Origin of the sequence: Kitasatospora sp. NPDC001527, from assembly GCF_040298605.1 — a bacterium.
Classification (GTDB): domain Bacteria; phylum Actinomycetota; class Actinomycetes; order Streptomycetales; family Streptomycetaceae; genus Kitasatospora.
Window position 1 is genome coordinate 1 of sequence record NZ_JBEPAM010000061.1, and the last position, 41792, is coordinate 41792.

Here is a 41792-nt window from a genome sequence, read left to right on the forward strand (position 1 = left end):
GCCGGTCCGGACAGCGCGATCTACGTGATCTACACCTCGGGTTCGACGGGCCGGCCCAAGGGCGTCGTCCTCACCCACGGCAACGTCACCCGCCTCGTGGAGAGCGGCCGCGCCGGCTACGACCTCACCGAGGACGACGTCTGGACCCTGTTCCACTCCTACGCCTTCGACTTCTCGGTCTGGGAGATGTGGGGCGCGCTGCTGTACGGCGGCCGGCTGGTGGTCGTGCCGCAGGACGTCGCGCGCTCCCCGGAGGACTTCCTGGACCTGCTGGTCGAGCAGCGGGTGACGGTGCTGAGCCAGACGCCCACCGCCTTCCGCTCCCTGGTCGCGGCCGCCGGCGAGGGCGACCCGCGCGTGGACCGGCTCGCCCTGCGGCACGTCGTCTTCGGCGGCGAGGCCCTGGAGGTGTCCGAACTGCGGCCGTGGACCGACCGGCTGGGCCTCGAACGGCCCGCCCTGGTCAACATGTACGGCATCACCGAGACCACCGTGCACGTGACGCACCGCCGCATCACCGAGGACGACCTCGCGGCGCGCGGCGCGAGCCCCGTGGGCGAGCCCATCGCCGGATGGCAGGTCCACCTCCTCGACGCGCGCGGCCACCTGGTGCCCGTCGGCGTGCCGGGGGAGATCCACGTGGGCGGTCCCGGCGTGGCCCGCGGTTACCTGGAGCGGCCCGCGCTGACCGCCGAGCGCTTCGTGCCGGACCCGTTCGGTCCGGCCGGCTCCCGCCTCTACCGCAGCGGCGACCTCGCCCGGCGCCGCCCCGACGGCACCCTGGAGCACCTGGGACGCATCGACGACCAGGTGAAGATCCGCGGCTACCGCATCGAACTCGGCGAGATCGAAGCGGTCCTGGCCGCCCACCCGGGCGTGCGCGGCGCGGTGGTCGTCGCCCGGGACGACACCCCCGGCGGCGGCCGGCTGGTGGCGTACTGCATTCCCGCCGACCCGGCCGCCGCACCCACCGGGGCCGAGCTGGCCGCGCACTGCGCCGCCGAACTGCCCGACTACATGGTGCCGTCGGCGTTCGTCGAGATCGGGGCGGTGCCGCTGACGGCGAACGGCAAGCTGGACCGTGACGCGCTGCCCGAGCCGGGCGAGGACTCCTACGCCCGCGCCGAGTTCGTGGCGCCGCGCACCCCGGTCGAGGAGCGGGTGGCGGTGGTGTGGGGCCGCGTGCTGGGGGTCGAGCGGGTCGGTGTGCTGGACGGGTTCTTCGACCTGGGCGGCGACTCGATCCGGGCGGTGGCGCTGATCGGCGCGCTGCGGGCCGAGGGCCTGGACGTGTCGGTGCGCGACGTGTTCGAGCGGCGGACGGTCGCGGGTCTCGCGGAGTCGCTGACCGGCCGGTCGGCGCTGGCGGCGGGCGGCGAGGAGTTCGTCGAGCCGTTCGCGCTGGTGTCCGCGGAGGACCGGGAGCGGCTGCCGGAGGGGCTGGACGACGCCTATCCGCTGTCGCGGATCCAGACCGGCATGCTCGTCGAGACCCTCGCCGACACCGACCGCAACCGCTACCACGCCGTCACCTCGTACTACGTCCAGGACGACGTGCCGTTCTCGGAGCCCGCGCTGCGCCGCGCCGCCGACGCGGTCGTCGCCCGCCAGGACGTCCTGCGCACCTCCGTGGACCTCGCCTCCTACTCCGTGCCGATGCAGCTGGTGCACACCCGGGTCGCGATCCCGCTGTCGGTGCACGACCTGCGCGGCATCGACCAGGGGAGCCGGCGCGAGGCGCTGACGGCGTACGTCGCCGCCGAGCGGGCCCGCTCCTTCGACCTGGCGGCGGCGCCGCTGGTGCGCATCTCGGTCCACACCGAGGAGGAGGGCTGGCGGCTCTCCTTCACCTCCTCGCACGCCGTGATCGAGGGGTGGAGCCTGCACTCCTTCATGACCGAGATCCTGGCCGGCTACCGGCGGATCCGGGACGGCCTGGAGCCCGAGCCGTACGACGTTCCCCCGGTGCGCTTCGCCGACTCCATCGCCGCCGAACTCAAGGCCCTCGACTCCGCGGAGGACCGCACCTTCTGGCGCTCCGTGGTCGAGGACCACGCCCCGCTGGCCGTGCCGTCCGCCTGGGCGGTGCCGGACGCGGCCGGGGAGGACTTCACCGTCCCGGTGCCGGTGCGGGACCTGGAGCCGCGCCTGCGCGCGCTGGCCGCGCGCTCGCACGCCTCGCCGAAGAGCGTGCTGCTCGCCGCGTACGTGAAGGTGATGAGCCAGCTCACCCACGAACCGGCCTTCCACACCGGCCTGGTGTGCCACGTGCGCCCCGAGGTGCTCGGCGCCGACCGGGTCTTCGGGACGTACGTCAACACCCTGCCCTTCCCGGTCGACCGCGGCGCCCGCACCTGGCGCGAGCTGGTGCGGCAGGTCTTCGAGCAGGAGGCCGGGATCTGGCCGCACCGGCACTTCCCGATGCCGGAGATCCAGCGCACCGCCGGCACCACCGGACGGCTGATCGACACCCTGTTCAGCTACCTGGACTTCCCCGAGATCGAGGACCGGGCCGTCGACGCGCGCACCGGCCTCGGCGAGGGGGCGACCGAGTTCGCCCTCGCGGTCACCGCGACCATCGGCATGGGGCTCAACCTCAAGACCAGCACGCGCACCATGGGCCGTGCCGACGCCGAGCGGATCGCCGGGATGTTCCGTGCGGTGCTGGAGGCGATGGCGGCCGACCCGGACGGTGACGCCCGGGAGGTGTACCTGCCCGCCGGCGAACGGGAGTTGTTGCTGGCGGCGAGTGGCGCGGGGTCCGTCGAGACGGATCCGCGGGCCGTGCACGAGGTGTTCGAGGCGCGGGTCGCGGCGGCTCCGGAGGCGGTGGCGGTGGTCGCCGGCGGCCAGGAGCTGACGTATGCGGAGGTGAACCGGCGGGCCAACCGGCTGGCGCACCACCTGCGGGCGCTCGGCGTGGGCCGGGAGTCGCTGGTCGGCGTCTGCCTGGAGCGCGGCGTCGACCTGGTGCCCACGCTGCTCGGCATCGTCAAGTCCGGCGCGGGGTACGTGCCGCTGGACCCGGCCAACCCCGCCGCCCGGCTGCGCCAGGTGGCCGAGGACGCCCGGGTCGCCACCGTCGTCACCGACGGCGCCCTGGCCTCCCTCGTCGAGGACGCCGTCCCGGGCGGGCTGGTGCTGCTCGACCGTGACCGGGAGGCCCTGGCCGCGCGGCCCGACACCGACCCGGGCCACCCCGTGAGCCCGGACCAGGCGCTGTACGTCATCTTCACCTCCGGCACCACCGGGCGGCCCAAGGGCGTCACGGTCACCCACGCCAACACGCTCCGGCTCTTCCCGGCGATGCGGCGGCGCTTCCCCTTCGGCGCGGACGACGTGTGGGCGCTCTTCCACTCGTACGCCTTCGACGTCTCCGTCTTCGAGCTCTGGGGCGCGCTGCTGCACGGCGGCCGGCTGGTGGTCGTGCCGCAGGACGTCGCGCGCTCCCCGGAGGACTTCCTCGACCTGCTCGTCGAGCACGGGGTGACGATGCTCGCCGAGACCCCGTCCGCCTTCCGCCCGCTGGTGGACCTCGCGGCGCAGGGCGACCCCCGGATCGACCGGCTGGCGCTGCGCATGGTGATGAACGGCGGCGAGCCGCTGGAACTGGCCGACCTGCGGCCCTGGACCGACCGGCTCGGCCTGGAACGGCCGGTGCTCGTCAACGCCCACGGCATCACCGAGACCACGGTCGTCGACACCTTCCACACCCTCGCGCCCGGCGACGGCGAGGCGGGCGCCCTGATCCCGATCGGCACCCCGCTGGACGACGTCCGCGTCCACCTGCTCGACCGCGACGGCCGGCTCGTGCCGGCCGGGGTGGCCGGCGAGATGCACATCGGCGGTCCCGCCGTGGCCCGCGGCTACCTGAACCGGCCCGCGCTGACCGCCGAGCGCTTCGTGCCCGACCCCTACGGCTCGCCCGGCTCCCGCCTGTACCGCACCGGCGACCTCGCCCGGCGCCGGCCCGACGGCCGGCTGGAGTTCCTCGGCCGCGCCGACGACCAGGTCAAGCTGCGCGGCTACCGGATCGAGCTCGGCGAGATCGAGGCCGTGCTGTCCGGCCACCCCGGGATCCGGGACGCCGTCGTCCTGGTCCGCGAGGACCGCCCCGGCGAGAAGCTGCTCGTGGCGTACGGCGTCCCCGCCGATCCGGCCGCCGGCCTGCCCGCGAGCGCCGACCTGGCCGCGCACTGCGGCACCGGCCTGCCGGAGTACATGGTGCCCTCCGCCTTCGTGGCGCTGGACGCCCTGCCGCTGACCGTCAACGGAAAGCTGGACCGGCGCGCCCTGCCCGCGCCCACCGAGGAGTCCGTGGCCCGCGGCGACTACGCCGCACCCCGGACCCCGACCGAGGAGCGGGTGGCCGCCGTCTGGGCCGAGGTGCTCGGCATCCGGCAGGTCGGCATCCACGACGGCTTCTTCGCCGTCGGCGGCGACTCCATCCGCGGCGTCGCCCTGGTCGGCGCGCTGCGCGCCGCGGGCTTCGACGTGTCGGTGCGCGACCTCTTCCAGCACCGCACCGTGGCGGGCCTGAGCGAGGCACTCGCCGCGGCCGGGCAGGTTCAGGACGAGGCGGCCGGCGGCGAGCCGGCGGCCGGGACCGGTGCCGGACAGCCGGAGTCCGTCCGGCCGTTCGCCCTGATCGGCGAGGAGGACCGGCGCGCCCTGCCCGCCGGACTCGACGACGCCTACCCCCTGCTGCGCAACCAGACCGGCATGCTCGTGGAGATGCTGGCCGGCGGCGGCGAGAACCGGTACCACAACGTCGCGGCCGTCCTGGTCCCCGACGACCGGCCCCTCGCGCCGGAGGCGCTGCGCGAGGCGGTCCGCACCGTGGCTGCGCGGCACGACGTGCTGCGCACCACGGTCGACCTCACCGGCTACTCGGTGCCGATGCAGCTGGTGCGCACCGCGGCGGAGATCCCGTTCGACTGGCGGGACATCAGCGGCCTGGACGAGGAGGGGCAGCGGCGCGAGGTGACCGCCCACGTCGCCGCGCAGCAGGCCGAGACCTTCGACCTCGCCTCCGGCGAGCCGCTGATCCGCGCCTTCGCGCACGCCGCCGGCGACGGCGCCTGGTTCCTCACCCTCACCCAGAGCCACGCGATCCTGGAGGGCTGGAGCCACCAGCTGCTCGTCAAGGAGCTGCTGGCCTGCTACCGGCGGATCCGGGACGGCCTGGAGCCCGAGCCGTACGAGGCCCCCGGCGTGCGCTTCGCCGACACCGTCGCCGCCGAACTCGCCGCCCTCGGCTCCCCGGAGGCCCGTGCCTACTGGAAGGGCGTCGTCGAGGGGCACGCCAAGCTGACGCTGCCCGCCGGCTGGGCGGACACCGCGGCGGCCCCCGAGGCCTACGGCGTCAAGGTGCCGCTGGACGCGCACCGGGAGGCGCTGCGCGCGCTCGCCGCGGCGGAGGGCGTCTCGGTCAAGAGCGTGCTGCTGGCCGCCCACCTGAAGGTGATGGGCCAGCTCACCGACGAACCCGCCTACCACACCGGCCTGGTGAGCCACGTCCGTCCGGAGGAGCAGGGCGCCGACCGGGTCTACGGCCTGTACGTGAACACCCTGCCCTTCCCCGCCGACCGCGGCGCCCGCACCTGGCGCGAGCTGGTGCGGCAGGTGTCCGACCGGGAGATCGAGGCCTGGGAGCACCGGCACTTCCCGATGCCGGAGATCCAGCGCGAGGCGGGCACCGGCGGACGCCTGATCGACGTGATGTTCAACTACGTCGACTTCGGGCAGGGCCGCGCGCCGGAGGCGGGCGGCCGGGAGAGCGCGCCGGCGACCGTCGTCAGCAGCGCGGTCACCGAGTTCGGCCTGTCGGTCAACGCCCACGGCGACGACCACGTCAACCTGCGCACCAGCACCGCGGTGATGGGCCGCGCCGACGCCGAGCGGGTCGCCGCGATGTTCCGCGAGGTCCTGGAGGCCATGGCGACGGACCCCGACGGCGACGCGCGGGCCGTGTACCTGCCGCGCGGCGAGCGGGAGCGGCTGCTCGGCGCGGGCCCGGCGGACTCCTTCGAGGCCGTGTCGCGCTGCCTGCACGAGGTGTTCGAGGAGCAGGCGGCCGCCGATCCCGAGGCCGTCGCCGTCGTCGCCGGCGGCGAGGAGCTGACCTACGCGGAGGTGAACCGGCGGGCCAACCGGCTGGCGCACCACCTGCGCGCGCTGGGCGCGGGCCCGGAGTCGCTGGTCGGCGTCTGCCTGGAGCGCGGCATCGACCTGGTGCCGACGCTGCTCGGCGTCCTCAAGTCGGGCGCGGGCTACCTGCCGCTCGACCTGGCCAACCCCGCCGACCGGCTCGGGTTCATGCTCTCCGACTCCGGGGCGCGCCTCGTCGTCACGACCGGGGCGCACGCGGAACCGCTCTCCGCGGTCCACCGGGGCGAGCTGGTGGTCCTCGACCGCGACCGCGAGCTGCTCGCGGCCCGCCCGGACACCGACCCGCGGCCCGCCGCCGTCCCGGACAACCTCGTCTACACGATGTACACCTCCGGCTCCACGGGCCTGCCCAAGGGCGTGTGCCTGACGCACGCCAACGTGATGCGGCTGATGGACACCACGGGGGAGCACTTCGCCCTCGACGGGTCCGACACCCTGGCGCTCTTCCACTCGTACGCCTTCGACGTCTCCGTCTTCGAGCTGTGGGGCGCGCTGCTGCACGGCGGCCGGCTGGTGGTCGTGCCGCAGGACGTCGCGCGCTCCCCGGAGGACTTCCTCGACCTGCTCGTCGAGCACGAGGTCACGGTGCTCTGCCAGACGTCCACCGCCTTCCGGCCGCTGGCCGCGGCGGCCGCGGCGGACGACGACCGGCTGCGGCGGCTCTCGCTGCGCGCGGTGCTGTTCGCCGGCGAGACGCTCGACATCGCCGCCCTGGAGCCGTGGGCCGCCCGCCTCGGCGTCGGCCGCACCGCCCTGGCCAACCTGTACGGCCCCACCGAGACGACCGTGTACGCGACCTACCACCGCGTGGCCAGGCGGGACTTCAGGCCCGGCGCGCCGTACTCGATCGGCCGCCCGCTCAGCGACACCCGGATCCACCTGGTGGACGGCCTCGGCAACCTGGTGCCCGCCGGCGTGCCGGGCGAGATGCAGATCGCCGGGCCCGCCCTGGCCCGCGGCTACCTGAACCGCCCCGCGCTGACGGCGGAGCGCTTCGTGCCCAACCCCTACGGCCCGCCCGGCTCCCGCCTGTACCGCTCCGGGGACACGGCGCGGCGCCTGGGCGACGGCAGCCTGGAGTACCTCGGCCGCATCGACGACCAGGTCAAGCTGCACGGCTTCCGCATCGAGCTCGGCGAGGTCCGGGCCCGGCTGGCCGAGCACCCGGCGGTCGGCGACGCGGTGGTCCTCCTGCGCGAGGACGCCCCGGGCGCGGCGCAGCTCGTCGGCTACGTCGTGCCGGCGGGCGGGGCGGCGCCCGACCCCGCCGACCTGCGCGGGTTCCTGGCCCTGGCGCTGCCCGAGTACATGGTGCCCTCGGCGTTCGTCCCGCTGGACGCCCTGCCGATGACGGTCAACGGCAAGCTGGACCGCAGGGCGCTTCCCGCGCCCGACCAGGACTCGCTGGCCCGCGCCGCCTACGCGGAGCCCCGCACCGGCATGGAGCGGCGGGTCGCCGAGGTCTGGGCCGAGGTCCTCGACGTGGAGCGGGTCGGTGCCCACGACAGCTTCTTCGGACTGGGCGGGGACTCGATCCGGGCCGTCGCGCTGATCGGCGCGCTGCGCGCCGCCGGCCTCGACGCCACCATGCCCGACGTGTTCGAGCACCGGACGCTCGCCGAGCTGAGCTCCCGGCTCCAGGACCGGGACGGCCTCACCGCCCGGGACGCGGCGGTGGCCCCGTTCGCGCTGCTCTCCGAGCAGGACCGGGAACTGCTGCCCGAGGGCCTCGCCGACGCCTACCCGCTGACCCAGAACCAGACCGGCATGCTCGTGGAGATGCTCTCCGCGGACGGGCCGCGCAAGTACCACCTCGTCAACTCGGTCCGGTTCCGCGACGGCCACGCCTTCGACGCGGACGCGCTCCAGCGCGCGGTGGACCTGCTGGTCGAGCGGCACGAGGTGCTGCGGACCTCCGTCGACACGGAGACGTACTCCGTGCCCCTGCAGCTCGTCCACGCCGCGGCGGGCCTGCCGGTCCGGGTGGTCGACCTCCGGGACCAGGACCCGGCGGCGCAGGACCGCGCCGTCCGGGACTACGTGGCGGCCGAGAGCGAGTCGCCGCTGGAGCACGACCGGGCCCCGCTGATGCGGATCCTCGTCCACCTGTGCGCGGACGACAGCTGGCAGTTCACCATCACCGAGTCCCACGTGATCCTGGACGGCTGGAGCCTGGACCTGCTGCTCGGCCAGCTGCTCGACGCCTACCGCGGTTTCCGGGACGGCACGCCGCCCGCGCCGTACGAGCGCCCCGGGGTCCGGTTCGCCGACGTCGTCGCCGCGGAGCTCCGCGCGCTGGAGTCGCCGCAGACCAGGGACTTCTGGCGCGGCGTCGTCGGGAGGCACGAGAAGTTCGTGCTCCCCGCCGGCTGGGGCGACGGCCCGGACGCGCCCGCGGAGTCGTACACGCTGCGGGTGCCCTTCGACGACCTGCGCGAGGGCCTGCAGGGCCTCGCCTCCGAGGCGCGGGCCTCGGTCAAGAGCGTGCTGCTCGCCGCCTTCCTGAAGGTCATGGGCGGCCTGACCGAGGAGCGGGCCTTCTTCACCGGCCTCACCTCCCACGTCCGGCCCGAGGCGCGCGGCGCCGACGAGGTGTGCGGCATGCACCTCAACACGCTGCCGTTCCCCGCCGACGACACCGCCCGGACCTGGCGCGAACTGGTCCGGCAGGTCTTCGAGCGGGAGGCCCTGACCTGGGCGAACCGGCACTTCCCGATGCCGGAGATCCAGCGCGAGCGGGGCGGGGCCGGCCGGCTCATCGACGTCTACTTCAGCCACCAGGACTTCGGCGGGGCGGACGACGGCGTGGCCGACACCGCCGCCGGGACCGGCTTCTCCACCAACGAGTTCCCGTTCTCGGTGGCCTCCGGCACCGGGTGGCTCACCCTGCGCACCCGCACCCGGGCGGTGAGCCGCGCGAACGCCGCACGGCTGGCCGCGATGTTCCGGGCCGTCCTGGAGGCGATGGCCGCCGACCCGGACGGCGACGCCCGGACCGCTCTGCTCCCCGGCGGCGAGCGGGAGCTGCTGCTCGGCGCGTGGGCCCGCCACCCCGACGAGCCGGTGCGGCGCAGCGCGCTCGAGGAGTTCGAGGAGCGGGCGGCGCTGCGGCCCGACGCGCTCGCCGTCGAGGACGGCGACGTCCGGCTCAGCTACGCCGAACTCGACGCCAGGGCCAACCGCTTCGCCCGGTACCTGCGGGCCGCGGGCGTGGGCGCGGAGTCGGTCGTCGGCGTGCTGCTGGAACCCGGTGCCGATCTGATCGTGGCGTTCCTCGGCGTGTGGAAGGCGGGCGGCGCCTACCTGCCGCTCGACCCGGCCCACCCGGTGGACCGGCTCGGCCGGCTCCTGGAGGACGCGGGCGCCGCGGTCGTGGTCACGCTCGCGGAGCACCGGGACCGCTGCACGGACGCCTTCACCGGCCGGATCGTCCTGGTGGACCGCGAGGCCAGGCGGATCGCCGCGCGGTCCGCGCGGCCGCTGGGCGTCACCGCCGACCTGGACGGGCTCGCCTACATGATCTTCACCTCGGGGTCGACCGGGCGTCCCAAGGGCGTCCTGGTCCCGCACCGCGGGCTGGCGAACCACCTGCGCTGGGCGGTACGGGACCTCGCGTCCCGCGGCACGGGCGGCGCGCCGGTGTTCTCCTCGCTCGCCTTCGACCTGGCGGTGCCGAACCTGTGGGCGCCGCTGCTCTCCGGACAGACCGTGCGGGTGCTGCCCAGGGACCTGGACCGGCTGGGCGAGCGGCTCGCCGCGTCCGCGCCGTACAGCTTCGTCAAGCTCACCCCGGCCCACCTGGAGGTGCTCACCCACCAGCTGACCGCCGAGCAGGCGCGGGCGCTGGCCCCGCTGCTGGTGGTGGCCGGCGAGGCGTTCAACCGGCGCACCCTGGACGCCTGGCGCGCGCTCGCCCCGGAGACCCTGATCGTCAACGAGTACGGGCCCACCGAGGCATCCGTGGGCACCTGCGTCTTCCCCGTCACGCGGCTGCCGGTCACGGACGTGCTGCCGATCGGGCGGCCGCTGCCGAACATGGCGATGTACGTCCTCGACGCCCGTCTGGAGCCGGTGCCGGTCGGGGCGCCCGGCGAACTGTACGTCGGCGGCGCCGGCGTGGCCCGCGGTTACGCGGGCCGGCCCGACCTCACCGCCGACCGGTTCGTGCCGGACCCCCACGGCGAGCCGGGTGCCCGCCTGTACCGCACGGGCGACCTGGCCCGGGTCCTGCCGGACGGCGACGTCGCCTTCCTCGGGCGCGTCGACCGGCAGGTCAAGGTGCGCGGCCACCGCATCGAGCCCGGCGAGATCGAGGCGGCCCTGACCGCCCTCGGGACGGTCGCCGAGGCGCGGGTCACCGCCCGGGAGGACACCCCCGGCGACGTCCGCCTCGTCGCGTACCTGGTGCCGGCCCCCGGGGCCGAAGGGCCCCTGGACGCGGGTGCGCTGCGCACGGAGCTCGGCCGGACCCTGCCCGAGCACCTGGTGCCGTCGGCGTACGTGACCGTGGAGCGGCTGCCGCTCAACGCCAACGGCAAGGTGGACGAACGGGCGCTGCCCGCGCCCGGGGCGGCGCTCGCCGCGGCCGCGCACACGCCGCCGGCCACCGCGACGGAACGGGCGCTCGCCGGGATCTGGTCCGCCCTGCTCGGTGTCGAGCGGATCGGCACCGAGGACGGCTTCTTCGACCTCGGAGGCCACTCGATCCTGGTGATCCGGCAGGTCGCCGAGGCCCGCAAGGCCGGGCTCCCGCTCACGCTGTTCATGGTCTACCAGCACCTCACCCTGGGCAGGCTGGCCGCCGCGGTCGACGAGGAGCTCCGCGGGCAGGCGCCCGCGCAGGGCCCGGAGCGCGGCCCGCGGACGGCCGCCCCGGTCCCGGCGCTGCCCTCCCCGGCGCGCGCCATGGAGCGGACCGGTGTCCCGGGAGCGAGCGTGGCCCGGCTGGAGGGCGGTGAACTCGTCGCCGTCGAGGGCTTCGGGACGCTCACCCGCGGCGGCGCCGCGGTGACCCCGGACACGCTGTTCCAGGTGGGGTCGATGAGCAAGCACCTCACGGCCATCGGCGTGCTGGCCCTCGTCGACCAGGGGGTCCTCGACCTGGACGAGGACGTCGACCGCTACCTCAGGGGATGGCGGGTGCCTGCCTCCGCCGACGGCGCGCGCACGACTCTGCGCCACCTGCTCGCCATGCGCTCCGGCCTGGCCCCCGCGCCCGGCAAGGGCTACCCGGCCGGGTCGGTGCCCACCCTGGCGGACCTCCTGCACGGCCGCCCGCCGGCCGTCAACGCGCCGGTGGCGCGGCAGGCCGTGCCCGGCGCGGGCTTCGCCAAGGCGAACGTGCACTACTGGGTCGTCCAGCAGGCGGTCGCCGACGCCACCGGGGAGGCGTTCCCGGAGGTGATGCGCGAGGTGCTGTTCAAGCCGCTCGGCATGGACGGCAGCAGCTTCGACCAGTCCTTCCCGCTGGAGTCCGGCCGCCCCGTGGCGCTCGGCCACGACGGCGCGGGGAACCCGGTCGACGGCGGCTGGCTGGTCCGGCCCGACGCGGCGGCCGCCGGCCTGTGGAGCACCGCCTCCGACCTCGCCAAGGCGGTGCTGGAGGTACGGCGCTCCGCGCTCGGCCGGCCCCTCGCCCTGCTCTCGCGGGAGCGGGCCGAGGAGCTGCTGACCCCGTACCCCGACAGCTTCTACGGCCTGGGCGCCGTCTGCGACACCACCGGCCCGGATCCGCAGTTCGGCCACGGCGGCGAGCCCGTCGGCTACCACGCGCTGGCCACCTGCACGCTGCGCTCGGGCACCGGCTGGGTCGTGCTGACCAACGGTTCGGCGGGGGAGCGGGTCGTCCGGACCTTCGTCTCCGCCACCACGCCGGGCGAGGAGCCCGGTTCCGCGGCCCAGTGAGCGCCCACCGAGAGCACGAACCCGCGACGACCGAATCGAGGACACCCGCCTTGGAATCCCGCCATCCCCATCGAAGCCTGCTGTCGACCGACGACCTGACGGACCGCGAACTGCGCGCCGTCGTGGACCGCGGAGCGGCGTTCGCCGCCGGCTGCGCCGGTGAGCCCAGACCCCTCGCCGGGGACGTCGTCGGCGTCTACTTCCGCATGACGTCGACCCGCACCCGCACCGCGTTCTCCTCCGCCGCGCTGCGCCTGGGCGCGCAGATCATCGCCTACGGCCCCGACGACCTGCAGACCAACACCGGTGAGTCGCTCGACGACACCGGGAAGGTCCTCGGCCGGATGCTGGACGTGGTCGTCGCGCGGACCGGAAGCCCGCAGCGGGAGCTGGCCGCCTGGGCCGACCCCCGCCGGCTCTCCGTGGTGAACGCCATGACCGAGGAGGAGCACCCCACCCAGGCGCTCACCGACCTCACCACGCTCAAGGGCCGCTTCGGCGAGATCGACGGCCTGCGCGTGGTCTACGTCGGCGAGGGCAACAACACGGCGGCGGCGCTCGCCCTGGCGCTGCCGCGCTTCCCCGGCACCCTGCTCGAACTGCGCACCCCGCCCGGCTACGGACTCACCGAGGAGGTCAGGGCGCGCGCCGAGGAGCACGCCCGCCGCAGCGGCGCGTCGTTCGTCGAGCGGCACGACATGGACGCCCTGCCCGCCGACGCCGACGCCGTGTACACCACGCGCTGGCAGACCACCGGCACCAACAAGCCCGACCCCGAGTGGCGGGAGGTCTTCGCCCCGTTCCAGGTGACCCGGGACCTCTGGGAGGACAGCCCGAAGGCGGTGTTCATGCACGACCTGCCCGCCCACCGGGGCGAGGAGGTCACCGCCGAGGTCCTCGACGGGCCGACCAGCATCGCCTTCGCCCAGGCGGAGAACAAGATGCACAGTGCCATGGCGGTGCTCGAGTGGTGCCGCGGTGGTGGGGCCGCCGCATGAGCGCGGCCCAGGAGGCCCCGACCCTGGCCGAGACGCCGCCCGGTCCGCCGCTGCGCAGGAACCGCGACTTCCTCAAGCTGTGGACCGGGGCCGGCATCTCCATCCTCGGCACCCGGGTGGGTACCGTCGCGTACCCGCTGCTGATGGTCTGGCAGAACGGATCGACGGTCGACGCCGGCCTGGTGGGCTTCGCGGCGCTGCTGCCGCTGCTGCTCGTGCAGCTGCCCGCCGGTGTCGTGGTCGACCGCTGGGACCGGCGCCGCACCATGATCGCCTGTGACGTGGCGGGACTGCTGGCCATGGGCAGCGTCGGCCTGGTCCTGCTGTCCGGCCGCGTCCTGCTGCCCCACCTCATGGCGGCCGCGTTCGTCGAGGCCGCCGCGGGGATCTTCTACCGGCTCGCCGAGCGGGCCGCCGTCCGCAACGTCGTCGAGCCCCGGCACCTGTCCGCGGCGCTCTCCCAGAACGAGGCCAGAGGCCGGGCCGCCGGCCTCCTCGGCCAGCCCCTGGGCAGCTCGCTGTTCACCGTGTCCCGGGGTCTGCCCTTCGTGTTCACGGCGGCGGGACACCTCTTCGCGCTGCTGACGCTGCTGGCGATCAGGAAGGACCTGCAGAGCGAGCGCACCGCGGTCCGCAAGGACCTGCGCGCCGAACTCGCCGAGGGCTTCGCCTGGTTGTGGCGGCAGCGCTTCCTGCGGACCGCGGTGAGCCTGGTCGCGGGGACCAACATCCTCTTCCAGGTCCTCTCGCTCACCCTGGTCGTCATCGTCAAGGAGTCCGGGAGCTCGCCCGCCGTCATCGGCGTCATCGGCACGGTGTCCGGCGTGGGCGGGGTGTGCGGGGCGCTGGCCGGCTCGTGGTTCGGCAGGCGCTTCTCCGTCTCCGCGATCCTGCGGGGGGTCTTCGCCGCCTGGACCGTCCTGATGCCGATGGTCGCCCTGAGCGACAACCCCTTAGCCCTGGGCGGGGTGTTCGCCGGACTGACCTTCGCCGGCGCGCTGATGAACGTGGCGGCGGGCGTCTACCAGGTCCAGGTCACCCCCGACCGGCTGCAGGGGCGGGTCAGCAGCGTCGCGATGCTCCTGACGTCCGGCACGAACTCCCTCGGGCCGCTGATCGCCGGCTTCCTGCTGGGAGCGGTCGGCACCACCTCCACCGTCCTCGGCGTGGGTGTCGCGATGCTCGTGACGACCGTCGCCGCGCTGCTGAGCCCTGCGGTGCGCGACGCCGCCGGCACCCCGGCGGCCGGGCCCGTGGACGGTCCGCCGGAGCGGGCCGCGCATAGCCCGGATACCGAAGAAATATAGAGGCCGCCCGGAAGGTGAGACCCATGGAGACCTCTCAGGCCCCGGCACACGCCGCCGACACCAGGACGGGTACCGGCCGATGACCTATCAGCGAGGAAGCTGGTTCCGGGTGTACGTCCCGCGGCCCGCCGCACGCGCACGGCTCTTCTGTTTCCCCTACGGCGGGGGCGCCGCCAGCTCCTTCCGCGGCTGGGCCGAGAGCCTGCCGGAGTCGGTCGAGCTGGTGGCCGTGCAGTACCCGGGACGGCAGGACCGCCTCGCCGACCCGGTCCCGGCGGGGATCCCGGAGCTCGCCGAGGAGATCGCCGCGGTCGTCGGCAGCCGGTTCGAGGTGCCCACCGCGTTCTTCGGGCACAGCATGGGCGCCGTGGTCGCCTTCGAGGTCGCCCGCCGCCTGCAGCCCCGCTACCCCTCGCCGCTCGCCCGGCTCTACGTCTCCGCCTGCCGCGCCCCCGGGACCCACCGGCGGGCCCGCCGGCCGCTGGAGGAGGACGAGATGCGCCGCTACATCCAGTCGCTCGGCGGCTCGGGGGCGAACTCCCTGGACGACGACGACATCTGGGAGGTGGCCCACCCGGTGATCCGCACCGACCTCGGCTGGACCGGGGCCTACGAGTTCACGCCCGGCGCCCCGCTGTCCTGCCCGGTCGAGGCGGTCGCCGGCGCCGAGGACCGGGCCGCCACCCCCGCGGACATGGCGCTGTGGAAGGACTACACCATCGGCGGCGCCCGGACCCACGTCCTGCCCGGCGGGCACTTCTACTTCGAGGAGTGCCTGCCCCGGCTGACCTCCCTCCTGGCCGAGACCCTCGTGCCCGAACCCGTGTCCCCGCAGCCGACAGGAAAGCGGTCGTAGCATGCCCGATCCGCAGACTCCGAGCCTGCTCAACCTGTTCTCCCCCGAGTGGTCCGCGGACCCCTACGGTGTCTACGCCTACTACCGGGAGCTGCGGGAGGCGTCCCCGGTCTACTACGACGAGTGGATGCGGACCTGGGTGGTCCTCGGCTACGACGAGATCAGCCGGCTGTCCAAGGACGAGCGCCTCTCCGGCGCCCGGATCGGCAGCTTCCACGAGCAACTGCCCTCCGAGGTGCGCGCGGAGATCGAACCGCTCGCCAACGCGCTGTCGGACATGATGCTCTTCAACGAGCCGCCCCGGCACACCCGGCTGCGCCGCCTCGTCAAGCCCGGCCTGACGCCCCGGCTGGTGCGCGAGATGCGCCCCGCGATCGAGAAGCTCGCCGACGAGCTGCTGGACCGGGCCGAGGAGCGCGGCGGGATGGACGTCGTCCACGACTTCTCCGAGCCGCTGACCCGCGGGGTGATCGCCCGCCTGGCCGGCGTCCCCGAGAAGGCCGGGCACCTCCTGGAGAACTGGCCGGGCCTGCTCCACGAGTTCTTCACCCAGTCCCGCGCCGAGATCGGCCGCATCACCGAGCTCAGGACCGCGTTCGAGGAGGACGCCGAGGGCCGCCGCAACGGCACGGCGCAGGACCTGTTCACGCAGATGATCGCCGAGCAGCTGCAGTACGGCGACTACAGCGACGATGAGATCTTCGCCAACTTCCTGCTCCTCATCGACGCGGGCCAGGCCACCACGACCCACCTCATCGGCAACGCGGTGCTGGCCCTCGCCCACCACCCCGACCAGGCGGAGCTGCTGCGGCAGCGGCCCGACCTCGGGGTGCAGGCCGCCCACGAACTCCTGCGTTACGACAGCTCCGTGCAGTTCACCACGCGGGTGGCCCTGACCGCCCTGGAGGCCGGCGGCCACCGGATCCCCGAGGGGGACTCGGTGACCCTGGTCCTGGGCTCCGGCAACCGGGACCCGCTCCACTACGCGGAGCCCGACCGGCTCGACATCACGCGCCGGGCCGCGGACCACCTGTCCTTCGGACACGGGATCCACTACTGCCTCGGCGCCTCGCTCGCCGTCGCGGAGATCGACGTCGCGCTGCGCAGGCTCCTGGAACGCACCGGCCTGCGCCAGGTCGACACCCGGCCGCAGTGGATGGACAGCATCAACTTCCGGATGCTCAAACGGCTTCCGGTGACGTTCGAGCGCGTGCACTGACCGTCCGCCCCGGAGCGGGCGGGCAAGTCCTGGCAGAGGGGAAGGAACAACAATGCAGGGCGCCGCACAGCCGTCAGACCTGCCGCCGACGCACCGACGCGTCGCCCGGCAGGCCGCATCGACCCCCGAGGCGGTGGCCGTCCTCGCGGGCGGCCACCGGCTGACCTACCGCGAGCTGGAGGAGCGGGCCAACCAGCTGGCGCACCTGCTGCTCGAATCGGGGGCGGGCCCGGACGTCCCCGTCGGCGTCTGCCTGCGCCGGGGCGCCGGCCTGGTCATCGCCCTCCTGGCCGTCTGGAAGGCCGGTGCGGCCTACGTCCCCCTCGACCCGGACCACCCCGCGCCGCGCACCGCGGGCATCCTCGCCGACACCGGCGCCACGGTCGTCGTGACCGAGGAGGAACTGCGGCGCGCCGCGGCCGCGGACGGCGTCCGCCAGGTGCTGCTCGACCCGGAGCTGAGCGTCCTGGAGGGGCGCCCGCACAGCGCTCCGGACGTCGAGGTCACGGCCGCCCACGCCGCCTACGTCCTCTTCACCTCCGGCTCCACCGGCCGCCCCAAGGGCGTGGTCATCGGCCACGGCGGCATCGGCAACCGGATCGCCTGGGTGGTCGACGCCTACCGGCTGGGCGCCGGGGACCGGGTGCTGCACAAGACGCCCCTCACCTTCGACGCCGCCTGCTGGGAGATCTTCGCGCCGCTGGTCAGCGGCGGCACCGTGGTGCTCGCCGAGGTCGGCGCGGAGCGCGACCCGGCGGCGCTGCTGCGCGCCCTGGCCGAGCACCGGATCACCGTCCTCCAGGTCGTCCCCTCCGTGCTGCGCGCCCTCGTGGAGGAGCCGGGCTGGGAGGGCTGCACCGCCCTGCGGGTGCTGTTCTGCGCCGGCGAGGCGCTGCACGCCGAGCTGGTGCAGCGGTTCCTCGCCCGCGCCCGCACGGCCGGGCGGGAGGTGACGGTCTGCAACACCTACGGCCCCACCGAGTGCTCCATCGACGTGACCGGCTACGACGTCGACCCGCTGCAGCGCACCGGGCCGGTGCCGATCGGCACCCCCATCGCCAACATGCGGGTGTCGATCCTGGGCGACGACGGCCGGCCCGTCGCCCCCGGCGGCCGGGGCGAGCTGTGCGCGGGCGGCATCGGCGTCGCCCACGGCTACCTCGGCCGGCCGGCCCTGACCGCCGAGCGCTTCGTGCCCGACCCCGACGGCCCGCCCGGGGCCCGGCTGTACCGCACGGGTGACATCGCCCGGCGGCGGGCCGACGGGCAGCTGGAGTACCTGGGCCGCATCGACCACCAGGTCAAGGTCAACGGCGTGCGGATCGAGCCCGGCGAGGTGGAGGCCGCCCTGGCGGCCCACCCCGGGGTGCGCGAGGCCGCCGTCACCGCGTTCACCGCGTCCACCGGCGACACCCGCCTGGCCGCGTACGTCCGCACCGACCCCGAGGGGCGAGCCGGCCGGTCCGCGGCGGACCGCCACCGGGAGCTGCGCGACTTCCTGCGCGGGCGCCTGCCCACCAGCCATCTCCCCGCGGTCTTCGTCGAGCTGGACGCGTTCCCGAGGACGTCGAGCGGCAAGCTGGACCGCCTCGCGCTGCCGGCCCCGGACCTCGCCGCCGACCGGAACGACGCCCCGGCCAGCGCCACCGAGCGCCTCGTGGCCGGCGTGTGGCGCGAGGTCCTGGGCACCGACGGGATCGGGGCGCAGGACGACTTCTACCAGCTCGGCGGCTCCTCGCTGCAGCTCGTCCGGCTCGCCAACCGGCTGCGCGCCGAGTCGGGCCGGGACGTCGGGCTGCCCCGGCTGCTGGAGGCGACCACCGTCGCCGCCCAGGCGCTGCTGCTCGACGCGGGCCCCGCGGCGCCGTCGCCGGTGCGGACCGTGCCGCGGACCGGCGCGCTGGCGCTGTCGGCGGGGCAGCGCAGGCTGTGGGTCCTCGACCGGATCGAACCGCGCAGCCGGGAGTGGGTGACCGGACTGCTGGTCCGGGTGCCCGCGGGCACCGGTCCGGACACCGTGCGGCGGGCCCTGGACGTGCTCGCCGAGCGGCACGAGGGCCTGCGCACCCGGTTCGTCCCGGTGGCCGGCGAGCCGATGCAGGTGATCGACCCGCCCGCTCCGGTGGAGCTGCGCACCGTGCGCGCCCCGCGCGCGGAGGCCGGGGCCGTCATCGAAGGGGAGGCGGAGCGCGGGTTCGACCTGGAGAGTGGCCCGGTGGTCCGCGCGGTCCTCGTCCTCGACCCGGACGCCGCCGACACCGCCGAGGGCACGCTCGCCCTCCTGATGCACCACATCGTCGGCGACGGCTGGTCGGCGACGATCCTGCGGGAGGAGTTCCACGAGGTCCTGGCCGCGCTCACGGCCGGCCGCCCGGCCCGCCTCGCCCCGCTCGCCGTCCAGTACGCCGACTACGCGGCCTGGCAGCACGAGCAGCTCACCGACGCCTTCGTGGCCGGCGAGCTCGCCCACTGGAAGGCCGTCCTGGACGGCGCCGAGCCGTTCGCCCCGCACCCCGAGCGGCCCCGGCCGCCGGCCCGGGACGCGCGCGGCGCCGTCGTGCCGTTCACCGTGCCCGCCCCGGTGGCCCGCGCGCTCACCGGGATCGGCCGGGACCACGAGGCCTCGCCGTTCATGACCCTGCTCACCGGGTTCGCGACGCTGCTCGCCCGGCACACCGGCCAGTGGGACGGCACGCTCGGCACCCCGGTCGCCGGGCGGGAGCGCTCCGAGTTCGAGCACGTCGTGGGCTTCTTCCTGAACAGCCTGGTCCTGCGCCCCGGGCTGGCCGGGCACCTCACCTTCGAGCAGGCCCTCGACCGGGTCCGGGACGTCTGCAAGGACGCCTTCGCCCACCAGGACCTGCCCTTCGACCGGCTGGTGGCCGAACTCGCCCCCGACCGGGACCTGTCGCGCACCCCGCTGTACCAGGTCGCCTTCGACTACCACGACGAGACGCTCACCGGCTCGCCCGCCGACGCCGCCGACCTGGACCTGGTCACCGAGGTGTCGACCATTGCCAAGACGGACCTGACGCTGTACATGCGCGCCCAGCCCGACGGCACCGTCGTCGGCGCCCTGGAGTACGCGACCGCGCTGTTCACCCGGGAGGGCGCCGAGCGCCTGGCCGGCCACTTCCAGGAACTGCTGCGCTCGGCCGCGCAGGACCCGGCCCGGCGCCTGGACGCCCTGGACCTCCTGACCGACGGCGAGCGGCGGGCCCTGGACGGCTGGAGCCGCACGCCGGGCGCGCCCGTCACGGCCGGCGTGCCCGAGCTGTTCGAGGAGCGCGCCGCCGCCGTGCCCGGTGCCACCGCCCTGGCCGACGCCGGCGGCACGCTGTCCTTCGCGGAGCTGGACGCGCGGGCCAACCGGCTCGCCCACCACCTGCGCGGCCTCGGCGTCGGCCCCGAGACCGTGGTCGGCGTCCTGCTCGGCCGCACGGTGGACCTGCCCGCCACCCTGCTCGCGGTGTGGAAGGCGGGCGGCGCCTACCTGCCGCTCGACCCCGCCTTCCCGGCGGAGCGGGTCAGGACGGTCCTCGACGACGCCGGCGCGCCGGTCCTGGTGACGGACGCCGCCCACGGCGCGCGGACCGGGGCGGTCCCGGGCGTGCACCACGTCCTGGTCGACGCCCACGCCGCCGCCCTCGCCGGCGAGCCCGCGTCCCGGCCCGACCGGACCACGGACACCGACCGGCTGGCGTACGTGATCTACACCTCCGGCTCCACCGGGCGCCCCAAGGGCGTCCAGGTCACCCACCGCGGCCTGGCCAACCACGTGCGCTGGGCGGTCGACGAACTCGCCGCGCGCGGCACCGGCGGCGCGGCCCTGTTCTCCTCCGCGGCCTTCGACCTGGTGGTGCCCAACCTGTGGGCGCCGCTGCTGGCCGGCCGGCCGCTGCACCTGCTGCCGCAGGACCTGGACCTGGCGCGGCTCGGCGAACAGCTGCTGGCCGCCGGGCCGCTGAGCTTCCTGAAGCTGACCCCGGGCCACCTGGAGATCCTGGCGCAGCAGGTCGCGCCGGAGCGCCTGACCGACCTGGCCGAGGTGATCGTGGTGGCGGGCGAGGCCCTGCCGGTCCGGGCCGCCGACCGCTGGGCGCGCGCCCTGGGCGAGGGCCGGCTGATCAACGAGTACGGGCCCACCGAGGCGTCCGTCGGCACCTGCGTGCACCCGGTGACGGCCCCGGTGGCCGGCGAGTCCGTGCCCATCGGGCGCCCGCTGCCCGGAATGGCGATGCACGTGCTCGACGCCCGGATGCGCCCGCTGCCGGTGGGCGCGGTCGGCGAGCTGTACGTCGGCGGCACCGGTGTCGCCCGCGGCTACGCGGGGCGGCCGGTGCTCACCGCCGAGCGGTTCCTGCCCGACCCCCACGGCCCGGCCGGCGCGCGCCTCTACCGCACCGGGGACCTGGTGCGGCTGCTGGCCGACGGCTCGGTCGACTTCGTCGGCCGGCGGGACGGACAGGTCAAGCTCCGCGGCTACCGGGTGGAACTCGGCGAGATCACCGCCGTGCTCGGCGAACACCCCGCCGTGCGGGAGGCCGTGGTCGTCGCCCGGGAGGGCGGCACCGGCGAGACGGTGCTGGCCGCCTACTGGGTGCCGGAGCGGCCCGGGCCGGAAACGGCCGACGCCGGCCCGGAGCTCGCCGCGCACTGCGCGGCACGGCTGCCCGAGTACATGGTCCCGGGGTCGTTCACGCCGCTGGACGCCGTCCCGCTGACGGCCAACGGGAAGCTGGACCGCGTGGCCCTGCCCGCACCGGGCCCGGCGGACGGGGAGCGGCTGGAGCCGCCCCGCGGCGTCGTCGAGGAGCGGATCGCGGAGATCTTCACCGAGCTTCTGGGCGTCCCGGCCGGGGCGCACAGCAACTTCTTCCACACCGGGGGCAACTCGATCCTCGCGATCAGGCTGATCGCCGGCATCCAGACGGCGTTCGACATCGACTTCCCCACCCGGGCGGTGTTCGAGTCCGGCACGGTCGCCGGGCTCGCCGCCGTGGTGGAGGAGACGGTCCGCAGCGAGATCGACCGGCTGTCGGAGGACGACCTCACGGCCGAGGCGCTGGGTCCGGGTGACCAGCACACCTCGGAACGGTAACGCGGGAGTGTCCCGCACAACGCAGAAAGCGGAGGCGATGGCCACATCGAAGACCGTGCACACCGACCGGAGCGAGGACGCCTACGCGTCCGTGCTCGTCACCTTCGTCCTGGAGGAGTTCCTCCAGGACGACGAGGGGGAGGGGTTCGACGACACCACCCCGCTCATGGAGACCGGGATCCTCGACTCGCTGCGGGTCGCGCTCCTGCTCACGTTCATCCGGGACGGGCTTGGCCTGTACGTATCGCCGGCCAAGATCGACCTCCGGCACTTCCGGGATGTCAGGACCATTGCGGGCATGCTCGCCGAGTTGGCCGCGGACACCGCGGGTGAGGAGACCGTCGCATGAAGGCCGATTTCGATGTCGCCGTGATCGGCGGGGGGCCCGCGGGCTCCACCGTCGCCTCCTATCTGGCCCGCGCGGGGATGTCCGTCGCGGTCTTCGAGAGCGAGACCTTCCCGCGTCCGCACGTGGGGGAGTCCCTCGTCCCCGCGACCACGCCGGTGCTCCACGAGATCGGCGCCCTGGAGAAGATCGACGAGGCCGGCTTCCCGAAGAAGTTCGGAGCCTCCTGGACCTCGGGCGAGTCCCGCGACATCCCGCGCCTGGGGTACAGCGGCCTCAGCCACGGCTGGACCGCCGACATCCAGTTCGTCGAGCGCAACCAGCCCGGGGTGGACCGCGACTACACCTTCCACGTGGACCGCGGGCGGTTCGACGCGATCCTGCTGCGCCACGCCGACGAGCAGGGCGCCACCGTCTTCAACGGCGTGCGCGTCTCCAAGGTCGACTTCGACGACCCCGAGCTGGTCCGGCTGACCTGCCGGCTGGCCTCGAAGGAGACCGAGTTCACGGCGCGGATGGTGGTCGACGCGTCGGGCCGCCAGACGCTGCTCGGCCGCCAGCTCAAGGTGAAGGTGGCCGACCCGGTCTTCGACCAGTACGCCATCCACACCTGGTTCGAGGGGCTCGACCGCAACGCCCTGGCGGGCGAGGCCACCCAGGTCGACCACATCTTCGTGCACTTCCTGCCGATCAAGGACACCTGGATCTGGCAGATCCCGATCACCGACACGATCACCAGCATCGGCGTGGTCACCCAGAAGAAGCGGTTCGCCGACGCCAACGCCGACCGCGAGAAGTTCTTCTGGGACTTCGTCTCCAGCCGGCCCGACCTGCACGACGCGCTCAAGAAGGCCCGCCGCGTGCGGCCCTTCAAGCCCGAGGGCGACTACAGCTACGCGATGAAGCAGATCACCGGCGACCGCTTCATCCTGATCGGGGACGCGGCCCGGTTCGTCGACCCGATCTTCTCCAGCGGCGTCAGCGTCGCGCTCAACAGCGCCCGGATCGCCGCGCAGGACATCATCGCGGCCCACGAAGCCGGCGACTTCGCCAGGAAGCGCTTCGAGACCTACGAGAACAAGCTGCGCCGCGCGGTGAAGTACTGGTACGAGTTCATCTCCATCTACTACCGCCTGAACGTCCTGTTCACCGCCTTCGTCCAGGACCCGCGCTACCGCGTCGACGTGCTGAAGATGCTCCAGGGCGACGTGTACGACGGGGAGGAGCCCAAGGCGCTCAAGGCGATGCGCGAGGTGGTGGCCGAGGTCGAGAACAACCCCGACCACCTGTGGTACCCGTACCTGGGCACGCTGCGCGCGCCCACCTCGGCACCCAGTTTCTGATCCGCCCGCACGGACGAGTCCGCCCCGGTGCTCCAGGCACCGGGGCGGACTCGTCCGTGCGGGGGTCAGGACGCCGGGGCGAGCTCCTCCCGCGCGGCCTGCTCCTGCCCGTCCCGGTCCGCGGCCTCCGGGGACAGCAGCTGGGCCACGTGGGCGGCGATGGCCGTCACCGTGGGCTGGTGCCACAGCAGCGTGGCGGGCAGCTTGAGGCCGAACCGCTTCTCCAGCCGCCGGCGGATGACGATGGTCATCACCGAGTCGAGGCCCTGCTCCACCAGCGACCTGCGGGCGTCGAGCGAGCCCTGCGGCAGCTTCATCTCACCGGCCACCTGCGCCGCGACCTCGTCGAGGACCCGCTCGCCCAGCTGCTCCGGCGGCAGGCCCGCGAAGTCCCGCTCGCCGCGCGCCGCGTCCTCGGCCCCGGCGGCGTCCGCCACCGCGACCTCGCGCAGAACGGGCAGCCGCTCGGCGCCCGCGTCGGCCGGCACCGTGCGCAGCACGGGGTAGCAGCCGGCGCCGCGGCGGGCGGCGAACTCCCAGGCGCCGAAGGCCTCGGCGGGCGAGATGTCGGTGACACCGCGCTCCCGCAGCTCCAGGTCGACCACCTCGTTGACCGCCATGCCCTGACCGCGCCACGAGGTCCACGCGAAGCTGATGGTGTCCCCCGCCCCGGGCTGCCCGCCGTTGCGGTGCTGGGCGAACGCGTCGAGGAAGGCGTTGGCCGAGCCGTAGCCGGCCTGGCCGGGCATGCCGAGGAGCTGTCCGCAGGAGGAGAAGAGCACGAGGAAGTCGACGCTGCCGGGCGGGAACTGGCCGTGCAGCGCCCAGACGCCGTCCGCCTTGGGGCGCATCACCCGGCGCAGCGACTCCGCGTCCACGTCCGCCGCCATCCGGTTGTCGAGCACGCCCGCCGCGTGCACGATGCCGCGGATCGCCGGCAGGCCGAGCGCGTCCGGCGACAGCTCGCGGGCGACCGCCCCGGCATCGGCGACGTCCAGGGCCACGGTGCGCACCGTGACGCCGTTCGCCTCCAGGGACCGCACGCCCTCGACGGCGCGCAGCGCCGCCGGGTCGGTGACGGTGTCCCACGCGGAGCGCGGCGGCAGCGCGGTGCGCCCGGCGAGGACGATCCGGCGCGCGCCCCGCTCGGCGAGCCAGTGCGCGATCTCCAGACCGAGCACGCCGAGACCGCCGGTGACCAGGTAGGTGCCGTCGGGCCGGCAGGCCAGCGGCTCCCGCTGCGCCTCCCGCTGGGTGCGGACGATCCGCGCCACGCTCGCCGCGCCGTTCCGTACGGCGATCACGTCCTCGGCCGGGGCGGCCCGCAGGACGTCCAGCAGGGTCTCGGCCCCGGCCGGGGCGTCGTCGCCCAGGTCGACCGTGCCGCCCCACAGCTCCCCGTGCTCGCCCGCGAGGACCCGGCCCAGGCCCCACAGCGGCGACTGCGCCAGGGCCTCCTCGCCGTGGCTCTCGCGGACCCCGCGGGTCACGCTCCACAGGCGCGGCGGCCGGGCGGAGCCCAGGGCCGCGAGCTCCTGCGCGGTGCGCAGCAGCAGCCAGGCGTGGGCCGCGGCGGCCTGCGCGGGTGTGCCGGCGACGGCGCCGGGCACCACCAGGACGTCCACCGACTCGTCGAGGCCGTCGAGCCGCGCCAGTCCGTCGGGGTCCGGCAGGGTCCGCAGCCGGCCGCCGCGGGCGGCGAGCAGTCCGGCGAGCGCGGTGGCCAGCGGCCCGTCGCCGTCGCCGATCACGACGGCGTCCCGGCAGGCGCGGTCGGACGTCTCGCCGGACGTCTCGTCGGCCGCCGGTTCGAGGGGCCGCCACGCCAGTTCGTGGACGAGTTCGTGCGGCCTGGCGGCGACCGCGGTGTCCTGTCCGAGGGAGGCGTAGCGCACCCCGGTGAGCGCGGCCACCGGGCGACCGGCCTCGTCGGCCACCAGCACGTCGACCGTGTCGTGCGCGGCGTCGTGGGCGACGTGGATGTCGACGGTCGCCGGGGCGGTGCCGACGGTGCGGACCTGCCCGACGCCGGCCACCATCCGCAGCACGGCGGCGCCGGGGTAGGCGGAGGGCGCGATGGACAGCGCGGCGTCGAAGACCGGCGCCCAGGTGGCCGCGGCCCGTTCCGGCTGCTCGGCCACGACGCGGGCGCGCAGCGCGCTCCCGCCGCGCAGCAGGTCCTCGACCGTCCAGTCGAACCCCATGGTGGGGACGCCGACCGAGGCCAGGTGGCGCAGGATGTCGCCCGGGTCGGCGGGCGCCCCGTCGGCCGGCGGCCGCGGCAGTCGCCCGGGCAGCGCGGCGGCGCCGTCCGCGGGTCCCGCGGCCCCCGTGGCGTGGGTGAGCCAGGTGCCGTCGGTGCCGACCGGACGGGAGGCGATCCGCAGCGCCGATCCGTCGCGCACGACCTGCAGGTCACGCCGCTCGGAGACGGTCAGCGGCAGCCGCAGGTCCACGTCGGCCAGGGCCCGCACCCCGTCCTCGCCGCCGCCGAGGGCGCCGAGGAAGGTGTTGATCAGGACGGCGGCGGGCACGATCTCGGTCCCGTTGATGGTGTGCGAGCCCGGGTACGGCCGGTTGTCGTCGTCCAGTTCGGTGCGCCACAGGCTCAGCGACCCGCCCGCCACCGGCACGGGGGCGCCGCGCAGTTCGTGGGAGTCGACGTCGTGCTGCTGGCCCCCGCCGGAGCCCTGGAAGGCGGTCTCGCGCCAGTGCGCGGAGCGCTGCCAGGCCACCTGCGGCAGCGTGACGAGGCCGCCCGAGGGCTGCAGCCGCGCCCAGTCGACCGGTACGCCGTGGCAGTGCGCGCCGCCGAAGGCGGTCAGCAGGGACAGCCGCTCGGACTGGTTGCGCCGCAGCGTCGGGCCGACGAAGGCGTCCTCGAGGCCGAGTTCGGAGAGGGTCTCGCCGATCGAGTGGGCCACCACCGGGTGGGCGGACACCTCCAGGAAGGAGCGGTACCCGTCCTCGGTCGCCGCCTTGACCGCCGCGGCGAGCCGGACCGGGCTGCGCAGGTTGGTCGCCCAGTAGGCGCCGTCGGCGGCCGGGGTGGTCCGCGCGTCGGTGAGCGCGGTGGAGTACATCCGCACGCCCGGCCGGTGCGGCGTCAGGTCACGGGCCGCCGCGACGAGGTCGTCGAGCAGCGGGTCCATGTGCGGGCTGTGGAAGGCCACGTCCGAGGCGACCTTGCGCACCTGCAGGCCCTCGGCCTGCCAGGCGTCGAAGAGGGCGTCCACCGCCTCGCGGTCGCCGGACACCACGGTCGAGCCCGGCGAGGACACGATCGCGGGGACCACGTCGGTGCGGCCCGCGAGCCGCTCCGACACCTCCTCCACGGACAGGGCCGCCATGAACATCGCGCCCCGTCCGGCCGCGCGGCGCAGCAGGACCGAGCGGCGGCAGATCAGCCGCGCGCCGTCCTCCACGGTGAGCGCGCCGGCGGTGACGGCCGCCGCGATCTCGCCGACCGAGTGGCCGATGACGGCGTCGGGCACGGCCCCGTGGGCGCGCCAGACGGCGGCCAGGCCGATCTGCATCGCGAAGATCATGGTCTGGACGCGGTCCACGGTCCCGAAGTCGGCGTCGGTGAGGACCTGCCGCGGGGAGAAGCCGATCTCCTCCAGGAAGACCGGTTCGAGCGCGTCGATGGCCGCGGCGAACTCCGGCTCGGTCCGCAGGAGTTCGCGTCCCATGCCGGGCCACTGCGAGCCGTGGCCGGAGAACACCCAGACCGTCCCGGTCCCGGGCCCCTCCGGCGCGGTGCCGGTCAGGGCCTCGCGGGACTCCTCGCCGCCCGCGACGACGCGCAGCTTGGCGGCCAGGTCGTCGCGGTCGGAGGCGACGATCCCGGCGCGCACGTCCAGGTGCGAGCGGCGCAGCGCGAGGGTGTGCCCCACCGAGTCGAGCGGCGCGTCGCGGCCGGCCCCCGCCAGCCAGTCGGCCAGCTTGCCGGCGTAGGCGTGCAGCGCCTCCGGGGACCTCGCGGACAGCGGGAACAACCGGAGCGGGGCCGCCGCGGCCTCCCCGTCCGGCAGCTCCGCGACGTCCGGCGCGTCCGGCGCGTCCGGGACCTCGACGGCCTCCGGGGCCCGGGGGAGGTCCTCGCGGGCCGCGGGCCCGGGGGCCTGCTCCAGGAGGACGTGCGCGATGGTGCCGCCGTACCCGAAGCCGGAGACACCGGCCCGGCGCGGGCGCTCGCGCTGCGGCCACGGGGTGGGCTCGGTGACGACCCGCAGCCCGTTGCCGGCCCAGTCGATCGCGGGGTTGCCCTCGGTGAAGTGCAGGCTGGGCGGGATCTCGCCGTGGTGCAGCGCCAGGGTGGCCTTGAGCATGGCGGCGATCCCCGCCGCCGCCTCCAGGTGGCCGATGTTGGGCTTCACCGAGCCGATCAGGCAGGGATCGCCGGCCGGCCGGCCGCGCCCGTAGACGGCGCTGAGCGCACCGGCCTCCAGCGGGTCGCCGACGCGGGTCCCGGTGCCGTGCGCCTCGATGTAGTCGATGGAACCCGGGTCGATGCCGGTGCGCCGGCAGGTCTCCTCCAGCAGGGCCTGCTGGGCGGTGCCGCTGGGCGCCATGATGCCGTTGGTGCGCCCGTCCTGCTGGACCGAGCTGCCGCGGATGACGGCCAGGATCCGGTCGCCGTCCCGCTGGGCGTCGGCCAGCCGCTTGAGGACGAGGACGGCGCCGCCCTCGCCGCGGCCGTAGCCGTCGGCCGACGCGTCGAACGCCTTGCTGCGCCCGTCGGGCGAGGTGGCGCCCGCGGCCTCCAGGGTCACCGAGAGGCCGGGCGCGATGATCAGGTTGATGCCCCCGACGAGGGCCACCGTGCTCTCCCCGGCCCGCAGGCTCTGGCAGGCGAGGTGGGTGGCGACCAGCGAGGCGGAGCAGGCGGTGTCCACCGCGAGGCTGGGGCCGTGCCAGTCCATCGCGTACGAGATGCGGTTGGCGGCCGCGCACATGGCGCTGCCGATCCCGGTCCACGCCTCGATGGTCGGCAGGTCCTCCAGGAGCCGGCGGCCGTAGTCGTCCGAGCCGATGCCGACGAAGACCCCGGTGTCGCTGCCGGCCAGGCTGGTGGGCGGGATGCCGGCGTCCTCCAGGGCCTCCCAGACCACTTCCAGCAGGATCCGCTGCTGGGGGTCCATCAGTTCGGCCTCGCGGGGGCTGAGACCGAAGAACGCGGCGTCGAACCCCGCCACGTCGCGCAGGAATCCGGCGGGCAGGTCGGCACGCCGTACGGCCGCCGCGTGCTCGGGGCCGATGGCGCGGTAGCCCTCCCAGCGGTCCTGCGGCATCGGGCCGATGCCGTCCCGGCCGGAGAGCAGCAGGTCCCAGTACGCGGACGGGGAGTCGGCGTCGCCGGCGAGTCGGCAGCCCGCGCCGATCACGGCGATGGGCTCTGGGGTGGTCGGTTCCGGTTGTGTGGGCACGACTGTCTGTCTCCTTGCCTTGGTTAGCCGCACCACGGTGCGGGCTGCAGGATGCGCACGACCGCCGCGGAGAGGGTGACCCCGGGGCCGACACCGAGCATGAGAAGGTGGTCACCGGGACCCAGCCCACCCGTCGACAGAAGGTGGTCGAGGGAGACGATCTGGTCGCTGGCGCCGAGGTGGCCGACCGTCCGCCCGAAGTCCCAGGTCGATTTCTCCAGGGGAAGCCCGAGCGCGGCCATGCAGCGCTGCTCGACGATCTCCCTGGAGTAGTTCATGTAGGCGACGCGCGTGACGTCGGCCAGTTCGATGCCCGCCTCCTCCAGCGTCCGCTCGACCACGGCGAGCGTGCTGACCTGGACCTGCACCAGGGCGGCGGTGCCCTGGCCGGTCGCGGCGGAGTGCTGCTTGAACTCGGCGTTGCGCGTGGTGAAGTCGAGCGGCCTGCCGACGGTCGGGCCCGGCGGGAACAGCGGCTCGGCGCCGCGGTGCATCCCCTCGGCCTCCGCCACCGTCAGCGAACCGGCGGCGAGCAGCTCGGCGAACCCCGGCTCGCGGGTGAGCAGCACCGCGCTGGCCGCGTCACCGGTGACGTAGCCCGGGCCCATCCGCCAGCGGTCCATCATCGGCGTGCCGAAGTTGTCGGACGCGACGAGCAGCGCGGTGGGCGGCCGCTCGCCGTCGCGCGAGGTGCCCAGGCCCGCCAGGTGGCCGGCGGCCAGCTCCAGCGCGCCGAACATGCCGTTGCAGCCCTGCCGCACCTCCAGCGCGAGCACGTCCCCGCCGACCAGGTGGCGCTGCAGGTAGTACTGGGGCTGCCAGCCGTCGGGCCCCTGGTGCCAGGAGTCGGCGTAGAGCAGCAGGTCCGTGTCGTGCGGTCGGTGGCCGCTGCGCTCGTAGGCGTCCTGGGCCGCCCACAGCGCCATCTCCGGCGCCGGGGTCGGGCCCGCCACGGCCGCGCCGGCCAGTTCGTGCAGTTCGATCTCCTGGGCCGGGTAGAGCCCCTGGGCCACGGCCTCCGCCGTGCTCACCGTGCGGGGCAGGAACACGCCGAGCCCCTTGATGTACGTCCCGGGCGTCCGCAAGGCCGCCTCGCCTCCTCGTCGATGGGCCGCGACACCGGTGCGGGCCGCGGGATGGCACGTGGTCAGGGCCGTCCGGCGACCGTCTCCAGGGTCCGGACGAGCCGTGCGAGCAGCCGCTCGGCGTCCTGCCGGGAGAACAGGTCGGGCCGGTGGCCGAGCCGCAGGGTCAGGCGGGGGCCGGGCAGCGCGGCCAGCCGCAGCGGGTAGTGGGTGCCGTCCCGGACGTCGGACCGGGTCAGCCGCAGCCCGCCCGGCAGGGCCGGGCCGGCCGGATCGGCCGGATCGGCCGAGGTGCTGACGAAGGAGACGGCGGTGTCGAAGAGTTCGCCGCCCCGGCCCGGCGTCACGGATCCCGGGCGGCCGGACCCGGCCTGGCGCTGGATGTCGCCCAGGCCCAGGTGGTGGTGGGGCGTCAGGGCCGCCTGCTCGCGCTGCAGCCGGGCGAGCAGGGCGGTCAGCGGCTCGTCCACCCGCAGCCGTACCCGGACCGGCACGGTGTTGGTGAGCAGCCCCACCATCTCCTCGACCCCGGGCAGCTCCGGCGGGCGCCCGGAGACGGAGGAACCGAAGACCACGTCCTCGCCCCCGGTCAGCGCGGCCAGCAGCAGGCCCCAGGCGCCGTGCACCGCGGTGCTCACGGTGAACCCGTGGGCGCGGGCGGCGGCCGTGAGCTCCGAGGTCAGCGCCCGGTCCAGTTCGCGCGTGACGTGCTCCTGCTGCGGGGCGCCGCCGCTGCCGCCGCCCCGTGCGTCCGGCGCCACGTAGGTGGGCCCGGCCAGGCCGGCGAGCGCGCCGGCCCAGGCCTCCCGGGCCGGGCCGAGGTCCTGCGCCGCGTACCAGGCCAGGTAGTCGCGGAACGGCGGCGCGGCGGGCAGCGACCGGCCGTCGCCCCCGGCCGCGTACAGCGCGAACAGCTCCCGGACGAGTGTCGTGGTGGACCAGCCGTCCCAGAGGATGTGGTGGGCCGTGAGCAGCAGCCGGTGGCTGTGCTCGGACCGCTTCAGGAGCAGGAAGCGCAGCAGCGGCGGCGCGGCCATGTCGAACCGGCGGGACAGCTCCGCCCGGGCCAGCGCGTCCTCCTGCGGGGCGCGCTCCCCGGCCGGCAGCGCCGACAGGTCGCGCTCCGTCCACGGCGGGGTGATCCCCTCCTCGACGATCTGCACCGGCAGGGCGGTGTCGTGCCGGAACGCCGCGCGCAGCGCGGGGTGCCGCTCCAGCAGGGCCGCCGCCGACGCCCGCAGGGCGGTCGGGTCCAGCGGGCCCTCCAGGTCGAAGGCGAGCTGCGCCGCGTAGGCGTCACCGCCCTCGGCGGACACCAGGCTGTGGAAGAGGAAGCCCTCCTGCAGCGGTGACAGCGGCAGGACGTCCGACAGCCGCGGGTGCCGGGCCGTGAGGGTGTCGATCTCGGCCTGGGTGAGCCGCACCAGCGGCAGATCGGAGGGCGTGGGGCCGCCCGCGCCGGCGTGCCTCCCGTGCGCGACGAGTCCGGCCAGTGCCGCCCGCCACAGCTCGGTCAGCTCCTCGACGGACGACTCCGGGACGCGGTCGCCGTCCCAGCCGACCGTGACGGCGAGGTCGGCGCCCGCCGGGAGCTCGCGGGTGTACGCCACCACGTCGAGGCCGGGGAAGCGGCCCGGGGCGGGCGGGAAGGACAGGCAGTCCGCCTCGCCGGTGAGCGGCCAGTCCGCGCGGTCCGTGCCGTCGTCGACGGGCAGCGGGCCGAGGTGGCGGAAGGCGAACGCGGGTGTCCCCGCCGCCTCGGGGACCGGCCGGTCCGGTGCGCCCGCGGGCGCGGCGGAGACGCCGGCCGCCCGCAGCTGCTCCTTGACCCGCTTGACGGCCGCCCCGAGCCCGGCGGCTCCCGAACGCACCTCGTCCCAGTCCAGGGCGCCCGGGTCCAGCGTGACGGCGGCCTCCCCGGCCAGCCGTCCCACGGTCCGTTCGAGGCCCGGCGCGGCGGCGTCCCCGGCGCGGTCCGGTCCCGCCACCTCGGCGACCACCGCGGAGCGCGGCGTCCCGGTGCGGCGCAGCCGCCACTCGGCGTGGGCCAGGGCCAGGCACGCCACGAGCAGATCGGCCGGGCCGGTGCGGAAGCGCTCCGGGAGCGTGGTCAGCAGGGACCCGAACGCGTCGGCCGGGAGCAGCAGCTGCCGGCTGCGGCGCGGGCCGGACGGCGTCCGCCGCCCGGATTCGCGGGGCACCGGCGCCGGCCGCGGCGTGCCACCGCCGGCCGCGGCCGCGGCGCGCAGGGCGGCGGTGCGCAGCGGGGTTCCCGCGGCCCGGACGGCGGCCGGCTCCCCGGCCCGCACCCCGGCCCACAGCGCCGCCAGGTCCTCGCGCAGGACGCGCCAGGAGACGGCGTCCAGGGCGAGCGGATGCACCAGGAGCAGCAGCCGGCGGGGGCGCTGCGGCCCGCCGTCGCACCAGACCGCCCGCAGCATCCGGGCCCGCTCGGGCGAGAGCCCGGCCGCGGCGGCCGCCCGCTGGGCCGCCACCGCCTTCCCGGCCTCCTCCGGCTCCAGGCCGTCGACCGCCGCCTCGGTGAGCAGGTCGTCCACGGGCACCGCGCCGGCGGGCAGCGTCCGGACCTCCCAGCCGTCGGTGGCGGACCCGGTCAGGCGCAGCCGCAGCGCGTCGTGCCGGGCGACGAGCAGGCCCAGGGCCTCGGCCACCTCCTCGCGCCGCGCCCCGGTCGGTACGACCAGCGACAGGCACGCGTGGAGGCCGTTCAGCGGGGCCCGTTCGGCCAGGAGCCGGGCCATCGCGGCGGTCGGCGGGAACACCCCGTCGGTACCGCCGGCGTCCTCGTGCGGCGGTCCGTCCGGCGCCGGTCCGCCCGCGGCGGCGGCCAGGGCGGCGGCGGTCGGCCGGGTGAACACGTCGGTGAGCGCGAGGTCCAGGCCGGCCCGCTTCGCCCGGGAGACCAGCTTGAGCGCGGTGATGCTGTCGCCGCCGAGGTCGAAGAAGGAGTCGTCCGCCCAGACCCGTTCCACCCCGAGGACGTCGGCGAACAGATCGCACAGGGCCTCCTCGCGCGGCGAGGCGGGCGGCTGTCCGGCGGCCGTGCTGAAGTCCGGCGCGGGCAGGGCGCGCCGGTCGACCTTGCCGTTGGGCGTGACGGGCAGCGCGTCGAGGTGCACCACGGCCGCGGGCACCATGTGGGAGGGCAGCGACCGCGCCGCGAAGGCGCGCAGGGCGGCCGGGTCCAGCGGCCCCGCGCCCGGCCGGGCGACGACGTAGGCGGCGAGCTGCCGCCGCCCCGGGCGGTCCTCGCGCACCGCGGCCACGGCCGTCCCGACGCCCTCGTGGCGGGCCAGGGTCGCCTCGATCTCGCCGAGCTCGATCCGGAACCCGCGGATCTTGACCTGGTGGTCGGCGCGGCCCAGGCATTCGAGGTCGCCGTCCGCGCGCCACCGCACGAGGTCGCCGGTGCGGTACATGCGGGAGCCCGGCGGGCCGAACGGGCAGGGCAGGAAGCGGTCGGCGGTCAGCCCGGGCCGCCGCGCGTAGCCCCGCGCCAGACCGGTGCCCGCCAGGTACAGCTCGCCGACGACGCCGGGCAGGACGGGCGTCAGGGAGTCGTCCAGGACGTAGACCCGGGTGTTGGTGAGGGGACGGCCGACCGACGGCGGGCCGGCGTCCGTCAGCGGCGCGCCGACCAGGGAGGTCACGGTGGCCTCGGTGACCCCGTACTCGTTGTACATGCGCCGCCCCGTCATCCACCGCCGCAGCACGTCGGCGGGGGGCGTCTCGCCACCCGTGATCAGGACGTCGGGACCGGTCGGGCCCTCGGGGGTCAGCTGTCCCAGGAGCACGGGGGGCATCGCGGTGTGGGTGATGTGCCGGTCGCGCAGCAGCGCGGTCAGGGCCTCGGCGGACAGCGCGTTCCCGTCTGGGGCCAGTACGAGGCGCCCGCCCGCGCAGAGGACCGGCCAGATGTCGGCCATCGCGACGTCGAAGCTGGGGGAGACCACCTGCAGGACGCGGCTGGAGCCGTCGATCCCGTAGCGGGCGATCCGGTCCGCGACCAGGTTGCGCAGCCCGTCGTGGACCACGACGACGCCCTTGGGGACCCCGGTGGATCCGGAGGTGTGGATGACGTACGCGGCCTGCCCGGGGTCGGGGGCGGCGGGCAGCGGGGTCCGGCCGCCGGGCGCGGGCCCGTCCGGGAGGTCCGGGAGGCCGTCGGCGCCGACCAGGAGGAGCGGCGCCCCGTCGGGCAGCAGGGACCGGGTCCGCGCGTCGGCGATGACGCGCACCGGCGCCGTGCCCTCCAGCATGCGGGCGATCCGCTGCGGGGGAAGGGCCTGGTCGAGCGGCATGAAGGCCGCGCCCGCGCGCAGCACGGCGAGCATCGCGGCCACGAGCGCCGGCGAACGAGGCAGGGCGAGGGCCACGGTGTCGTCGGGGCCGACGCCGCGTCCGGCCAGGTGCCGGGCCAGCGCGTCCGCCCGCCCGGCGAGTTCGCCGTACGTCCAGGTGGTCTCCCCGTGCTCCAGGGCGACGCGGTCCGCGGAGCGTGCGGCCCGCGCGGCCACCGCCTCGGGCACGGTCGGGGCGGGCACCGGGGCCGCGGTGGCGTTGCGGCGCACGACGAGTTCCTCGTGCTCCCCGGGGAGCAGGACGTCGATGTGCCCGATCGGCCGGTCGGGGCGGCTCGCGACGGCCCGGACGAACGCCGTCAGCCGCTCCTGGTGGCCCGTCAGGGAGGCCAGGTCGTGGAGCTCGGGGTTGCCCTCGAACACGAGGGCGACCGCCTCGCCGGCGGCGTCCTGCGACCGGACGCTGACGAACAGGTCGAGGCACGGGCCCGACGCCAGGTTGTGCGAGGTGGCCTCCAGGGAGCCGAAGCGCAGCGGGCCGCCGAACGGCATGAAGTTCATGATCGGCCCGAGCACGGCCCCGATGCCGTCCTCCACCGACCGCGCGCGGTGCAGGTCCTCGATGCGGAAGCGCTCGTGGCGCAGCGCTCCGGAGACCTCCGCCGTCATGGCCGTCACGAGCCGGCCCAGCGTGGCGGAGGGCGGCACGTCCAGGCGGACCGCGACCGTGTTGGTCGCCATCGAGGGGGTGCGCCGGGCCTCCGCGGTGCGGCGGCCCGTCACCGGAACCCCCAGGATCACGTCCCGGCGGCCGGTCACCCGGTGGACGTAGGCCGCGACGGCGGTCATCAGCAGCAGGTTCCAGGTGGTGCCGGTTTGCGCCGCGGCGTCCTTGAGGAGGGCGAGGTCGGACCGGGTCAGCGGCTGCGGGGCCGTCCGCAGCCGCAGCATCCCCTCCGGCAGCGGCCCGCCGGCCCCGGCCCCGCCCGGCACCCGCATGGGTTCGGGGGTGTCCGCGAACCGTTCGAGCCAGTAGGCGCGGTCCTCGGCGAAGGCCGGCGACGAGCGGTAGGCCGCGTCCTCGTCGAGCACCGTGGTCAGCGGGGCGAAGACGGCGGGCACCTCGCGGCCCTCGGACAGCGCCGAGTAGATCTCCGCGAGCCGCCGCCCGAGGAGGTGGACGCCGTACCCATCGACGACGACGTGGTGGATGCGCAGCGAGAAGACGTACCGGTCCGGTGCCAGCCGCAGCAGGGCGAAGGACGACAGCGGGCCGGTGCCCAGGTCGAACGGCCGGGACGCCTCCCGCCGCATCCAGCGCTGCGCCTCGGCGTCCGGGTCCGCGGCGCCGGTGAGGTCGACGGACTGCGGCCGCACGGACTGCGCCGGGTCGAACACCTGCCAGAGCCCGTCGTCCTGGACCACCGCGCGGATGCGGACGATGTCGGCCTCGGCCCGCAGGCGGGACCACGCGGCGGCGAACAGCTCCTCGTCCAGGGCCCCGTCGATCACGATGTACTCGGCGCAGGTGTACTGCTGACCGGTGGGATCCAGCTGGTGCGCGAACCAGACGCCCTGCTGACCGGCGGACAGGGGCAGCCGCGACGCGTCTTCGTCGGTCATTTCCGCTCCATGGCTCTTCGGGTACTGGCAGAGAGCCACCATGGAGATCACAGCTATAGGCCGCCTATACCGGTGCGGCCGACGGGCGGATACCGAAGAAATATAGGTACCGCGGCCATCATCGGCGGCGTCCCCACCGAGAGGAGCGCCCGATGGACGGTCAGAGCGTCTGGACACCGCTGGAAGTCACCCCGGCGCAGGCCGGGGCGGCGGCGACGCCGCAGGGCCTGGTCGGCCACCTGCGCGGCATCGCCGACCTCGCCGCCCTGCTGTGCCGTCACAAGGCGGTGGTCTTCCGGGGCTTCGGCGTGACGCGCGAGGAACTCGACGAGGTCATGGACCTCCTGCTGCCCAACCGGCTGGCCTACGTCCACGGCAACTCCCCGCGGACCAAGGTCGGCGAGAACGTCTACACCTCCACCGAGTACCCGCCCGAGTACACCATCTCGATGCACAACGAGATGTCGTACGCCCACCAGTGGCCCGCCCGGCTGCTGTTCTTCTGCGACCGCGAGCCGGAGACCGGCGGCGCGACCCCGGTCGTGGACGGGGTGCGCTGGCTGGCGGCGCTGGGTCCGGAGATCCGCGAGCGGTTCGCGGCGGGCGTGCGGTACTCGCAGAACCTGCACGGCGGCCGCGGCCTCGGGAAGAGCTGGCAGGAGACCTTCGAGACCGACGCGCGGGAGGAGGTCGAGGCGTTCCTCAAGGGCGCCGAGGCGTCCTGGGAGTGGCGCGCCGACGGCGGGCTGCGCGTGACGCAGCTGCGTCCGGCGACGGCCCGGCACCCGGTCACCGGCGACGAGGTGTGGTTCAACCAGGCGGACCAGTGGCACGCCGCGGGGCTCGGCGACGAGACGGCCGCCGCGCTGGCCCAGATCATGCCGGAGGAGGACCTGCCGCAGTCGGTCACCTTCGCGGACGGCTCGCCCATCCCCGCCGAGTACGTGACCCTGATCCGCGACCGGGGCCTGGACAGCGCCGTCGACGTGGACTGGCACACCGGCGACCTGCTGCTCATCGACAACATGCTGGTCGGCCACGGCCGGCGCCCCTTCACCGGGCCGCGCCGGGTGCTGGTCGCCATGTCCGACTGAGCGGGCGCCGGTGCGCCCCGACGGCGAGTTCCAGACCGAACGGAAGGCAGTGAGCAGTGACTGAATCCCCGGCCCCGTCCTTCGGCGTGATCCCCGGCGCCCAGGTGCACGCGGTCACCCACGGGCGGGAGGAGGAGGTCATCCGCGTCGTCGAGGCGGCCTACCGGCTCCACGGCGAGGGCGAGACGGTGAACCCGGACTCCTACTTCCTCACCTTCCCGGACCGTCCGTCGGCGCGCATCATCGCGCTGCCGGCCTCGGTGCGCGGTGAGGTGGACGTGGACGGGATCAAGTGGATCTCCAGCTTCCCGGCGAACGTCGAGGCGGGCATCCCGCGCGCCTCGGCGGTGCTGATCCTCAACGACGCGCGCACGGGATACCCGTTCGCCTGCCTGGAGGGCTCGATCATCAGCGCCGCGCGCACCGCGGCCTCCGCGGCGCTGGCCGCGGCCCGGATCAGCGAGTCCAGGGGCGGTGCCCGGCCGGTGCGGGTGGGCTTCTTCGGGACGGGCCTCATCGCCCGCTTCGTCCACCGCTACCTGGCGGCGAGCGGGTTCGGCTTCACCGACCTCGGCGTGTACGACGTGTCCGCCGCGCACGCCGAGGCGTTCGCCGGCTACCTGCGGGGCGCCGACGGCGGCTCCGTCACGGTGCACGACCGGCCGCGGGACCTGGTCGAATCGAGCGACCTGGTCGTCTTCGCGACCGTCGCGGGCGAGCCGCACGTGACCGATCCGGCGTGGTTCGCGCACAACCCGCTCGTGCTGCACGTCTCGCTGCGGGACCTGTCGACGGACGTCGTCCTCGCCTCCTGCAACGTGACCGACGACGTCGAGCACTGCATGAAGGCCGGCACCTCGCTGCACCTGACGGAACAGCGCGTCGGCGACCGGGAGTTCGTGGCGGGCACGCTCTACGACGTGCTCACCGGCCGGATCGCCTGCCCGGCCGACCGGCCCGTGGTCTTCTCGCCGTTCGGCCTCGGGGTGCTCGACCTCGCGGTGGCGCGGCACGTGTACGGGAAGGTGGCCGGGGACGGGGCGCTGCACACCGTCCCCGACTTCTTCAGCGAGCTCAAGCGCTACGGGTAGCGCGGGCGCGGCGCCGGCGCGCGGCCGGCGCCGCGGCCGTGGGCCCGGCGTGGTCCCGGGCACGCGTCGTGCGGCGGCCCGGGCCCGTCGCGTACGGCGGCCCGGGCGCGGATGCCGTGCGCGCGGCCTGCGGGCCGGGCGCCCTCCTCAGGAGGCGCGGGGGTGCTGCTGTCTTCCGCTGAGGACCAGGCGCATGCCCGGGTTGCGGCGCGTCTCCAGGCGCGGGGCGCGCAGCGGATCCTGCCAGGCCCCGTCGACGTTCCCGGTGAGGATGGCCTGGTGCGCCTTGCGCAGCGCCGGCCCGGGGTCGACCCCGAGCTCCTCCTTCAGGTGCCGCCGGCCCGTCTGGTAGACGGCGAACGCGTCGGCCTGCCGGTCGGACATGTAGAGGGCCATCATCAGCTGGGCGCGGAGCCGTTCGCGCAGCGGGTGGGTGCCGACCAGGGCCACGAGTTCGGGTGCGAGCTGCTCGTGTCTGCGCAGCGCCAGGTCGGCGGCGATCCGGTGCTCCAGGGTCTCCATGCGGGCCTCGTCGATGGCGGGCCCCGCCGTCTCCGCGAGGTGCTCGGTGACATCGGTGAGCGTGGGGCCGTGCCACAGGTCGAGCGCGCAGCGCAGGACCTCGGCCGCGCGGTGGTACTCGTGCTCCCTCAGCGCGGTGCGCCCGGCGTGGGACAGGCGCTCGAACTCGTGGTAGTCGAAGAACCCCGAACCGGTGCGCAGCAGGTACCCGGAGCCCTTGCGGACGATCTCGGCCCGCCGGCCCAGGTGCTGCCGCAGCCGTGAGGCGTACGTGTATATCTGTGCCTGGAACGTCTCCGGCGGGGCCTTGCTCCAGAGCATCTCGCCCAGTTGGTGATCGGGCAGCACCCGCTCGTCGGCCAGGAGCAGCGCCGCGAGCATGGTGCGCTGCTTGGTGCCGCTCAGGGGTAATTCGGAATTATCGGCCCAAAGTCCGACGGGGCCGAGGATACGAAACTCCAGCATTTCTTGGACTCCTCCTCGATCGAGCAGAGAACGACGTGTCTGATCCACCGCGCGGAAAGGGCGAAACGGTGGAGTGGGGGATGCTTCGAAGGAATGGGAGGTTATCCGCGGATTGGGGGGCGGGGTGTCTGTATTGATTTCCCGCAAGGAGCGCCACAGTTCAACGAGTCCCTGTTCGATCGCTTACCGACCGGGTGACACTAACTCCGCCCCTCGGGCTAGTCAAGGTTTGTCCTACGGGCGCCCACGAGTTCTATGGCGCTTTTGTGAGAAAGCGGAATACCGTATTCGCATTGCCCTCTGACCTGGGGTTGTCACCTGTTCAGGGCTCCTGCCAAGCCGAAATGACAGGTGCTAAGGGGCGGTTTCACCCGCCTTTCGTTCCGGCCGGCCGAGAAGGGGGAGTATAGGTCAAATATGGGGCCGCCGGTGACCATGTCCGCGTGGCAGCTATCATCGCGAATCCCCTGGATTTCAATGTCGACGATCTCTACGTGGACCTCCGACAGAGCATCGGGTGCCGCCTCTATCTCAAATGCGAGGGTTTCAACTTCGCCGGATCGATCAAGATCAAGGCGGCGGCCGAGATGGTGGGCGCCATGGAGCGGTCGGGGGAACTGCGGCCGGGTGGGACACTGGTGGAATCGTCCTCCGGGAACATGGGCGTCGCGCTCAGCGTGGTCGCCGCGAGCCGGGGCTACCGGTTCGTCTGCGTCACGGACGTGCGCTGCACGCTCACCGCCCGGCGGGCGATGGAGGCCCTGGGCAGCGAGGTCCACGTGATCACCGAGCCCGACGCCGAGGGCGGCTTCCTCGGTGCCCGCCTCGCCCGGGTCGCACGGCTCTGCGACGAGAACGAGGGGTACCTCTGGCTCAACCAGTACGCGAACCCGGGGAACTGGCGCGGCCACTACCGGACCACCGGCCCCGAGATCGCCAAGGCGTTCCCGGACGTGGAGGTGGTCTTCATCGGCGCCGGCACCACCGGGACGCTCATGGGATGCGCGCGCTACTTCCGGGAGAACCGCCCGGAGGTCACCATCGTCGCGGTCGACACCGTCGGCTCCGTGACCTTCGGCCGTCCCTCCGGCCGCCGGCTGATCCCCGGGCTCGGCACCAGTGTGCGGCCCCCGATCCTCGACGCCTCCTACGCGGACGACGTGGTGTACGTGACGGAGCCCGAGACGGTCCGCACGTGCCGGCGGCTGGTGCGCCACGGCTTCCTCTTCGGCGGCTCCACGGGGACCGTCGTCGCCGGCGCCCGGGACTGGCTCGCGCGCAACGCCGCGCACGGCACCGCGACCGCCGTCGCCATCGCGCCCGACCTCGGCGGCAACTACCTCGACACCGTCTACGACGAGGAGTGGGTCGCCCGTGCGTTCGGCGCCGACGTGACGGCGGATGTGACGGCGGATGTGACGGCCGACGTGGCGGCGGACGTCTGAGGCGGCGCCGCCCCCGCCGTCCGGAGCCGCGCCGAACCGCGGCCGGACGGCCCCCGGGAGGGCGGGCCGGCGTTACGCCGATCGGGGGAGGCGCTATCCACAGGCCGGGTTTGTCCACAGGGGCGGAGGAATTCCGCAGGGGCTCCGGAGAACTGCGGCAGCCTTCCGGCCATGACCGACACGCGCATCACGCTCCCCTTCGGCGACGGCCCCGGTGGCCGTCCGATCACCATGCGGGGCCCGGCCGACATGGCCGAGGCGCTGCCCTACCTGCTCGGCTTCTTCCCCGACGACAGCATCGTGGCGGTCGGCCTCCAGCCGCCCGGCCTGCACCAGGGCGGGGTGATCCGGCTGGACGTCCCCGAGTCGGCCGAGGAGTGGCCGGCCGCCGCCGAGGAGACGGCCGCCCTCCTCGTCCGGCTCTCCGAGCGGGAGGACCGCCGGCCGGCCCAGGTCCTCCTCTACCTCTGCCAGGATCCGGACCCGGACCCGGGCCCGGGCCCGGCCGGGCCCGGCGGGCGGCACGGTCCGCCGGTGGCGGAGCGGCTGCGCCCGCTCGCGGAGCACCTGCACCGGGCCTTCGAGACCCGCGGCGTGCGGGTCAAGGAGTCGCTGTGCGTCTCGGCGGGCCGCTGGTGGTCCTTCCTCTGCACCCGGGAGGGCTGCTGCGATCCGGCGGGGCACCCGGTCCGCCGGACGCCCGGCCCCGGCCCGGTCGCGGTGGCGGCGACCGTCGCCGGTCTGGCGCCGCGCGGCAGCCGCAAGGAGATCCTGGCCGGGCTGGCCCCGGTCGGGCCGCCCGCGGCGGACGCCGTCCGGGGCGCCCTCGACCGGGCCTCGGCCGGCCCCTCGCCGGGGCGGCCGGTGTCGCTGGACCGGCGGGCGCACGCCGAACTGCTCGACGGGGCCGTGGCGGCGTTCATGGCCGGGGCCACGGCGCTGGACGAGGAGCGGACGGCGCGGCTGCTGCTGGCGCTCCAGGACCGGACCGTCCGGGACCGCGCGGCCGAGTACGCCAGGCCGGCGGAGCTCGCGCCCGTCCAGCGGCTCTGGCGGTTCCTGGCCACCCGGTGCGTGGCGCCCCACGAGAGCCGCGCCGCGCCGCCGCTCACCCTGCTGGCGTGGGCGTCCTGGGTCGCGGGGGACACCGCCACCGCGCGGGTGGTGCTCGGCCACACGCTGCGCCGGCACCCCTCCTACCTGCTCGCCCAGCTGCTGTACGAGTCGCTGAACGGCGGCTTCGCGCCGGACACCCTGCTGGCGAGCGTGGAGGAGGAGCGCCGCCGCCGCACCGAGCGGGAGGAGCGGGAGCGGGCGGCGGCCGAGCGGCCGGCCGGGGGCGAGCCGCCCTCGGATCCGCTCCCGCCCCCGGGGCCGCACGGCGCCCTGCCGGATCTTGATCTGCCAGGCGGAGATCGCCAGGCGGTAGCGGCGGAAGCCGCAGGCGGCGGCGTAGTCGACGGGGGCCTGG

General features: G+C 75.1%; 16 protein-coding genes. 12 read left to right on the top strand and 4 right to left on the bottom strand.

Annotated features, from left to right (window positions below; genetic code table 11):
* Positions 1-18: 18 nt before the first annotated feature.
* The 8 genes from ABT238_RS34445 (at position 19) to ABT238_RS34480 (ending at position 23245) form a co-directional block, all read left to right on the top strand.
* Entirely contained in the window at positions 19-12075 is a 12057-nt protein-coding gene (locus ABT238_RS34445; protein ID WP_350804119.1) for a non-ribosomal peptide synthetase, read from the top strand.
* Positions 12076-12125: 50 nt separating this feature from the next.
* On the top strand, positions 12126-13073 hold the full coding sequence (locus tag ABT238_RS34450) for an ornithine carbamoyltransferase (protein ID WP_350572062.1): 948 nt from the start codon (positions 12126-12128) through the stop codon (positions 13071-13073).
* Positions 13070-14380, top strand: coding sequence for an MFS transporter (locus tag ABT238_RS34455; protein ID WP_350804059.1), 1311 nt, complete (start codon positions 13070-13072; stop codon positions 14378-14380). Before ABT238_RS34450 ends, ABT238_RS34455 begins: the two co-directional genes overlap by 4 nt.
* A 79-nt stretch (positions 14381-14459) precedes the next feature.
* A complete protein-coding gene (locus tag ABT238_RS34460) occupies positions 14460-15236 on the top strand; it encodes a thioesterase II family protein (RefSeq protein ID WP_350804063.1) in 777 nt (258 codons plus the stop codon).
* A gap of 1 nt (position 15237) precedes the next feature.
* Positions 15238-16455 (top strand): cytochrome P450, encoded by a 1218-nt coding sequence (locus ABT238_RS34465; protein WP_350804068.1) that lies wholly within the window; start codon positions 15238-15240, stop codon positions 16453-16455.
* 52 nt (positions 16456-16507) lie between these two features.
* Positions 16508-21556, top strand: a complete 5049-nt coding sequence (locus ABT238_RS34470; RefSeq protein WP_350804072.1) for a non-ribosomal peptide synthetase — start codon at positions 16508-16510, stop codon at positions 21554-21556.
* Positions 21557-21593: 37 nt separating this feature from the next.
* Complete coding sequence (locus ABT238_RS34475; protein ID WP_350804076.1) at positions 21594-21905, top strand: hypothetical protein; 312 nt, start codon at positions 21594-21596, stop codon at positions 21903-21905.
* Positions 21902-23245 carry an NAD(P)/FAD-dependent oxidoreductase gene (locus ABT238_RS34480; RefSeq protein ID WP_350572068.1) on the top strand — a complete coding sequence of 448 codons (1344 nt, stop codon included), beginning with the start codon at positions 21902-21904 and terminating at the stop codon, positions 23243-23245. The genes ABT238_RS34475 and ABT238_RS34480 overlap by 4 nt, the downstream gene beginning before the upstream one ends.
* Before the next feature lie 65 nt (positions 23246-23310).
* Here ABT238_RS34480 and ABT238_RS34485 read toward each other — a convergent pair whose 3' ends face one another.
* From ABT238_RS34485 to ABT238_RS34495, 3 genes are all read right to left on the bottom strand, one after another.
* Positions 23311-28674, bottom strand: a complete 5364-nt coding sequence (locus tag ABT238_RS34485) for a type I polyketide synthase (protein WP_350804084.1) — start codon at positions 28672-28674, stop codon at positions 23311-23313.
* A 23-nt stretch (positions 28675-28697) separates the two neighbouring features.
* The gene (locus tag ABT238_RS34490) at positions 28698-29759 is read right to left on the bottom strand and encodes a ketoacyl-ACP synthase III family protein (RefSeq protein WP_350804088.1); all 1062 of its coding nucleotides are present in this window, start codon (positions 29757-29759) and stop codon (positions 28698-28700) included.
* 62 nt (positions 29760-29821) lie between these two features.
* A complete protein-coding gene (locus tag ABT238_RS34495) occupies positions 29822-35704 on the bottom strand; it encodes a non-ribosomal peptide synthetase (RefSeq protein WP_350804092.1) in 5883 nt (1960 codons plus the stop codon).
* A 152-nt stretch (positions 35705-35856) separates the two neighbouring features.
* Between ABT238_RS34495 and ABT238_RS34500 the strand changes: the two genes are divergently transcribed.
* Positions 35857-36798 (top strand): TauD/TfdA family dioxygenase, encoded by a 942-nt coding sequence (locus tag ABT238_RS34500; protein WP_350572106.1) that lies wholly within the window; start codon positions 35857-35859, stop codon positions 36796-36798.
* Positions 36799-36854: 56 nt separating this feature from the next.
* The gene (sbnB, locus tag ABT238_RS34505; RefSeq protein WP_350804101.1) at positions 36855-37889 is read left to right on the top strand and encodes a 2,3-diaminopropionate biosynthesis protein SbnB; all 1035 of its coding nucleotides are present in this window, start codon (positions 36855-36857) and stop codon (positions 37887-37889) included.
* 147 nt (positions 37890-38036) lie between these two features.
* Here sbnB and ABT238_RS34510 read toward each other — a convergent pair whose 3' ends face one another.
* Positions 38037-38876 carry an AfsR/SARP family transcriptional regulator gene (locus tag ABT238_RS34510; RefSeq protein WP_350572108.1) on the bottom strand — a complete coding sequence of 280 codons (840 nt, stop codon included), beginning with the start codon at positions 38874-38876 and terminating at the stop codon, positions 38037-38039.
* A 443-nt stretch (positions 38877-39319) separates the two neighbouring features.
* Here ABT238_RS34510 and sbnA point away from each other — a divergent pair, with 443 nt between their 5' ends.
* A complete protein-coding gene (gene sbnA / locus ABT238_RS34515) occupies positions 39320-40321 on the top strand; it encodes a 2,3-diaminopropionate biosynthesis protein SbnA (RefSeq protein WP_350804109.1) in 1002 nt (333 codons plus the stop codon).
* Between the two features lie 171 nt (positions 40322-40492).
* The coding region (locus ABT238_RS34520) for a DUF4192 domain-containing protein (RefSeq protein ID WP_350804114.1) at positions 40493-41792 on the top strand (1300 nt) is incomplete at its 3' end.

What these genes read in the sequence shown, in the direction of transcription:
- ABT238_RS34475 (WP_350804076.1), top strand. Translation starts at nt 21,594, where the DNA reads ATGGCCACATCGAAGACCGTGCACACCGACCGGAGCGAGGACGCCTAC.
- ABT238_RS34460 (WP_350804063.1), top strand. Translation starts at nt 14,460, where the DNA reads ATGACCTATCAGCGAGGAAGCTGGTTCCGGGTGTACGTCCCGCGGCCC.
- ABT238_RS34500 (WP_350572106.1), top strand. Translation starts at nt 35,857, where the DNA reads ATGGACGGTCAGAGCGTCTGGACACCGCTGGAAGTCACCCCGGCGCAG.
- ABT238_RS34455 (WP_350804059.1), top strand. Translation starts at nt 13,070, where the DNA reads ATGAGCGCGGCCCAGGAGGCCCCGACCCTGGCCGAGACGCCGCCCGGT.
- ABT238_RS34470 (WP_350804072.1), top strand. Translation starts at nt 16,508, where the DNA reads ATGCAGGGCGCCGCACAGCCGTCAGACCTGCCGCCGACGCACCGACGC.
- ABT238_RS34510 (WP_350572108.1), bottom strand. Translation starts at nt 38,876, where the DNA reads ATGCTGGAGTTTCGTATCCTCGGCCCCGTCGGACTTTGGGCCGATAAT.
- ABT238_RS34495 (WP_350804092.1), bottom strand. Translation starts at nt 35,704, where the DNA reads ATGACCGACGAAGACGCGTCGCGGCTGCCCCTGTCCGCCGGTCAGCAG.
- ABT238_RS34480 (WP_350572068.1), top strand. Translation starts at nt 21,902, where the DNA reads ATGAAGGCCGATTTCGATGTCGCCGTGATCGGCGGGGGGCCCGCGGGC.
- ABT238_RS34465 (WP_350804068.1), top strand. Translation starts at nt 15,238, where the DNA reads ATGCCCGATCCGCAGACTCCGAGCCTGCTCAACCTGTTCTCCCCCGAG.